Raw genomic sequence first — 57,671 nt, 5'->3', positions numbered from 1 at the left:
GGCCAGCAGGTGGGCAATTTGCTTGCAATCGTCGATTTCAACAAATGGCAGGCAACGGGACGAAGTGAGGAAGTGCTTGCGTTGGGACCTCTGGTTGATAAATGGAGGGCATTCGGTTGGGAAGCCAGCGAAGTTGATGGTCATGACATGAATGCGCTTACTGCGGTTATGGGCCGCAAGCGCAGTCGGGTCGGCAAGCCTATTGCGGTGGTGGCGCACACCGTCAAAGGTAAAGGAGTGTCTTTCATGGAAGACGACAATAATTGGCATTACCGGATTCCGACTGCGGATGAAGTCCTGGCGGCCTACAAGGAACTGGGAGTGACAGCATGAGGAACGCTTTTGCAGACGAAATTACCAAGCTTGGGGCAACCGACCATCGGCTGGTGTTGTTGTCAGGTGATATTGGCAACAAATTGTTCGATAAATTCAAGGCTGGTGCTGAATCACGCTTTCTCAATTGTGGTATTGCTGAAGCCAACATGATGGGGGTTGCAGCGGGTATGGCGCTGTCAGGCTTACGGCCAGTCATCTACACCATTACTCCGTTCACCACGACACGTTGTTACGAACAAATTCGCATCGATGCTTGCTATCACAATGTGCCAGTTATCATCGTCGGTACAGGTTCAGGTCTTTCGTATGCAGAGCTCGGTCCGACGCACCATTCTTGCGAAGACCTCGCCATCATGCGGGTGCTGCCCCACATGACAGTGATGGCTCCGGCCGATGAAGTTGAGTTGCGACAGTGTTTGCGCGCCGCATTGAAGCAGGATGGGCCGGTGTACATTCGCATTGGCAAGAAAGGCGAGCAGATTATCCCCAAGAAAGACGACCACTTCGAAATTGGCCGTTCTATTACCGTTCGCGAAGGTGCCGAGGTTTGTCTTATCGGCACAGGGACGCTGCTGCCGACAGTATTGGAAGCTGCGACATTACTTGAGGCGCAGGGGATCACTGCGCGCGTTGAAAGCTTCCACACGATCAAACCGCTGGATAGCGATACGTTAATGCAGGCGTTTTCGAACTACAACATTGTCGCTACGATCGAAGAGCACAGTCGTATCGGTGGTCTTGGTGGCAGCATCGCCGAGTGGCTCGCGCAGCAGGACTCGATGCGTGGCCGCTTGCTGTCGTTTGGCACTGACGATGATTTCATGCACGAGGTGGGGTCGCAGGAATATGCCCGTGCAAAATATGGGTTGACTGCGGGAAATATCGCCGAGAAGGTACAGGCAGCATATGTAAAGGCTGTTGCCTGATATGCGTATTGGTCTGGACTTCGATAACACAATCGTTAGCTACGATTCCTTGTTTCATGCTGTTGCCGTTGAAAAATCATTGGTGCCCGCGCAAACCCCGGTTTCTAAAGTAGAGGTGCGAGACTATTTGCGAGCAGTCGGCAATGAACCTGCGTGGACAGAATTGCAGGGTTATGTTTATGGTGCGCGGATGGACCAAGCAGAGGCTTATCCAGGGTTCGTCGAATTTGTTCACGCTGCGCGTGAAAATAACGTCGAATTGGTCATTGTAAGCCATAAAACTAAATATCCTTTTCTCGGGCCGCAATATGATCTGCATGCGGCGGCAGGCGGTTGGATTGCGTCAGCGCTACGCGATGACAAGGGGAGCTTTTTTCCCGATGGCAGCGTATTTTTCGAATTGACCAAAGAAGCGAAGATCGCTCGTATTGCAGCGTGTCGTTGCGATTATTTCATCGATGATTTGCCGGAAATTCTCCGGATGCCAGGCTTTCCCGTGGATACCGGAAGATTACTATTTGATCCGGAACAATGTCATGGCACCGATGATGTGACAGCGCGGTTTGGTAGCTGGTATGAGATTAAAAATTTCTTCGAGCAAAAATGGCTAGCGCAGAACTGACGTCGAAGATAGTTACGCTATTGCGCGACAAAGGCTTGGATATTGGAGACATATCGCTCGCGGCGATTGATGGTGGTGGCAATAATAAAGTGTTTGCTGTCGAGACCGGCAGTGGAAAATACGTCGCGAAGGCATACTTTAATCACCCTGCCGACACTCGGGATAGGTTGGGTGCGGAATATGCATTTCTTTCCTATGCGCAGCATATCGGGCTCGTCAATGTGCCGCGACCAATCGCATGTGATGTTGCTGCTCACGTCGGTATTTATGAATTTGTTAACGGCTACAAACTCAGTATCGATCATTTGGAGAGAATGCATGTTGACGCGGCGGCGGAGTTTATCGCCAGCCTGAACGCAGGCCCGAATCGTGATGGCCGCTTGCCGTTGGCGTCCGAGGCCTGTTTTACATTGGAACAGCATTTGGCCACGGTTGACCGACGTATTCTTAAATTACACGAATTGAATGGAGGCGACGCACTCACACGGCAGGCAAAAGAGCTGGTTGATAATATCGCTACCTCCTGGAAGCGGCAATGCGCGCAGATCGTCGCAACTGGAGTCCCGGCATTGAATCCAGAGGATCGTTGTATATCACCATCAGATTTTGGTTTTCATAACGCGCTGCTGCGAGATGATGGAGATCTCTGTTTTATCGATTTCGAATACGCGGGCTGGGACGATCCGGCCAAAATGATTGGTGATTTTTTTTGCCAACCCGCGGTGCCCGTCCCTTATGAGTACTTCGAAGATTTTGTCTCGAAGGCGGTCCGGTACTCGACCAATGCAGCTGCCTTGCGCGCGCGTGCACATTTGTTGTTACCGGTATTTCAGATTAAGTGGTGTTGCATCATGCTCAACGAATTTCTGCCGGACGCCGCTCGGCGTCGACAATTCGCTAATCCGACAATGGACCCGGAGCAACGCAAACGTATGCAACTTGTTAAGACCGAACAATTTTTCAATTCCATCCTGACTTAAACCATGGCCTACATAGACTTCCTCAGTTCGGTACACAAAAGCACGAAGCGTGATTATCTCGCACGTGTCAACGATAGCGAGTTTCCAAAAGCAAAGGCCGCTGAACTGGCCAAACAATGGGGCTTCGATTACTGGGACGGAGACCGCCGCATTTGCTATGGTGGTTATCGTTACTTACCAGGTCGCTGGACGCCGGTCGCGCAGGCGATGATTGACCACTACGGTCTCAAAGCCGGTGACAAAGTGTTGGACATTGGCTGCGGTAAAGGTTTTCTGCTGTATGAAATGTCCCTGCTAATACCTGGCCTGGAAATTTTTGGTATTGATGTATCTGAGTACGCAATCGCCAACGCCAAGGAAGAAATCAAGCCGCGACTGCAACTTGCAAACGCAATCGATTTGCCGTTCCCGGACAACCATTTTGATTTTGTTTTCTCGATTACTACGTTGCATAACTTGCACAATTACGATCTTGACAAGGCGTTGCGCGAGATGGAACGCGTCGGCAAGAAAAACAAATATTTGTGCGTAGAGTCGTATCGGAACGAATCGGAAAAGGCCAACCTCCTATACTGGCAAGTGACTTGCGAAGCGTTCTGCACGCCAGAAGAATGGGATTGGTGGTTCAAGCAGACTGGCTATACGGGCGATCATTCTCTTATTTATTTTGAGTGAATAAAATGACAATACCAAAAACAATGAAGGCCGCGATTCTGGCGGAGCTGCAAAAGCCTCTGGTCGTGGATCAAGTCGAATTGCCTCCCGCGCTTGAGGTCGGGCAAGTTCTGGTCAAGGTCGAATGTAGCGGGATTTGTGGTTCACAATTAGGGGAGATCGACGGTGCAAAAGGCGAGGACAAGTATCTTCCACATCTGCTCGGACATGAAGGTTCGGGCGTCGTAGAAGCGGTTGGGCCAGGTGTGCGGTTTGTCAAGCCGGGTGATCGCGTTGTTTTGCATTGGCGTAAGAGTCAAGGGATCGATTCCGTCCCGCCCAAATATACATGGCGGGGCAACACGTTGAATGCAGGCTTGATCGCCACGTTCAATGAATACGCCATTGTTTCTGAAAATCGTGTCACGCGTATCGACGCTGACAGCGATATGGAAGTTGCCTCGCTTTTCGGTTGTGCAGTGACGACCGGTTTTGGGGTTGCTGAAAATAACGCAAAGATCAAATTTGGCGAGTCCGTGGTGGTATTTGGTGCCGGTGGCGTGGGCTTGAATATCATCCAGGCGGCGGGATTACTGTCGGCTTATCCTATCATTGCGGTCGATCTGTACGACGGCAGGCTCGACTTGGCAAAATCATTGGGGGCCACACATACGATCAACGCAAAAGATGTCGACGCCAAAGCGGCTCTGCTCGAACTGCTTGGCCCACAGAGTCTTGACGTATTCATCGACAATACAGGGCAGCCATCGATCATCGAAATGGGTTACGAGCTGACCAAGGCCCAAGGCCGCGTCGTATTGGTAGGTGTACCGCGCAAGGGGCGCAATATCAGCATATTCTCGCTGCCGCTGCACTTCGACAAGCGTATCAGTGGATCGCATGGTGGCGAAGCTGTGCCGCATCTCGATATTCCTCGGTACACCAAATTACTTGATGCAGGCTTGATTCAGCTCAAACCGTTGATTACAGAATATTTTAAGCTGGACGATATCAATACAGCCATTCAACGTATGCGCAGCGGAGAATTGTCGGGCCGATGCCTGATTAAGATGTAGGTGCAATCTGGCGCGCCAATGATATTGAGATAATGAAATGACGAAGCTAAACCTGAAAAGCAAGATTTTTGACTCACCGGGCTATTCGCGCGATGTAAAACTCAGTCCGGATGAGTTGTCGGTATTTCGTGAGGCAATTACTGAACAGTGGCTGGCGGTAATTGGTGAATCACGTCCGGATCTGGTGCCACAATTCAGGGATATCGGCATTGAAAACTATCATCAATTGGCGCAACAGCTTGAGCATGAAAAAATCTGGCCCAAGCAAAATCGCTGTTTGCCCAAAGCCAGTTGTAATCGGATCAAAGCGCTGCCTTTTCTACAAACTTTGAAAGACGAGTTTGGTGATTTCGCTATATCGGACGTTTTTTATGGCGATACACACGAAGTAGGCCGCGAAGAAATCTACTGGCGTTTGGTTCGCCCCAACGCCAAAAATGATGTCGGAACGATTCATGCCGATAAATGGTTTCATGACGTCATGGGTATGGATGACCAAGCGTTCCCTCCAGGTTCGGTGACAGTCAAGATATGGATTCCCATTTTTTCACAGCCCGGACGGAACGGCCTGATGATCGTGCCAAACTCGCATTTGAAAGAGTGGCGATACCACGGTGTGCCCGGTGCAGGTGGCATGAAACCGGTGATTGACGAGGATGTCACGACCATTGGTGCCGAGTTGATGCTGACCGAGCCGGGAAACATGCTGATATTTAACGAAGGTACGCTACACGGTGGGGCAGTGAACCTTGGAGACCAGACGCGTGTCAGCGTTGAAATCACCATGGTTTTTCCGAGGCAGCCATCATAAATCTGTCACGTTGACGGTTCAATCTCATTGGCAGGCTAATTGCGCAATTCGAAACGCGTGACAGCAGTTTTATCGTGCGTAACTTTCAGTAGCAACCACTATCACATTCAAACAGTTTATGCGTCTTTAGTGATCAGGTGGTTTGCTCTGGCATAGGTCTCCGGTGTACCGATATCGATCAGCGGTGCGGAAGTTTCGTGTGCGTAGATACGGTTTAGTAATGTGGGTAAGATCTGGGTGCTGAAATCGGTGATGCCAGAATTAACATGTTTGAGATGTTCCAGTAGTTCTGCTGAAAGAATATATATCGCACCGTTGGCCAGATTCCCGCTTGGTTTTTCCTGCTTTTCTTCAAAAGCGATCACAACGTTATTTTCATCCAGAGTGACGATTCCGCAAGACGACGGATTGTCTGTGCGAAATGTCATCATGCTCATCAGACAATGGGCGGGACGCTCCTCATGCGCCTTGATGAATGCATCAAAATCAGCCAGGCAATAATTGTCGGCATGAATTAAAAGACCATCCTCGCCATCGAAAAAATCCAAGTGTGCAATCAAGGTCGCAGCCGTTCCTAATAATACCGGCTCGTAGGCCAGCGTGGCACGAGCACGGTAACGACTTGTGGCCAGATAAGAGTCGACTTGCTCACTTTTGTAATGCGTATTGATCAGGAATGGGCCGCAACCGGCCGCATCCAGCTGGTGTAGCCAGACATCAAGTAAGGGCTGGCCATTAATTGGCACCAAGCATTTAGGTACGGTATCCGTCAGTGGTCGTAGCCGCGTGCCGAATCCGGCCGCCAGTAACAATACTTTCATCCAGTCATCTCCTGCAGCAATTGCAGTAATTCCTTCGTGCGAATTGGTATATTGCCGACGCGACCAACCTGCACTGCTGCCGCCAGCGAGCCGAGATAGGCGGCTTCCCAGATATTGCCACCGCAGGCCAGCGTCATCGCGCCCGCGATCAGCAAGCTGTCGCCAGCACCAGCAACGTCGCGCGGCGCGGTATTGAGGGCGCCAAGTCGATCAGTGAGCCAGTCATGCCCTTGTTCGACGGCAGCATGGATTAGCAAACCTTCTTCGCCAAGCTTCAATAGAATATTACGGGCTCCAGATTGCTGCCGTAACTGTTCTGCCAGAATCACCAGACCGTCTTGATGATTACGGGTACTGATACGCGCCTCATGCTCGGTCGGTGTAAGTAGATCCACGTCGTGAAAACGGCCGATGTCGCCAATTTGCGAAGAGGATTGGCTATCTGCAGCCAACATCACACCGTGCTTGCGTGCCAGCAAAGCGATCCGGTCCACCAGGGCTTGCGGGAGGCAACCATAGTTGAAATCGGAAAACACAAGCAGGTCAGTTTCGGTGATGGTCTGCTCAATACGTTGAAACAGAGAATTCTGCAATGCAATAGGAATTTCCGTCTGATGCAGATAACTCACTCGTAACAGTGTTTTACCCTTGCTACGGAAGCGCTGCTTGAGTGTCGTAGGGCGCATTTCATCAATGAGAAGGTCACCGATGACTCCGCTATCAGCAAGCTTTTCGAGGGCAAATGCGCGGGTCGAGTCGTCCCCGGTCACCGAAATGAAGCGTACCGATGCACCCAACCCAGCAGCGTGCGCCGCAACAATCCCGGCACCGCCGATGAAGCGTGTAGTATCGATCGGTGTGACCACAATAGTAGGATCTTCCTGCGACATCCCAAGCGGCTGGCAGGTAATGTACTCATCGACGATCAGATCGCCAACTATGGACACTCGCAGGTTGGTGAACTGGCGAAGCCTATCTGCGACGCTAATAGAATCGATATTGTGGCGGCTGAGATATTCTTTAGGGGCTACGATGGAACGCGGGTCGGATTCGTAAAATGTGCGACGAATCAAGTCAAGCGACGAAAACAATGTTTCACCGGAACTGAACAACAGCTTGCCGCCATATTCTTCGACAGCAGCTAGTTCAGCATTGAAGTGTGATTCATGTTCCTTACCCTTGACAACTACGTCGGGCTTTAGGCGAGCAATCGCTTCTGCCACCGGGGTGTCTATCAGAAACGCTTCATCGACCCAAATATTACTTTGGATACCCTCCAGGCGAAGCTGCTCCGGCACGTGCGCTGCATTACCAGCAATACGGTCGCTTTCAACAGCAACGACAAGGCGCTCGCCGCACTCCTTGGCAAAACGCAACAATCGCACATGGCCCGGATGCAAGACATTAAAATGGCCCGATACAAAGACGGTTTTAGGTTTCACGATAATAAGTTCATTGGTGAATACAAAGCGTCGCAAGAAAATGAGATCTCGAGACTGGCGCGGAGGGTTGTTGGGGTATTCCGAGTGCTACCGGGTAGTCGCTTTCCGTTGGGCAAGAGGGCTGGGACAAGTGCCTTAGGCAATAGCGACAGTATGTCGGCCACAAGCATGTAGGATACGGCGCTGCGGCCTTTTGCGCCGAGTGTTCTAGCGAGAAGTGCACATTTCTTGATGATCATTTTACTTCCTTAGCCACGTCGCTTACCGCGAAATGATCGAAGGCTTGTTCTGGCTGAGGAGCTCTAAGGCTGACTGAGGCTAGTCCGGCGGTGTCTAAAGCCGCATATCTCGGTGCGAACACAGATTGGAGATGCGAAACAGGCTCGACCAAGGTAGGGTCTGCACCCAGCTTGCGAGCGATCTCCAGAGCGGCTTCTGCGTAACTCATATCGCGCGCGGCAGTGGCATGGAGGATACCAGGCCTGCGCTGCTGAGCGACACGACGCAGCACCTCGACCGCAAACGATAGCGAAATCGGCGCCATGATCAGATCGTGGTAAGGCGTGATACGCTTTCCCGAGCGTAAATCGTCAGCCCAATTTTCAAATAAGGGCATGCCTGGAACAATTACCTTGCCGACGCGCACAATGGCGACCTGTTGATCAAGATTCAGCAATTGCCGTTCGGCTTCGGCTTTTTGCCTGCCATACACAGTTTGGGGATTATAAGGATGGTCGGTATTGGCAAATGGTGTCTCACCGTCAAGCACCAGATTGGTAGAAACGAAGACGACGAAGGTACCTGTGGCAGCAAGCTTTCGAGCCAACTGAACTGTATTCGTTACGTTGACTCGTGCGGTCGCGGCGGACTGACTCTCGCATTGAGCCTGTGAAGTAATTGCTGCACATAAGAAGGCAACATCGACAGGAGCGGGAGGGCCTTGCCAATGCTCGATGGATTCAGATAAGTCCATGAACAGACACCGAGGCGAAACACAGTCGTGACGGCGCGTGGTAAGCCACATAGGGATGCCGGCAGCAGTAAAAGCAGCCGCGAGGCCGCTAGCAATACCTCCTTCTGCCCCGGTGATAAGTACGCTGCGTGGAAGATGTCCTACCGTTGACATTCGATTCACTTCGTTACCCCGCATTCTTCCGGTAGCAATGTGTAATGAGCTTGAGTGCCAAAGGACGTAAATTGGTCATGGGCGATTCTCTTGAATGTGCTCAGGCGGGCGGCAATACAAACCTGCACTCGAGTTGATCAAAGCGTCGCGCGATAGCCTGCGCAATATCCGCCCGTAATGGCACTAATAAGGTAGATCCTTGCGGCGTATCGGCAGGGCTGAAAATTGGGCGGCCCATGTGACTGCGGCCAATCCTGTTAGCGTCTTCGTCAATAAAAAAGCGCACTTGATCCCCTAGTGAGGCCGCCAGCCATGTCGCAGATATGCTTGTGCCGAAGATGCCGCAGTCGTTTTTCTCGGCGCTAGCTTGAGCGTAAAGCGCTTGTAGCCATGCGATATGGGCGGCTGCTTTTTTGCCGCCGTCGGCATCGAAGTCGGAAGTCTGCAGATTGTCGGTAATCTTGTCCTTTGCGAGATCTCCGCAAAACTGCGCTAATAAAGATAATTCCTTTGGAATAAAACCGCTTTCCAGCGATTGCACCGTGAAGCCAGCAGCATTAATGACGCGCGGAAGCACCGCTGCCGTGAAGTGAGTTGTATGATCAGCGATCAGTATGTCGAATGGAGAACTGGTCAAATCGGGCACTTCGATCAATAACCGACCGCCCGGATTCAGGTGCCCGGTTAGCGAACGTAGGTAGGCGACAGGATCCGGGATATGTTCGAGTGCGTGGATCAGAACAATCAGATCGAATTTTTGGTTTACCTCTGTTAAGGCGCCGATATGCAATTGCGTGACGCCAGGGATCGCCTCAATTGTCGTTCGGTTGCGGTCACTCAGTTCCAGGCCGGCAAGTTCCCACCCCGGGTAGCTCTGCGAGAATGCCCGAAGGAAAGCACCATTACCACAACCAATATCCAGCATCTTACCTATTGACGGCAGTTTGCCAGCAATAGCCAGCCATTCTACGATTTTGCTAGAACGTGCAGCACTGGCACCGCCGGCATCGAAAGCGGTCTGCTCGGCTCCACCACCCTGACTGTAGATGTCATAGTGAGCGTAGATTTCATTTGCCTCCTCCATCCAGGCGGGTGTCGCAGGCTTTTGGACGGCTCCGCAACTGGAACATACTGCCAGCCTACCTCCTGTGCGCCATGGGCGGCAATCAGAGGTCACTTGAACCAATGTTTGAAAGCCGTTAAGTGATTGCAGCACTCCGTCGCATATATGGCAATGATGACTTGAGGAATTGTTCGTAGTGTTCATTTTAGTCCCCCATCTGGATCGGCCCGCGCCTACGCATCACACTGCCGCGCAAAGCTGGAGCCTGCGCGTCGAGTTGCGCTAGCGAATAATAGTTGGAAATCAGTTCGAGACACATCAGATGACCTTTCCAATAGAGGTTCTGACGGCAGTCATGACAGAGCTTGCGATCACTATCGCAGTCATTGAAGTCTTATCGTTTGACCGGTTCGAGTGCCTTGGCTTTTACAATCGGGCGCGTTCACGCGCGTGAAATAGTCGCACTTGGAGCTGCGTTTAGTTACTGACAGTAGGTCGACGTAAGCCATGGTTTGATGGTAATTGATGCTGAAATCGGTTGTGAATAATTGTTGGTCTCGCACAATTGTACTGTACGCCAGCCTTCTGGTGCCAGGCTGGCGTGCATCGGGATGGACTAATAGCATCAAATTTCGTGACGCTTTGGTCAATTGACCTACATCGCAGTATTGGAGTCTTTAAGGGGCGGCAAAGTCATGAGGCAGATTTCAGCGATGTGGCGATTGTCGCGCCTGCGTCTGCTCTGATATCATGACGGTCGCCAAGTTAGAGCGGACTGTAATGATGGAATTCTTTTTGCCCGAAATCTTGGATGCCTAGCTTTTCCCTCCGTAAAAATCCCGTCTGACAAATGAATTGGTTAATGTGTGATAGTGGTCAGCATAGCTAAAGCAGAATTATGCAGAAGAAATAAGAAAGGTCTATATGTCAATATTACACAGGTTGTTTCACTGGCTGGGGAAAATAACCAATACCATCATTATCGTTCCTCATCCAATTGCTGTCGGCAATTGCGGTGAGGAGATTTATTATGGTTTGTTGAAGGCGCGCCGAGAGAAAAAGAAATTGGTTGTGCTTTACCCTTACGACCTTACAGGAAGAATGCGTCTTGGCGTTCCGAATCGGGAGTTAATCCGTTTTTCCTCAGAATATAGAGTTTTCCTGCCGTCAAATCCGTTGTATCCATTGTGCTGCTGGTTCATCACCTTGTACTTTGGTTTTTTCCGAGGAATGCACATTATATCGACGCGATATTTTGGCAAGCAATTTACGGAGCGATGGATTATTCCCATGCTTGGGCAGGAGCTTTTATGGCAGCCTGAGCCCGTGATGCAGGAATTTTCATGGGAAGTAGTAAATGCTTACGACTGGAAAAGTCAGACTGCAGAACCGCTTGAAATTGGCTTGTCGCCAGATCGACAGGTCATTGCTGAGCGCTTGCGTTCGGAATTGGGATTGCCGGCGGATGCTTGGTTCGTTTGCGTTCATGTACGTGAGGGCGGTTATTACAATGATCATGATATGGTTGAGCGCAATGCCTCAATCAAAAACTATATTCCTGCCATGCGGGAAATTACGCGCCGGGGCGGCTGGGTAGTGAGGATGGGCGATAAAACAATGACTCCGCTACCTGCAATGGAGCATGTCATTGATTATCCCTTTACGCCGCAAAAATCTGAATTGATGGATCTGTATTTGATCAAAGAGTGTCGGGTTTATATCGGTATGCAGTCCGGCATTCTCGACGTTGCCAATATGTATCAGCGCCCGATCATCCAAACTAACATGTATAACTGGTTGCATGGTCATCCTGAAAAGAGGGGAGACCTCGGAATAATGAAGCGGGTATATTCAAAATCTGAGAAGAGGTTTTTGGCGCCAACGGAGTGGATGAGCAGAGAATGGGCGAATTATAGTTTCGTGCCAAGAGAAAACTATGAGTTTCATGAAAATACTCCAGAGGAGATATTGGATCTAATCAAGGAATATTTCGATCGTGGTGTTGACTGGCAGCCTAGCCCCGAGCAACTGGCATTCAACAAGTTAAGAAAAGAAAAAATGATCGAAAGACTGAGCCGCCCTTTAAGTGCAGAAAAACGAACTGATGACATTCAGTCACGTTATCGATTTGCTGCGAGGGCCGCGAGCACCCAAGGAATGCTGGCGGCGGGTTTTTTGAAGAAATATACTCCCGTGGCAGAATCTCAAGGCGAGGCCGGAATCTGCGACATGATCGAAGGACAGCGCTGAATGTCTGTTGATCCCCGTCTGCCGGGTTTGTATATCGCTATTACCTGGGCATCTACTTAAATTGTTAAAATGAAAATACTCGCATTTGCCCCCCACTCTGCGATCTGGCAGCATGCATTTCCGGAAGCACTGGTTGCGGAAGCTCTGAAGCAGGAAGGTCATGAAATTCTATATGTTTCCTGCGGAGGGGAATTCAAGGGATATTGCATTCCGATGAGCGCATATGGCGTATCAGCGAACGCCAGCGAATCTGAGAAACAGAAGGTATGTGACAGGTGCACTGCCTATAAAAATATCATTCGTAGCAAGTTCGGCTTTGGTGGCCCGGATGTGAACGATATCCTTCAGGCCGAAGATCGTTTGATGGTCATCGATGTACTTAAAGGGGTGAACCGTCATAATTTTCTGGACCTTGAGCTCGATGGTATTCCTGTTGCCCGGTATGCACTTTATGAGTTTCTAATTAACCTTAAAAAAGATTCGACTGTCATTACTGAAGACGAGTGGACGCGATTTTTACCGGAATTAAGCAATGCCCTGTCGTCGTTTTATGCTTGTAAGCGGCTGATTGATCGTGAATTGCCGGATCGGGTGATGGTCTATAACGCATTTTATTCGGTGAACCATATTTGTTGCGAGTTAGCGGCGCAGCGCGGAATTCCGCATTACTTCATTCATGCCGGAAATAATATCGCCAACCGGATGCAAACACTGTTTGTCACTCGTGGCTATTCGCTGGCAAGCTGGAATCGTAATCCGCACTGGAAGCAATACGAGGGTATGCCCTGCACGAAGTCGCAATTATCCACGGTGACTGATCATGTACTTGCGTTGTTGAAGGGGCTCGATGCATTTGCCTATTCCGCACCTGCGGCTAATAAAAAAATCGACCTCCGAGAGAAATTTGGGGTGCGCAAGGGGCAAAAGGTATTGATTGCCACCATGAGCAGCAGTGACGAACGTGTCGCGGCCGAAGCAATAGGTGTGCAGTTCCCGGATACGACCTGCATTTTTCCAACTCAGGTTGAATGGATTCAGGCACTTATCGACTATGCGAAGCAGCATCAAGAACTTTGTTTCATTGTGCGCGTCCACCCACGAAATTTCCCCAACAAGCGCGAAAGTGTAAAGTCTGCGCAGGCGGAAATCCTCGAAAAAATACTGACGAATCTGCCGAATAACTTCCGTGTGAATTGGCCTGCGGATGCGATATCCCTGTATGACCTGGCTGAAATCGGCGACGTAATCCTCAATGGTTGGTCGAACGCTGGCAAGGAAATGAGTCTTCTTGGACTTCCTGTTGTACTTTACTCGGCTGAGCTGGTTACATCCTATCCATCTTCCATCAACTACGTTGGTGCTAGCCTGGATGACTATTTCCGTAAGATTGAGCAAGCCTTGGCAGATGGATGGAGTTTCGAAAATATACGTAGGGCATATCGATGGTGTGCATTTGAATATTCGCGGTCGCTCATCGATATATCGGAAAGTTACCCGGCGTCTCGCGAACATGGTTTTAGTTTCGCTGAGCGTGTGATACGACGTATTGTCCGTGAAGTTGCGCCGTACCGACAGCAGTTGATCGATTGTAAGCGGCGAGCAAAGACACTAAGTGCCAAAAATCTAATCAACAAGATTTATACAAATGCCAGTGATTCGCTGTTTGATGAGATTGATCCAGATAGTTTGGAGAAAATTTCGATTGATCGGGAAACAGCATATCTGAAGCAGGAGATTGGTCGACTGTTGAAGGGCCTATATGGTGACCTTCAGTCGATTCCCTCCGGCGGGTTGGGTGAAAAGCTTAAAAAGGTCACATGATTTTTCTATTTAAATTTATAGGAAGGCGCCGCATTGCCTTCTTCCTCGGTGGTTTGCTTTTGCTCTCGATATCTGATCTGGTCGGGATCGCTGTCATTTTTCCCTATCTCAAAATCATTTCGGAACCGGCGCTGATTCAATCACAGAAATCCCTGTCGATGGTGTATTCGATGTTGGGATTTCAAAATAATGGGCAATTCGTTTATGCACTAAGTGCATGCATGCTGTTATTTTTTACCTTAAAAAGCGGCATGACATTTTTACTTGCGCGCTATCAATTTAAGGAGTTGGCCGAAATAGGCCACAGATTGACATCGCTGCTCTTTGGACTGCTGATGCGAGCCCGCTACGATTTTTTTCTGAAACAACCGCCATCCGAATTGGTGGGGATGAATTACACCTATTCGACCCAAGTCGTTTTCTGTTTTCAGGCTTGGCTTGGCATTCTCAATGAGCTGATTTTCTTCTTATTGTTCCTAGGAATTTCAGCGTATTTGCAGCCGCTGGCAACGGTAATTGTTTTCGCGATTATGGCAGTCGTTGCCGGCTTGCTGTATTTCGTTATTATCAAGCGCATCATGTCCTATGGTAAGGAGCAGTCCCGTATCGATGGTGACCGATACCGATGGGCCTTTGCAACGGTATCGAGCATCAAAGACGCCAAAATCATGAGTCTTGGAGATATTTTCACTAACCGTACTGTGGAATTATCTAAGTTGACCAAGGAGATCGCATGGCGAAATAGTCTCGCGTCATCGTTGCCTAGGGTTAGTATCGAATACGTCATCATGTCTTGCTTTGTCATCGTAGCGGTCGTGTTCGTGCGCTCGGGAGTGAGCATGGAGAAGATGATTCCGGTGCTAGGTTTAATGGCGTTGGCAGCCCTACGTGTGCTTCCCGCGTTCGGGCGACTTACCGGGCTTTATGGCTCCTTCAAATATTCCAAAAATTATCTAGATAAACTTGCAGAATTTCACGACGGATTGCAGCAGAATCAGCAGGATATAAAGCATTCCGCGTTGCAATTTACCAAACAAATTGAAATCAAAGATTTAAGCTTTAAATATGGAGCATCAGTCATCCTGGATAGGCTGTCGATGACAATCAAAAAAGGTCAGTCGATCGGTATTGTTGGTTCTTCCGGCTCGGGGAAAAGTACGCTTCTGGATGTTATAACAGGACTTCAGGAGAAAGCTTCCGGCAAATTCTATTTGGATGGTGTTGAGATTGATCCCTTTGAATCTGATGCGTTAAAGAAATATGTCGGTTACGTGCCTCAGCATATTGCAGTGATCGATGAGTCGATCGCGTTCAACATAGCGTTCAGCCATGACTATGATGAGGAAAAAATTCATCGTGTCATTCGGACCGCCAACCTTGAAGAATATGTAAGTGGCTTACCCCATGGTATTCGTACTTCGGTCGGTGAAGCGGGTGCCCGTCTTTCAGGTGGTCAGAAACAAAGGTTGGGTATTGCCCGCGCGTTGTATCGGGATCCGGAAATTCTTATCTTTGACGAGTCGACGAGTGCACTAGATAACATCACTGAAAAAGAATTATCGGATGAAATAGCGCGACTGGCTGGCAGCAAAACTCTAATTATCGTTGCCCATCGACTGACCACTATCATGAAGTGTGATGTGATTTATGTAATGGAGCGAGGGCGTATCGTTGCTCAAGGGACTCACACGGAACTCTTGGCAAATTGTGAGTTATATCAAACAATGAATCTGCAATCAGATGAGGTCGAGGGACCGGAGCCCGTCGATGGAAGGGGCTGATGACTGTCGACTTGGAGGTATCCCCACTCTTCTAGAAATCCATCCGTAGCAGACGCTACGCACAGCGATAGGACCACGTTTTGCGATTTCAGTTAAATCTTATCGTGGCATCAAATCTATTACTGCCGCGTGACCGTCGAGATCTGGAGCTCCAACGATATTGTGGTAGTTCTTTCAGAAAGATGTTCAAAAACAATATCTCAAAACTCAGATCGGTATCAATGACATCGCTTACAAGACGTCGTGAGTACTGAACTTCATGATTTTTGATTTCATCTAACATGGCACTGGCCGGAAAAACAATGAGAAACAATTCACCATGGTATCGCTCAGACATCGATGGGCTGCGTGCGATCGCCGTACTTGGAGTTCTGGGTTTTCATGCATCGCCTTTTCATATTCGCGGAGGGTTTGTCGGAGTCGATATATTTTTTGTGATCTCCGGCTATCTGATTTCAAAAATCATTTTCGAGAAACTCGATAAGGGTACCTTCAGTTTCGGTAATTTCTATGCGAGTCGGATAAAGCGGATATTACCCGCACTCATTTTGGTGTTGGCCGCGACGTTAGTACTCGGATGGTGCCTTTTGGTACCACTTGATTACAAGCGCCTTGCGCAGCATGTGATGGGGGCCATCGGCTTCGTCTCGAATTTCGTTCTCTGGAATGAGGCTGGATATTTTGATGTGTACGCTGACTTGAAACCGTTGCTGCATATCTGGTCACTGAGTATCGAGGAACAATTCTATTTGCTGTGGCCGTTGATCTTGGTGATCATCCACAAGCTATCAATTAAACGCACACCGATTATCTTGGTGTTGTTGTTACTGTCGCTCACTGGAAGTATCTATCTGGTCGGACATGACAAGACTGCCGCATTTTATTTCCCACTTACCCGAGCCTGGGAGTTACTGGTTGGTGCAATGGTCGCCCAATTCTCGTTGCACGGTAAAAACGTCGTCGCTGCTTTAGCGAGAAAATCCGGATCCTTCTTATCCGAGAGAATGGCGCGGAACTTGTTATCTGGAGTTGGCCTGATTTTACTGTTAGTGGCCTTTCGGTGGACCAACAATGCGCGTGCGTTTCCTGGCTACTGGGCAATGCTGCCGACGGTTGGTACTGCTCTGTTGATTATCTCTGGTCCTGGCAGCTTCATTTCTGAAAAGTTTTTGTCGAACAAATTGATGATCCAGATTGGTTTAATCAGTTACCCCTTATACCTCTGGCATTGGATATTTCTATCTTTCTTGCGTATCGAGGGCTTGGGGGAGCCATTAATATACAGGGTGGCGGTCGTTGCTTTGAGCTTTCTGCTGGCATGGATTACCTACAGATTTGTGGAAATACCGATCCGTTTTGGGACGGTTCCGCTTCGGCAGCGTAAAGTTGTTTTCGGGTTGGTTGCTAGTATGCTTTTCTTGGGAGCTGTCGGTTTCTATATCGACGCGGATGATGGTTTCGCAATGCGGTACCCGGACACATTGCGACCGTTCCTTGCAGCAAAGTACCAATACAAGAAAGAGTTCCGTAACAGTGAATGCATGTTGAGTGAACAGGAAGTTGTTTTCTCGCCCAAATGCATAGAGACCGAGAATTACAAAAAAGGATTTCCATTGATTATGCTGTGGGGTGACTCGCATGCATCACATTTGTTTCGTGCGATCGAAGCCCTTCACTCCGAGGCACAGTTTGCATTGGCACAGTACACATCTAGTTCTTGCCCGCCATTTCTCAATTTTGAAAAATTGGACAGACCGTATTGCGGGATGCTGAACAAGGTTGTGGAGGAAAAAATTCGAATTTTACGTCCAGCGACAGTCATCCTGGCACATGACTGGCCCCAGTCCGTAAATGAAAATTCGCTAGACCACCTGAGTGAGACGGTTCAGTTTCTGCGCGCAAATGGTGTGGTGCATATCGTCTTGGTCGGTCCGGTTCCTCACTGGCAGAGTTCGTTGGGAGATGCAATGACGAGATATCTGAAACAAACAGGGACTACGGAAATTCCGGTGCGGACCAAGTTCGGATTGGATCCGTCCATTCCAGAGCTGGACGCGAAACTGATGCATTTAGCGCAGTTAAATGGGATTACCTACATTGCTCCGCTGAGCGTACTGTGTAACGCGGAGGGTTGTTTGACGATTGCCAATGAAAAGACCCAGATGCCCTCGTCTTTTGACAATGCCCATCTTACACTTGAAGGCTCTAAGATTCTTGTTAATGCGGTGAAAGAGAAGTTCGGTGCACCTTTTTCCAAGGCATCTGGTGGTGGTTAATTCGAGCGCGCAGATTTTTTTCTTCGACCTGTTAATGAAAAAACACTCATGCAGCGTATTGAGGGGACTACGGCATTCGCTCTCAAATCACATTTCCCAAGCCATGAAAGAATCTTGAGCAGATGGAAAAAGTAGATTGCATTGTGATTGGCGCTGGCGTAGTTGGTCTGGCGGTAGCGCGAGCACTGGCACAGCGCGGCCTTGAAACAGTCCTACTCGAACGCGAGCAGAGCATCGGCAGCGGTACCAGTTCGCGCAACAGTGAAGTGATACATGCCGGCATTTACTATGCGGCTGGATCGCTCAAGGCGCAATTATGCGTGCGCGGCAAGCATCTGCTCTATGAATATTGTGAGCAACGTGGCATTACCCATGCTCGCTGCGGCAAGTTAATTGTTGCTACGGAGCAATCACATCTCGCTGTTCTGGAAAATCTGCAGCTCGCGGCGCGCGCTAATGGCGTTAATGAGCTAAACATGATTTCTGCTGCGACTGCACAACGAGCAGAGCCCCAGCTGCATTGCATCGCAGCACTGGAAAGTAGTAGTACCGGGATTCTCGATAGTCATGCTTTTATGTTGTCTCTGCAAGGCGATTATGAATCTGCCGGTGGTGTCCTGGCTTTTGGCTCTCCCCTGCTGGGAGCGCAATGCAGTGCCAATGGCATTACTGTACAGGTTGGTGGCATACAGCCGATGGAGTTAAGTGCTGACATTGTCGTCAACTGCGCAGGATTGCATGCCCAACAGGTTGCTAGCAGTATGACTGGGCTAGCGTCTGCCATGGTTCCTCCACTTTATATGGCCAAAGGTAATTATTACTGCCTCACTGGTCGCTCACCGTTTTCCAAACTGATTTACCCCGTGCCTGAACCGGGTGGGCTGGGTGTGCACTTGACGATCGATCTGGGCGGGCAAGCCCGCTTCGGTCCTGATGTGGAATGGGTGGACCGACTTGCCTATGATGTTGACGTGGGCCGCTCACACGGCTTCTACGAAGCAATCCGGCGCTATTGGCCTGCATTACCTGACGGTGCCTTGCAACCTGGTTACGCAGGAGTTCGCCCAAAGCTGTCTGGTCCGGGCGCGCCGGCTACCGATTTTGTCATTCAGGGACCCGCCTCACACGGTGTGCCGGGTCTGGTTAATCTGTTCGGCATCGAATCCCCAGGGTTGACCGCTTCACTTGCGATCGCTGAAGAGGTAATGACAAGGCTTTGAGTAGGAGCCATTCATCTCTTATGTGGTGATTCACTGCGTAGTCTATCTCGTCGAAATGGGCCTTACCATTTGAGTTTGATGTGATTGATAATGCTACAAAAGGGAAATTATCTACTTCAGCCTACGACACAGAACGGCATTGTATTTTCATTGTGATTGTTCAATTGATGCTACATCTATGCTGGTACGGTAGGGAAGGGTAGAATCCACAGCTTTCATGCTTTGCGATTTTTTTTTGCAAAATCAATCATCGGCCAACGTTGGCACAAAAATGATCAAATCTTTCTATCTACGAGTAGTTAACTACGATCGGGAATCGCGGAAACTACTCGAAATGATCGGCCGACAGGTCAGGCAAGACGCGCGTATTTTAGATGTCGGATGCGGCTATGGACGCAACATGGATCGATTGTTGAAAGGTGGCTTTCAAAATGTCACTGGCATAGATATTAATCCCGAAATTGTCGAGGCAAACAAGGCGCGAGGACTTAAGTGCCTTGGAGTAAGTGAATTGGATGACGGTATCGGGAAGTTCGATTTGCTGCTGATGTCCCATGTGGTGGAGCATTTTTCACCATTGGATTTGAAAAACTTTATCGATGGATATCTCGAGTATTTGGTGCCCAATGGCTTTCTAGTCATAGCGACGCCGCTCATGAGTGAGTATTTTTACGATGATTTTGATCATGTGAAGCCCTATCAGCCCAGTGGCATCATGCAGGTATTTGGCGCGAACAAGGCACAGATTCAGTATTACGCTAAAAATAAGCTGGTACTGCGCGATATTTGGTTTCGCACCGGCTACCATCGGTTTGGATTTTTCAGAGCCAATTATGTGAAAAGTGCCTATCGAAAATTATTGCAGCTGGCAGTCTTTTGTAGCGCGTTGTTGTTCTTCTTATCGGCCGGTTTTATTGGCAAAAAGGATGGTTGGGTCGGGGTATTCCAAAAGGTCTCTGTCGAATAAGACCTCACAATGATGGATAGCATGTCACAGCAGATCACTTTATCAGAAGATGCTCGCAGTCGGATCGCCCCGATCGTGTTATTCACCTATAACCGCCTGGAGCATACACGGAAAACGGTCGATGCCTTGCGTCAAAACGATCTCGCTATCGCGAGCGATTTGATCATATTTTCAGATGCACCCAAGAGTCCTGCGGCCGTGCCAGCGGTATCGGCGGTGCGGGATTATCTAAAAACAATCAGTGGTTTCAAATCTGTAACAATCGTCGAGCGGCAGGTCAACTACGGTCTGGCAAAATCTATCATTGATGGAGTTACCACGACCTGCGATCAATATGGAAAAGTTATTGTTCTGGAAGATGATCTGGTGACATCCCGTCATTTTCTGTCCTACATGAACGACGCATTAAAGTTGTATGAGGCGGAAGACAGCGTTATCAGTATTCACGGTTATATTTATCCGGTACAGGAGGCGTTGCCACCAACGTTTTTCTTGCGTGGAGCTGATTGCTGGGGATGGGCGACCTGGAAGCGCGGATGGGATCTGTTTGAGCCAGACGCACGAAAACTATATGACGCAGTGCAAGCTAGCGGAGAAGTCAAAATTTTTGATTTCGAAGGAAATTATGATTATGCAGAGATGTTGCAGCATCAAATTGAAGGAAGAATCGATTCTTGGGCAATACGTTGGTACGCCAGCGCATTTCTGGGAAATAAATTGACGCTCTACCCAGGGATCAGTTTGGTACAAAATATTGGAAATGACAGCAGTGGCACGCACTGTGGTACTACAGATGTGTTTACTGGGAAGCTCGCAGAGCAACCCGTACAAGTTGGTGGTATTTCTATCGAGCCTAATAAGCAAGCCTACGATGCTGCAAGCCGCTATTTCAAATCGCTGAGATTGTCGTTGATTGTGCGCATCAAAAACAAGATATTATCCCTGCGGCGACGTTGGGAGATTGTTTGAGATCTTTTCTTTACTGAAAAAAGTCTCTGTCGGCGCAATTGGGCCCAATAGTTCGCATGATGTTGCCGAGTAGGATATAGCGCAGGGCTATCTCGACCTGCTGTTTCGATTTTTAAATATGTTGGGTGGATTGTCATTACGGATCGCACTGCGTAACGCAGGTCTTTATTTGAATAATTTCATGCAGGCAAAGACGACCACACACTCTCATGCATAATTTCTGTACACTGTTTGATTCAAATTATTTGACCCGTGCGCTGGTCATGTATCGCTCCCTTGAGAAAACAGGGGAGGATTTCACACTATATGCCGTTTGTTTCGATGATCTGGCATATCAGGTTCTGCTTAAATGCAACCTGCCCAAGCTGGTGGCTATTCCTCTCGACGTATTCGAGTCTCCTGAATTACGTGCTGTAAAAGGTCAGCGGACTGCCGGCGAATACTGCTGGACCTGCACTTCACACGTTATTCGTTATGTGCTGGATACTTACGGTGTCTTGGAAGTCACCTATCTGGATGCGGATCTTTGTTTTTACGAAAAGCCTTCTTTGTTACTGCAGGAGTTCGAGTGCAGCGGCGCTTCCGTACTGATTACCTCACATCGATATACGCCGCGTTATGACCAGTCGGCGACATCGGGAATTTATTGCGTCCAATTTATGACATTCAAGGCCGATGAGCGAGGCTTGGCGGTACTTCAATGGTGGCAGGATCGCTGCCTGGAATGGTGTTTTAACCGGATCGAAGACGGCAAATTTGGTGACCAGAAATATTTGGATGACTGGCTGCAGCGATTCGATGGCGTACATGCTTTGCAACATATTGGCGGTGGCGTTGCACCGTGGAACGTACAGCAATATGAAGTAAGCGAGCGCTCGACGAAGTTGTATGTAAATGATTTTCCACTAGTTTTCTACCATTACCATGGCTTTAAACAGTATCTCGACAATACCGTGGATTTAGGCGGCTACCAGCTTTCTCCCGCGGTAAGAGATTTACTTTATCGTCCGTACGTGCAGGCTTTGGCATCCGAAAAAGAGATAGTCATGAGCGTATTGCCAGGCTTTAATCGCGGGCGTGTAACAAAACCTGTTTCCTGGAAGACACCGCTGCGAAACTTGCGTCGACGGCTTAAGGGGGAATTCAATGAATATAAATGCTTATAGTGGAAAGCGCGTACTGATCACCGGTGGCATTGGATTTATCGGCTCCAATCTCGCGCGTCGGTTGATCGAATTGGGGGCCAACGTCACTTTGGTCGATAGCCTGATTCCGGTTTACGGTGGGAATCTGTTCAACGTCGCGGATATTAAGGAGCGCCTGACTTGCAATATCAGTGATGTGCGTGATCCGCATGCGATGGCATATTTGGTGCAGGATCAGGATTATTTGTTCAATCTGGCCGGGCAAACGAGCCACATGGATTCTATGGCAGATCCAAGAGCAGATTTGGACATCAATGCCGCGGCGCAGTTGACTATTCTTGAGGCCTGTCGAAAAGCCAACAACGGCGTAAAGCTTGTTTTCGCCAGCACTCGGCAGCTCTACGGCAAGCCGGATTATTTGCCTGTGGACGAAGCGCATCCGATCCGCCCAGTTGATGTCAACGGTATCAATAAACTCGCTGGCGAGTGGTATCACCTGTTGTATAACAATGTCTATGGTATTCGCGCTTGCGCGCTACGTTTGACCAATACCTACGGGCCGGCGATGAGAGTGAAGGATGCTCGGCAAACCTTTCTCGGTATTTGGGTCAGATCGATCATTGAAGGTAAGCCAATCAAGGTATTCGGAGATGGCAAGCAACTACGCGATTTCAATTACGTGGATGATTGCGTGGATGCACTCTTGCTTGCTGGCGCTAGTGATGTCGCCAATGGGAAAGTGTATAACCTTGGCAGCCGGGAAGTCATCAATTTAGGCGATTTGGCTCAAATGATGGTGAGTTTGGGTTACGGTGGCACGCATGAACTTGTTGCGTTTCCAACAGAACGCAAGGCCATTGATATTGGCGATTATTACAGTGATTTCACCCTGATTTCCAAGGATTTGGGGTGGACGCCGAAGGTCGGCTTGAAGGATGGATTGAGAAAGACAATGGAATATTACAAGGCGAATAGCCAGCATTATTGGGATGCGGACAAATGATCTTAATGAATGATTTCAAGGCTGAGCCGGAAGAAATCCGCGAGGCCATGTTGGCGGCCGCGAAGCGTGTACTCGACTCAGGATGGTTTGTACTGGGCAAGGAAGTAGAAAATTTTGAGCGCGAATGGGCGGCTGTTTGCGGTACCACATACGGCGTAGGGGTGGGCAACGGCATGGACGCGATTGAAATTGCTCTGCGAGCAGTAGATATCGGCCCGGGCGATGAAGTGATTACGACTTCAATGACAGCTTTTGCGACAGTGTTGGCGATATTACGGGCAGGTGCCGTACCTGTTCTGGCTGATATCGAAGCAGATACTGGTTTGCTTTCCATAGAGAGTGTACGACGTTGTATCTCCGCCCGCACCAAGGCCGTCGTATTGGTGCATCTCTACGGGCAGGTTCGCAACATGGATGCATGGACTGCGCTATGCAAGGAGCGCGACATTGTATTGATTGAGGACTGTGCCCAAGCGCATTTAGCAAGCTGGGGCGGTCGTATGGCAGGCGCTTTCGGTCGCGCGGGCGCCTATAGTTTTTATCCGACGAAGAATTTAGGTGCGCCAGGCGATGGCGGCATGTTGGTGACTCAGGACGAGGCGTTGGCAAAAAAGTCGGCACGCTTGCGCAACTATGGCCAGAGCGTACGTTATCACCATCCTGAGCTGGGGATGAATAGCCGTCTTGATGAGATCCAGGCAGCGATGCTCGGGGCGCGATTGAAATGGTTGCGAGAATTTACGCAGCGTCGCCGTGAAATTGCTGATGCTTATCGTGTCGGCATCAGGCAGCCTCTGGTCACACTCCTTAGCGCCCCGCAGGAGCCTGCTGCCCATGCATTTCATTTGTTTGTCGTCATTTGCGAAGCGCGAGAGCAATTGCAAAAGCACTTGCAGTCGTGCGGCATTCAGGCACTCATTCACTATCCGATTCCTGTGCATCAGCAGTCTCCCTGCTCAGAGCTGGCAAGGGATCCGGAGGGACTACGCCACACAGAGCGCCATGCAAACACTTGCCTGTCGTTGCCTTGCCATCCGCAGATGAGCGTCGACGATGTGGAAGCGGTTATCGCCGCAGTCAACTCATTTGATGGCGGCTGAGGACTTGATTTTGTAATTACCTCATCTGCATTAAAGTGTAATGATGAGTGGCAGTCCAGATTTGGGCTAATAGTACCGACGAGAATGATGACTATGAAGCAAATTGAATCTAAACCTTTGTTGACGGTCATCGTCGCCGTATTCAATGGCGCAAAGACGCTGCAGCAATGCATTGATAGTTTTGCACAACAAACCTACGAAAACAAAGAGCTAGTCATCATCGATGGGGGGTCTAGGGACGGTACGGTTGATTTGTTGAAAGCAAATAGTCATTTGATCAGCTATTGGATTTCAGAGCCGGATCGTGGGATATACAACGCCTGGAACAAGGGGTTATCACAGGCAAAAGGAGAGTGGATCTGCTTTCTCGGGGCCGATGACTACTTTTGGGATGCGCATGTATTGGAGAAAGTCAGTAAGCAGTTGGTGACTGTTAGTCCCGCTATCTGTGTAGCATATGCTCAAATAATGCTCGTTAACGCAGACGGTGGCGACCTTTATCCGGTTGGTGAGCCGTGGCTTAAAGTGAAAAAAAGCTTCACACAACTCATGTGTATTCCACATCAGGGTGTAATGCATCGGCGCAGTTTGTTCGAGCGGAGAGGCGTATTTGATGAATCTTTCCGAATTGCAGGTGACTATGAATTACTCCTGCGAGAGCTAAAAACGGGCGAGGCCCAGTTCATTCCTGATTTGATAACAACTGGAATGCGTCAAGGAGGTGTCAGCAGCGACCCTGCCAACACATTGGTGGCGATGCGAGAAATCAGGCGGGCACAAAGAATGAATGGTCAAAAAATGCCGGGGGGGTTATGGCTGATGGCGATGGCACGTGTATACATACGATTCTGGTTGTGGCGCGTGCTGGGTGAAACGATGACAAAAAAGGCACTTGATACCTATCGACGTGTACGGGGATTAGCGCCGTACTGGACCAAAATCTGATTTTTCGTCATTGTTTCAGCGGCCTATTTCGATTTTTTCGGATTGTAATGGTTGGCCGCCAGGGTAAATGTCATTAGCACAACTGCGCCTTTTATGGGAGCGCTGTTGTCAATCAAAAAACTCAATCAAGACGTTACAATCCGGCTAAAATTGCCGGTAATTTTTGTAACACATCGCCGGAGGCCTGCAGTTAGCCCCGTTTGATTCAAACATTGGTCTGAGGTTCGGCTGAAACTTACTGTCTTAACAAACTTAATGCACGGGGGCTGATTGTGACCCGTAGATTGTTCATTCACGCTACGAATGTGCACCAAGGAGGCGGTCGCTCTTTGTTGTTAGCCCTGATGGGCGCGTTGCCCGCGGGCATTAAACTAGTGCTGTCTCTGGACGGCCGCATTCTCTTGCCCGATGAAATTGAGCAAGAAGTACAAGTCCGGCGTGTTGCCCCTACCGTCTTGAGACGTCTTTTTGCGGAAATTTGGCTGCGCAAGAATGTCGAGGCAGACGATATCGTATTGTGTTTTGGCAATCTTCCGCCTTTGTTCAAATTGCGTGGGCGTGTTGTGGTATTCGTACAAAATCGCTATTTGGTCGATGGTGTCAAACTAGATGGTTTTTCCCTTAAATCCAGACTGAGAATGTTCGTGGAGCGCTTGTGGCTTTCCAGCAGATTAGCTAATGCGGATGAGTTACTCGTGCAGACACCGTCGATGAAAACACTACTGAGTATTTTATCGAAGGGGAGCATTCCCGTCAGGGTCTCTCCATTTGCTGCTGCGCGTGACGGTTACCATCGTCAACTGAATACGGTTGAAACGGGAAGAAGAAAAGAAGCTGATTTTCTGTATGTCGCGTCTGGCGAGCCGCATAAAAATCATCGTAAATTGATCGAGGCTTGGTGCTTATTGGCAGATGAGGGTTTATTTCCCTCTTTGATACTGACGTTGGAACGTACGCATTTCACCGAATTGTGTCTATGGGTGGAAACGAAAGTCGCGAAGTACCGGATTAGAGTGGAAAATGCAAGCAATGTGCCGCATGCCGAGATTGGGCGGCTTTATGATCGGGCTGCTGCGCTAATTTATCCTTCTACCATTGAGTCATTGGGGTTACCCCTGATTGAGGCGAGACAGGCTGGCCTCGCGGTGTTGGCGTCGGAATTAGATTATGTGCGCGATGTGATTGATCCGGAGCAAACATTTGATCCTGAGTCGGCAATCTCCATCGCGCGCGCGGTGAAACGTTTTCTCGGCGTCGAAGAGCATGGTTTGCCGCTGCAGGATGGCAAGGGGTTCATGACACAAATTTTGGAAGATTTAGCATGTTGACTGCGGGCAAGAATAAATGAAAGTGCTTATTGTCAGTCAATATTTTCAACCTGAGAGCTTTCGAATCAACGATGTTGTTAAGTCGTTAGTGGAGAAAGGCGTTGAAGTTGATGTTTTGACAGGAAAGCCTAATTACCCCGATGGCGACTACTTTCAAGGCTATCGAGGGTGGGGCTGTCAGCGGGAACAGTGGGCCGGCGCAAATATTTATCGTGTGCCGCTTGCCGCGCGCGGTAAGCGTAGTGCGTTGAAGTTGATCTTCAATTACCTATCCTTTATCGCTGCTGGTTGTTTGTTTGGGCCCTGGTTGTTGCGCCGTCGCCGTTATGACGCCATCTTCGTCTATGCAACATCGCCACTGCTGCAGGCAATTCCAGCGTTATTCCTTGGTTTTTTGAAGCGCTCGAAGGTCTTGGTTTGGGTCCAAGATCTTTGGCCAGATAGCCTGGCTGCGACAGGCTATGTTCGCAATGCCGTCGCCTTGAAATGCGTTGAATACATTGTCAGGCTTATTTATCGTCATGCCGATTTATTGCTAGTACAGTCCGAGGCTTTCAAGCAAAACGTAAGAAAGCTTGCCCCTGGGAAGCCCATCGTTTATTACCCGAACTCTGTCGATCGCATTTTTAGCAGTGGTGATGACGGTGAATTACCTCAACTTCCGTTCCCTTACAATGGCTTTACGGTGGTTTTCGCAGGAAATGTGGGCTCGGGTCAAGCGGTAGAGGTCATTGTTGGCGCTGCAGATTTGTTGCGTGGGCGCCAGGATATTTCTTTTGTTGTTTTCGGCAAAGGAAGTCGATGGGATTGGATGGAATCGCAAGTGCGAGAGCTCGGCTTGACCAATGTGTATTTGCCGGGTCGTTTTCCTGTGGAAATGATGCCAGGGGTGATGAGCAAAGCGTCGGTATTATTGGTGACACTAGCCGACGAGGCTATTTTTGCTGCGACAGTTCCCAATAAAGTACAGGCATATATGGCAGTGGGTAAACCCATTATTGCGAGCCTTAATGGCGAAGGTGCACGCTTGGTGGCTGAAGCCGGCGCAGGACTGGCCGTGCCAGCAGAAGACTCAACTGCATTGGCTGCCGCTGTATTGCAACTTGTCGAAATGACCGACGCGGAGCGCGAGCAAATGGGGGAAAATGGCCGCGCATTTTTCAAGCAGCACTTTGATCATGATAAATTGATTGATAGGCTGATTACTCATTTTTCGGATTAAACAGATTTGGCAAGACAATCACGATGAAAATTCTAGTATTCGGTACAAGTGGGATGATTGGGCACGCGATGTTTCGCGTATTGTCTGAGAACGCTGAGTGGGAAGTTTTTGGTACGTTGCGTAATGTCCGTGATCTGCAATTTTTCCCCTCAATGCAGAAACGAATTGTGACAGGTGTCGATGTCAATTCGCATGATGCCCTGGTCAGGGTATTTTCGGAGGTAAGGCCCGATGTTGTAGTCAATTGTATCGGCCTGACAAAACACCACAAGGAAGCTGCAGATCCGTTACAAGCGATTCCAATCAATGCGCTGTTACCACATCGCATGGCCCAACTGTGCGAGGTTGTGAACGCCAGGTTTATTCATGTCAGCACTGATTGTGTTTTTTCCGGTAAAGATGGACTTTACCGCGAGGATGCCTTTCCAGATGCCAACGATTTGTATGGCAAATCGAAATTCCTGGGTGAAGTCAATAATGAACGCGCCTTGACTCTTCGTACCTCAACTATCGGACACGAGTTGCAGAGCGCATACGGATTGCTGGAATGGTTCTTGGCGCAAGAAAATGAGTGCAAGGGCTTTAAACGGGCCATTTTTTCCGGATTGCCCAATGTTGTTTTCGCGCAAGTCGTGCGCGATATTGTCCTTGTGCGTCCAGAGTTACATGGTTTGTATCATGTCGGCGCAGCGCCAATCGACAAATTTGATTTGCTGAGTCAGATTGCTGCAATCTACCGGAAAAAAATCAAGATAAATCCAGACGAGGACTTTTCCATTGATCGATCGTTGGATGTGACTCGATTTACGAATGCTACGGGTTATGTCGCACCAGATTGGCCGACGTTGCTTGAGCAAATGTATCTTTCTCAATATCCTCAAAAATAACGCTATGTTTAAAGACAAGGTATTAATGATAACCGGTGGCACCGGGTCATTCGGTAACGCAGTTTTGAAGCGCTTCTTATCAACTGACGTGCGCGAGATACGCGTCTTTAGTCGCGACGAGAAAAAACAGGAAGAGATGCGAATCGCGCTGAACGATAAAAAATTGAAATTCTATATCGGAGATGTGCGTAATTACGACAGCATTCATCAAGCTCTCAAAGGTGTCGATTATGTATTCCATGCGGCTGCATTGAAGCAGGTTCCTTCGTGCGAATTTTATCCAATGGAAGCCGTTCGCACCAACGTATTGGGTGCCGAGAATGTGATGACAGCCGCGATTGCCAATCACGTTAAACGGGTAATTGTTTTGAGCACCGACAAGGCTGTGTATCCGATTAATGCCATGGGCATTTCGAAAGCCATGATGGAAAAACTCATGGTTGCAAAAGCTCGCATGCAAGGCGAGGGAGAAACAGTGTTGTGCGCTACCCGTTATGGCAATGTCATGGCGTCGCGTGGTTCTGTCATTCCTTTGTTTGTATCGCAGATCAAGGCAGGTAAGCCGCTTACAGTGACCGATCCGAATATGACACGTTATCTGATGTCGCTTGAGGATTCAGTTGATTTGGTGTTGCACGCATTTGAGCATGGACGGCAGGGTGATATTTTCGTGCAAAAGGCTCCCGCGTCAACAGTAGCGGACTTGGCGATCGCATTGACAAAGATATTTTCCAGTAACAGTGAAGTTCGGATTATTGGTACCCGACATGGGGAAAAGCTTTACGAGACGTTGGTCTCGCGGGAAGAGATGGCGCGCGCCGAAGATCAGGGCGGCTATTATCGTGTACCCGCCGATGACAGAGATTTGAATTACGCTAAATATTTCAGCGACGGGGAAGAGAAAATCTCGCACTGCGAGGACTACACGTCCCATAGTACGCAAAGGCTCACCGTTGAAGAGGTTATTGCATTGGTGAAAAAATTGGATTTTATTCAGGAGGAAAGTCGTGTTTAAGGTAATGACCATCGTCGGGACGCGTCCTGAATTGATCAAAATGAGTCGTGTAATTGCTGCTTTGGATGTGCACACTCAGCATATATTGGTACACACAGGTCAGAATTACGACTTTGAGTTAAATCAAATTTTCTTTGAGGACTTGCAGATTCGGAAGCCAGACCATTTCCTGGATGCGGTCGGCGAGAACGTGGCGCAGACAATCGGTCAGATCATAGCTAAGGCTGATGCGGTGATGGAAAAGGAAAAGCCCGACGCCGTCATGCTTTACGGTGATACTAATTCGTGTCTGGCTGTTATCGCCGCAAAGCGTCGCAAGATTCCAGTTTTTCATATGGAAGCGGGCAATAGATGTTTTGATCAACGTGTGCCGGAAGAACTTAATCGTAAGGTTCTCGATCATTTGTCTGATATTAATTTGGTATTGACTGAGCATGCTCGCCGGTATCTGATCGCAGAAGGCGTCAAGCCTGAGCAAATTATTAAGACCGGCTCACATATGCGCGAAGTCATTGACTTCTATAAGCCCAAGATCGAGCAGTCAGATGTTCTCTCTCGACTGCAATTGGAGGCGGGAAGGTTTTTTGTTGTCAGTGCGCACCGCGAAGAAAATGTTGATTCGCCTGAAGCGGTCAAGGATTTTCTGGAAACCTTGCAGGCTCTGGTAGCACGCTTTCAAATGCCAATTTTCGTTTCTACCCATCCCAGAACACGCAAACGTCTGGAAGACATTGGCTACAGCAACCTGGATCCGCGAATCATGTTTTCCAAGCCACTGGGTTTCTTTGACTATATGAAATTGCAAACGGAAGCGTTCTGCGTGCTTTCAGATAGTGGAACAATTACCGAGGAGACTTCGCTGCTCAATTTGTGTTCGATTACGTTGCGCAATGCGCATGAGCGGCCAGAAGGTATGGATGCTGGTACGCTTATCATGGCTGGACTCAAGTCGGATCGGGTAATAGATGCGATCAATATAGTTACGTCTCAACGTGCCGCCAATGCGCAGCCTGTGTTGCCTGTCGCAGACTATGAAAATCCGCACGTATCGACGCAAATTGTGCGGATAGTTACAAGTTACATCGACTATATCAATCGGGTTGTTTGGTCAAAATAAGTTAGTTCTAAGAATAATGGGAGGCAAAGTACCTCCCATTTTCCACCCATCCTCCCCTCGTCCTATTCGTAAGATGTAGCGCGTGAATAGTGTGAAATGCTCCGACCGACATAAGTGTGGTGTAGGAGAAATCTATGTTGTATATAGATTGATGATAGGAGAGATTTAGATTGCGTTATTCGTTCCCGCTTGCGTTTATGGCAAATACGTTTGCCGTAACGGTCTTGCTGATTGCTCTGGGTTTAGCTGGCCATCGTGCAATGGCAGCTGACGTAGGGGTCGTGCAAGCTGCAACATTAGCATTGCTCTACGCATTTTCAGCAAATGCACGCAGCCTGATTCTCAGCAAAAAGTCTGGTGTATCAGCAAGTTCGGTGATGATCGGTCGCTTGCTTTTGCTTTTGCCGCTGGCAGTAGCCGCCTATTGGCTTAGCGTCAAAGTTGCTGGCGTCGAGACTCTGCTTGCAGTTATTTTGATTCTCCGCCGTTGCGTTGAGTGGATAGGGGAAGTCCATCTGAGCGAAATGGAGCGCCTGGGGTATCAAAAGGTCGCGAAAACATATTTAGCGTTGCAATCAGTTCTGCTGTTACTTTTGCTGGTGTGGTTGGTTGGAGATTTCAGGTTTCCATTGTTTGCACTGTTTCTATGGGCAATTCTCCCTCTCTTTATTAGCGCCAGATTTATTTGGGACACCTTGGTCATCACTCCAAAGTCGCCAGGAGGAAGTGTCCGTGAAATATTGCCGAATCTGGGGTCGACAGCAATTATCGGCATCACTGTTTATGTCTTCAGGCTATTGATCTTGCTTGTGATGGGCAAGGAGACCGCTGGCGATATGTACACAGCCTTTGCCATCGGAGGAGTCACCGGCTCGGTATTTGCTAATGCGTTGGGCGCAAGTATTGCGTTGCATGAACAGCGCAGTGGTAAACCTTATTTGCCGCCCTTTTTACGGGGCGCGTTGAATCTGTCGCTCGCGCTGGGTCTCCTCATATTTGTCGCATCCACTGCGAAACTTTCAGCATTGAGTTGGACCGGTAAAACTTACTTCTTCTGGGAGGCGACCGGTCTATCGATGATAGGTGGCGTGGTCATGGTCTATGCCCAGCAAATTCGATTTAGGCTACTTCAGCACGATACTGAGCACGATGTTTTTGGGCCTGATGTATTGATGAATATACTGATTTTTACCTCGGTGCCAGTCATCTTTTATATGTTCGGCAAAGAGGCCATGAGTGTCCTGTATTTGCTAAGTGCGGTAATGGCATATGTTTTCTATCGGAGTGCCGGGATAGAAAAGCAGGAGACACTAGGACGGCAGGTTTACTCTCCGCGCACATATAAATCCCTGCGGGCGGCAATAGGGGTGCTGTTGCTTCTTCCGATGTTTTTCCAGATCAGCAAGGGAGTGTTTGCAGATCCATCGGTCTCGTTTAATAGTGGCGGTGTATTGGGTAACCTGCCGATCCCTGTCTCTGTTATCGCCTGTTATGGTGGCATTCTGCTATTTGGAGTGTATCGACGTGCCTTCCTATCATTCGGATATATTTTTTTAACGTGTATCTTAATGGTAATGTCGTCGATTATTTTGACACGAGGTTCGCAGATTGAGCAGCAGTCGAAATTTATATTGCTTATTCAGCTCATACTGCCCATGTTTGCTTTGGTGCTTGGTCAAGTATATGAGCCACTTGATCGAGCTCGGGAAGACAATTCCTACGCCAAAGCATTTTTTGGAGTTTTGTTAATTATTGTTCCGATTCAGTTAATTTTTACAGTGAAAATGGGCAATGGTTATCTATCTCCGACACTTGGTTGGTTTTCGATCTATCAATATCTTCAATATGTGCCGGTAGTCTTTGTCGCTGCATATCTTCTCTCCTTATTTAGTCTCTGGCATGAAAGGCGATTTCGTAATGGATTGGTCTTTATCTCGGTATGCATGTCAATTTATGTTTCCGCATCGCTGTCTCTGCTATCAATTATTTTGTTTTTTGGTGGGGTAATTTTCTTTGCGCTGCTTAATATAAGAAAAAGAAATAATAAATTGCCTCTTGTTATATTATTGTTGGTTATCTTGTCGAGCTGGACTTATTTTCAGTGTGAAACAAAAAATACTATATTTAAAAAAGCTTTTGCTGAAAATTGTGTTTCTATAAATTCTGAGTTGGCCCCTGGAGTGGAGTCTCCCCATTCAAACGCGATAGCGCCAATAGGGTCCTCCGATGGCGCCCCCCGATCCTCAGGAATTGACATTAGATTCTTGCCTGTGTTAAGTGAGCGCTATACTTATTGGAAGTATTATTCCGATGGCATCACGGAGAGCGCGCAGTCACTGCTTCTAGGACTTAGTGTGCCGCCGAATCGTACTTTATATCCTAGTGCGCATAATTATTATCTGGATTTCATATATAACTTTGGGTTAATAGCATTACTTCCGACATTATTCCTTCTTGGTTTTACCATCGTTGAAATACTGCGTCAAAGAAAGAGGATCCTGGAATCTCCTGCTTTATTCGCGTTGAGTCTTGTAGTTTTATTTTTGGTTGTTGTTGACAACTCAGTGAAGGTAAGTCTGAGGCAGCCCTATACTGGGATATTTACCTTTTTTCTCTGGGGCGTTCTTCTCAATAAACTGATGAGGCCTGAGTTGGAGCCAATTATTAGCGAGTTTTCGTCGACGTGATGTTTTTCGGAAAGATATTGCTTGGTTGTTGCTGTGAAAAAGTAACCAAGCTCCAACTTCCTCAAGCTTTTTAATAATCACCATCTGGATGGCCAAGATTATTGACTGACTAACGATGTTGACCTCTTTTGTGAGGCGAGATGGACTAATGTCTGGAGTGGCAGTTTCTAGGGGTGCTGTAGGACTCCATGTTGAAAAGTTATAAGCGTCAGTAAATTAATTTTATTTATCTAATTAAAATCTATAAAATTTCTTTATGAACCCTCGTCAACTAAAAAGTGGAAATAAAGATGTTAGCGTTTAACAAAACAAATTTTGATATTTTTCAGGTGTGTAAATATTTATTTTTTTTAATTTGCATATTGCTGACGATAATTGCCTTTAAATCCTATTCTGGAGATAAATATATATATCTTCTGTTTACACTGATATCAAATGTTCTTCTATATTTTTCATTCAGAAAAAAAGCTATTTTTTTTGATGCATTTATCGGTGTATTTCTTTGGCTTGGATTCTGGCTCAAGTTGACCATTAGAGTCGGTTTTACGGACGGTATATTTCATGAGTCAGTAGGTAGTTTTGACGGCTCAGGCCCTGCTTTTGATCGAGGCCTACTCGTCACTTCATGCGGCATGCTAGGCTTGGTTTGTGCTGCATTGATCCGAGGATATGTCTTTTCCTACCAAGGAAAAAAACAGGAGTCTGTCACTCAGCCGGGTATTTTTAATCTATATCAGAGGCATCGAAAAATAATACTTATTTTATTTGTGTTATTTTTTATTTCTATAGCGCTAAGTAATATTTATTATGGTATATATCAACGAGGGCAGGTGCCATTGACAATACCTCCGTTTGGTATTGGTGGTATTTATAAATGGTTGTTGCTGTTTGGTCTGGCATCTTTTTCCGCAATAATATTGCAGTTCGAATATTCGATCGGAAGAAGCAATTCCTTCCTTGCTGCAGTTATCTCATTGCTTGAAGGATTTGTATCAAATGTTTCTTTGCTTAGTAGGGGAATGATTCTCAACTCAACTTCCTTATTTTATGGGCTATATAAAAATTTCAAAATAAATTTAATTCCGGTGAATCGGCGATTTTTTGTTGTTCTAACAATTTTTTTCTCAATTTTATTTATAAGTTCCGTATTCGTCGTGAATCATCTGCGATATAGCGGATTTTTGAGAAACACCAGTGTGAATCGTTGGGAAACCACGAGTGCAGTTCATGAAATGACCATACCTCTGTTTGTCGATCGCTGGGTCGGTATGGAGGGCGTGCTGGCAGTATCGAGCTCCCACAAGGGGGGGTGGGATTTGTGGAAGCGAGGCTGGCAAGAAGTCTATTCTGATAATAGTACAAGTTTTTTTGACTTGAATCTGGTTAATTCGCCATACCTGAATGCCAATACTGCAATACATCACTACATCTCATTACCAGGCATTATTGCGTTTTGTTTTTATCCTGGTTCATTTCCGTTCTTGTTTGTCTGCCTATTTATTGTTGGAGTGATCGGTGCTGTAGTTGAAATATTTGTTTATCGTATCGGTGGGAAAAATCTGATTTTATGTTCGTTGTTAGCACAAGCGATTGCCTATAGATTCGCGAATTTTGGATATGCACCAATGCAGTCCTATTTGATTTTTGGTTCACTGTTCATGAATTTGGTGGTGATTTATGGTGCTGACAAATTATTGGCATTTATATACCTCAGAGACCCAGCACAGCGCGGACTAAAATCCGACCGTGTTTGATGAATTTGTTAGCGTCAGGGGCGTACCGGGAGATAGCGTTCGGTCGTTTGACACACTGGGAGCACTTCATCAAGTGCGGAGTTCAACTAGTGCTTTAGGACAACCCCGTCACCTATTGATGTCGAAGCAGATTAAAATGTTCACTGCGGGAATTGACTTGGCCGGAAGACTACTTTGCCTCAGGAGGGCAAATGCGAGCGTCTCGATGCCTTATAGATCAATGGTCGGGCTCCGGCGTCGAGGGGCGGCTATAAATGGGCAAATACCAAGATGTCTTGCCAATCAACCGTACTGAATGACTCAGAAACTAAGTCGCCGGGTTGCCGGAAGGGATTTTCTCCAACATGTTATCGCTATTTATCGGTTTCCTCATATCTGCAGTAATGACACTGTTCGTGCTCAAATACGCGAGTTTGCATGATGGCATGTTGGACTCTGATCTTGACAGTGTCCAAAAGGTACATACACATGCTGTTCCGAGAATTGGTGGATTGAGTATCTTTGTCGCAGTCGCACTGGGAGGAGCTTTTTCTGCTTGGCGGCAGCCTGATGTGGCCAAGGATATGGGCATGATCGTCCTGTGTTCGGCGGTCGCATTTGGTGGGGGAATCGTTGAAGACTTTACCAAACGGGTGAGCCCATTCCGCCGTCTACTGCTAACAATGATCGCGGCACTGCTTGGTTTCTACCTGCTCAATGCACGTATCGAACACATTGATCTCGTCTTTGGCGTTTGGGTTATCGGTCAACTCTGGATTACCTTGCCGCTCACGATTTTTGCGGTCGCGGGGATTGCTAATGCCATTAACATCATCGATGGGTTTAACGGTCTTGCCAGCATAGTTGTGCTGTGCATGTTGCTATCGCTTGGATACGTCGCATTGCAAGTCGGTGATTCATTCGTCCTGATCACAGCGCTGTTAGTCGCTGGTGCTACGGTTGGTTTTTTCGTCTGGAACTATCCGGCCGGCTTGATTTTCATGGGTGACGGTGGCGCTTATTTTCTCGGTTTCATGCTGGGTGAGTTGGCAATTCTGCTCGTCATGCGCAATCCACAAGTCTCTACCTGGTATGCGGCTCTTCTGCTGATCTATCCTTGTTTTGAAACAATTTTTTCTGCCTATCGGCGGTTTTTTCTGCGCGGACAGTCGCCTGGGATGCCCGATAGCATCCATTTGCACAGTTTGATATTCAGACGAATGGTGGTCTGGGCAATTGGTCGCCGCGACGCACGCGCGCTTACGCGGTGCAATTCGATGACATCACCTTATCTCTGGACGCTTTCGCTGACAGCCGTAGTGCCAGCCACATTGCTGTGGCGTCATACGTGGGCATTGATGCTTTGCTGTTGCTTGTTCATCGCAATCTATATCTGGTTGTACTTGCGCATAGTCAGGTTCCGCTCGCCCCGGTGGCTCATGTTGCATAAGAAGAAGTAATCATGTCGTTCTTGCAATAAAATAAAGTGAATCAGTCATCATGCAAATTGCCTCAGCCATTTTCAAAGCCTACGACATCCGTGGCATCGTCGGTCAAACGCTCAACGCCGACGTCGCTTACCAGATTGGTCAATCCTTTGGCTCGGCGGCGTCAAGCAAAGGCCAAACATCGGTAGTCATTGGTCGCGATGGTCGTTTATCCGGCCCTGAACTGTCGGCCGCTCTGGCCGCTGGTCTGCAATCGGTTGGCATCAATGTTATTGATCTCGGTGTTGTGGCAACGCCTATGGTGTACTTCGGTACGCATGTGCTGGGAACCCAATCAGGCATCATGGTCACCGGTAGCCATAATCCGCCTGACTACAACGGATTCAAGATGGTCCTTGCCGGTGAAGCTATTTACGGCGACACCATTCAAGCCCTGTATCAATCCATTCTCAAGAACACCTTTGTCGCTGGCGAAGGCAGCTATCGCACTTACGAACTCCGTCATGAATACCTTGCACGTATCGTTGGCGACATCAAGCTGGCGCGCCCGATGAAAATCGCGATTGACTGCGGTAATGGTGTCGCTGGTGCCTTCGCCGGGGAGTTGTATCGTGCCCTGGGCTGCGAAGTGACAGAACTGTTCTGTGAAGTCGATGGTAGTTTCCCGAACCATCATCCTGACCCGGCACATCCTGAAAATCTGCAAGATCTGATCCGTAGTCTGCAAGCAGGCGACGTCGAAATTGGCCTGGCCTTTGATGGCGATGGCGACCGTCTCGGTGTCGTGACCAAGGATGGGCAGATCATTTATCCCGACCGCCAATTAATGTTGTTCGCAGCAGATGTCTTGAGCCGTCATCCCGGTAAGGAAATCTTGTACGACGTCAAATGCACCCGCCATCTCGCGCCCTGGATCAGTGCCCATGGTGGCCAGCCACTGATGTGGAAAACCGGTCATTCACTAGTCAAGGCCAAGTTACGTGAAACCGGTGCACCGTTGGGTGGAGAGATGAGCGGCCATGTGTTTTTCAAGGATCGCTGGTATGGCTTTGATGATGGCTTGTATGCTGGTGCCCGTCTGCTCGAGCTGCTGAGCCGCGTATCCGATCCATCGTCGGTCTTGAATGCGTTGCCACAATCCACAAGCACACCGGAGCTGCAACTGAAATTAAAAGAAGGTGAGAATTTCGCCCTGATTGAGCAATTGCAAAAAGAAGCGCACTTCCCAGAAGCGCAACAAATTATCTCTATCGACGGCTTGCGTGTGGAATATGCGGACGGCTTTGGCCTCATGCGCTCCTCCAATACCACACCCGTGGTGGTGCTGCGTTTTGAGGCTGAGTCTCAATCAGCACTCGAACGGATTCAGCAGCAATTCAGGCAGGTCATCCTGGCAGCCCGTCCGGATGTGGCATTGCCGTTTTGAAAGGGGTAAGATGCTGGCCCACAGACAAACAATAGTGGGTTAGCCTTGAATATCCTGATCGTCCGCGTTTCTTCCCTCGGTGACGTGGTCCACAATATGCCGATGGTGGCTGATATCCGACGCCACTACCCGCATGCCAACATCGATTGGGTGGTGGAGGAGGGCTATACCAGCCTGGTGCGTCTTAATCCCCATATACGCAACATTATCCCGATCGCCCTGCGGCGCTGGCGCAAGAGTCTTGGCCGCGTTGAGACCCGCGCTGAGATTGCTGCCTTTTACCGGCAATTGCGCGCACAAGCCTACGACGTGGTCTTTGATACGCAGGGCTTACTCAAAACCAGCGTTGTGATGCGCATGGCCAGATTGACGCCCGGTGGCAAGCGGGTGGGGCTCGCCAATGCGACGGAAGGCTCTGGTTATGAGCCTCTGTCCCGCATTTTTCATGATCAAAGCGTCAAGGTCGGCTTGCATACCCATGCGGTCATGCGTGCCCGACTAGTGGCTGCAGGCGGGCTGAACTATGCGGTTGATGGTGGTGCCGACTTCAGTCTGCAAGCCCACGCCGAGTTTGCTGCTTCGCCGCCAGCATGGCTGCCGTCGACCCCCTACGCTGTATTCCTGCATGGTACCGCACGCGCAGCCAAACAATGGGACGCGGGCAATTGGATTGCGCTGGCCCAACAGTTGCAAAAGAGAAGGCTTCCCGTATTGCTTCCTTGGGGCAACAACAAAGAGCGCGTGGCTGCGGAACAATTGGCCGCAGCGATGCCGCAGGCGACCGTATTGCCATCCTTGCCATTGATGGAGGCGGTGACATTGGTGCGGCAGGCAAGTCTGGTGGTCGGGCTAGATACCGGTCTGACCCATATCGCTGCCGCATATTGCCGGCCAACAGTCGAGTTGTATTGTGATTCGCCGCGCTGGAAAACCGAAGGAAATTGGTCACCATTGATTGCCAATGTTGGAGATACCGGCGCTGCACCTGATGTAGCTCAAGTCCTGCAAGCAATTGATGCGGTAATGTCTGTGGCTGCTGCCAGCGGGCAGCCTCACTTCACTCAAGACAACGAGGCATAATATCGTCATGGAATCGCAAATTATTGAAATCGACAGCGGCGAATGGGAAGTTCCGGCGCCTAACCAGGAATGGATCCGCGGGCTGGAAGCCGGCAAGGTGCTGTATTTTCCGCATCTGCCATTTGCCTTGCTGCCGGAAGAACTGGCCTTGCTGACTCCGGAGATTCGTGATCCCAAGGTGCGCAATATCAGCTTGGACGAGCGCGGCCATATCAAAGGCGCAGTTGGCGATACCGCGACGCAACTGGCACTGGCACTGATGGTCGGACGTTTCAGGGAGCAGGCCCAGACGCTGGTGTATTCACTGTTTCCTAAATACAAAGGCGCTTTGCGTCTGGCGCCAACCAGTTACCGGCCGACACAAGTCGAGACCCGTGCGCAATCATGGCGTGCCGATGATCGACGCATGCACGTTGACGCCTTCCCCTCACGCCCCAACTACGGCGAGCGCATCTTGCGTGTATTTTGCAACATCAATCCGGATGGTGTGCCACGTGTGTGGCGAGTCGGCGAGCCGTTCGAAATCGTGGCCGCGCGCTTCTTGCCGCGCGCCAAACGCTATGTGCCATGGCAAGCCAGCTTGCTCAATGCGCTACACGTGACCAAGTCTTACCGCAGCGAATATGACCATCTGATGTTGCAATTGCATGATGGCATGAAGGGTGACATGTCGTATCAAGAGTCGGCCCAGCAAGTGACGATACCTTTTGCGGCAGGATCAGTCTGGGTGTGTTTCTCGGACCAGGCTTCGCATGCGGTGATGTCAGGGCAATACATGCTGGAGCAGACCTTGCACCTGCCCGTTGACAAGCAATATGATCCGAGCGCGAGTCCACTGGCGATTCTGACCAAAATGACCGGCCGCGAACTGATCTGATGCGTCTGCTTTATACCGCACTATGGTGGATCGCATTGCCGCTGGTCCTGCTGCGCTTGTGGCGCCGCGGCACCAGGGAGCCAGGGTATCGCCAGCATATCGGAGAGCGCCTTGGCTTTTATCGGCGCGCTTCCTCTGCGCAAGCCATCGCTCCGTTTATTTGGGTGCATGCGGTATCAGTAGGGGAGACCCGTGCCGCACAGCCGTTGATTGATGCCTTATTGGCGACCTACCCTGCGCATAGGATTCTGCTCACCCACATGACCGCGACTGGCCGAGCGACTGGGCAGCAGCTGTTTGCCAAACACGGTACTCGGCTGGTGCAGAGTTATTTTCCTTACGACACCGGCTGGATGTGCGCGCGCTTTTTGCGCCATTTCAAACCGGTCATCAGCATCTTGATGGAAACTGAGGTCTGGCCCAATATGGTGCGCCAATGTGTGCGTCATGAGGTACCGGTGATGCTGGCCAATGCCCGCCTGTCGGCACGCTCTTTGCGCCGCGGAAAAAGATTTGGCAGCATGTTGCGCGAGGCCGCTGCCGGTATCACTTGTGTCGCGGCACAGTCTGACGACGATGCGCAACGGCTGCGGGAATTTGGCGCTAGTCAGGTAACTGTCACGGGGAGCATCAAGTTTGACGTTGAGCCTCCGGCTGATCTGGTGGCCCAGGGAGAGCGCTGGCGGCAGAATTTTGGTGCACGGCCCGTATTGTTATGTGCCAGTACCCGCGAAGGGGAAGAGGTTCTGATTCTGGAGGCGCTGTGCACGCTGCCGCAGCGTGATTTTTTGTTGGTCATGGTGCCGCGTCATCCGCAGCGTTTTGACGAAGTTGCACAGTTAATTTCCGCGCGCGGCTTGCGGATTCATCGACGTTCGCAAGGGCTGGATGGTCCTCTGCCAAAAGACATCGACATTGTGCTCGGTGACTCAATGGGGGAAATGTTCGGCTACTATGCAGCGTGTGACCTTGCCTTCATTGGAGGCAGCTTGTTGCCGCTGGGTGGGCAGAATCTGATTGAGGCTTGTTCCTTGGGGAAGCCGGTATTGATCGGGCCGCATACCTTCAATTTTGAGCTTATCAGCAGGCAGGCCATTGAGGCTCAGGCAGCGCTAAGAGTAGAGGATGAGAGCCTCATGCTGACGGTCGCTAACAGATGCTTTTTGGATAAAGAGCGGCTACGGGATATGGCGCTACATGCACAGATATTCGCTCGTCAGCATCAAGGAGCTACTCTGCGCACCTTAGCCTTGATCCGGCCACTCCTGTCCTGACATAAACTGATATCGAATCTGAAGTTATTGAAATTTAGCCAGCTATAATTGCAAAAAAAGGGGGGTAATTTTTATGCTAAGAAGGCTCAAGCGATTTGTCCGTTATTCAATCAACGCGGCTCTGCTCGTCGTTGCTTTCATTCGCTATGGCATCGCCGGTAAGATGCCCTCTTGGACGGGGCGGGCGCATATCATGACGTTTTGTCTCACTTCGGGCCGTAGTAATGATCTGATGAGCTGGATACTCTCACTAATTTATCCCTCCCGTAAAATCGATTTTGAATCGACAGTTTTGGCACCATTGTCTCCCGAGCAGTTAAATCAGGTATCCGATGAACTGGACAAAAATGGCTATGTCATTCTTGACCAGCGTTTACCTGAGGAGATGTGTGACCGGTTAATGAACTTTGCTCTTACGCAGGAAGCTGTGCTACGTCAGACGGATGAGATTCACGATGGACGCGTGACCGGCGTCTACAACCCCGAGGATCCAAAGGCTGTTATCTACGATTTCGAAAAAGAAGCGATTCTGGCTAATCCTGAAGTGCAGGCGCTGCTCATGGAACCTACACTGCTCTCGATTGCACAATCGTATTTCCGTAGTCAGCCGATCGCCGATATGCTGTCGATGTGGTGGAGTACAGCGTTCAAAGCCAAGGCAGACGGTGAAGCTGCGCAGATGTATCACTTCGATATGGATCGTGTCAAATGGTTGAAGGTCTTTGTCTACCTGACTGATGTTGAAAAGGAAAACGGTCCGCATTTTTTTGTGGCTGGAACACACCGCAGTGGCACTCTTCCTCGGGAACTGTTGGCGCGGGGTTATGCGAGACTGGAAGATGAAGACATCGCGAAATATTATCCACCGGAACAGATAAGGGAATTTACCGCACCCAGGGGAACCATCCTCATTGAAGATACTCGAGGACTGCATAAAGGCCAGCATCTTCAACGAGGACATCGCCTGATACTGCAATTCCAGATGAGTAATAGCTGTTTTGGAGGTGAGACTCCCAAGGCTGTTATTACCACTTCAAAGAACTCACCGCTGGCGCAGGCCGCCCGTCGTAATCCGCGGATGTTTTCTGGCTATACGCTGAAGACTTGAATTTATCTCTCTCGGATGTGCGCGAGTTCATAATTTTGCAAGTCGCAGTCAACTTGTCTGCGGCTTGCTTTGACAAGAAGGCAGTGTAGCCGTGCTGTTCAATTCATACGAGTTCGTTCTACTATTTCTGCCCATTACATTCTTTGGATTCTTTTTTCTTGCCAAATTCGGCCGTCAAATGGCGGCTATCTGGCTGGTGTTGGCTTCTCTGTTCTTTTACGCTTGGTGGAATCCCAAATTCACTACTCTGCTGCTGGGGTCAATTCTCTTCAACTATGCAATGGGGTACGCGATTTCGCGTCAGCAGCGTGGAGGGAAATTTCTCTTAGGGTTGGCGATTACTGCAAACTTGTTATTGCTGGGTGTCTTCAAGTACGCGAATTTTTTTATATCGACCTTCGATGCGCTAAGTGGTCACAGGTTTTCCTTGATAGATGTAGTGCTGCCACTGGGAATCTCTTTTTACACTTTTACGCAGATTGCATTCCTGGTGGACACTTGGAAAGGAAAGGCACATGAATATAATTTTATTCACTACCTTTTGTTTGTCACTTATTTTCCGCACTTGATCGCCGGTCCTGTGTTACATCATCAGCAGATGATGCCCCAGTTCGCTTCAGAGAAAATCTATAGAATCAATTTGCAAGATATCGCTTGTGGCGTTACCGTATTTACGATTGGCCTGGCTAAGAAGGTACTTCTTGCAGATAGTTTTGCGGAGTTTGCTACACCTGTATTTGCCGTTGCGACACGTGGCTCCCATGTCGATTTCTTCAGCGCATGGATTGCTGCGGTCACTTACACGATGCAGCTCTATTTTGATTTTTCTGGTTACTCCGATATGGCGATTGGGATATCGCTTCTATTCGGTGTTCGCCTTCCTGTTAACTTCAATTCGCCATATAAGGCCTCAAGCATTATCGATTTCTGGCGTCGCTGGCATATGACGCTTTCCCAGTTTCTCAAGGATTACCTATATGTTCCTTTGGGAGGCAATCGTTACGGGAGGAAGCGTACTTATCTTAACCTGATGGCGACAATGGTACTCGGTGGGTTATGGCATGGAGCGAACTGGACCTTTGTTGTTTGGGGTACGTTACATGGAGCGTATCTGCTGGCGAACCATGGTTGGCGTGCCTTGAGTAAGCGCTCCGTAGCGAGTCCAACAATAGTTACAAAGGTCTGGGGAACGGCCTTAACTTTCCTGATGGTGGTTATCGCCTGGGTTGTTTTCCGCTCCAGCAGTATTGAATCAGCGCATATTCTGCTCAACGATATGCTGTTGCGGCCGATCACTTCCAGTTTGGATCTCCCATCCATAAAGCAAAGCGCAATGGCATCCAAAGATTTTTTTGCCACCATCGGTTTAGGCGTCAAGCGACTTTTCTTGCTACTTACTGTCGCAGCAACAATTATCTGGTGCCTGCCCAATACACAGCAATATATTAATGGCGAGTACCGCTTACGCTGGCAACTGAGTAAATGGAATGGTTTTTTCTGGGCGCTTGTCTTTGCTCTGTGTCTCACCAAAATGGCCAGTGTTTCAGAGTTCCTTTACTTTCAATTCTAAGGCGTATCGTGGCTGTCTCTTATTTACGCATCTTCTTTTTGATCGGTTTGTTGCCGGTTGCATTGTTGTCTGCACTCAATTTGGTGGTTGATCCCTACGATATTTTTCAGACCGGGATATTGCGAGAGAGTGGTGCCACCCAAGAGCGCTATCTCAAGATTGAAATGATGAAGAAGAACAAGAGTTTTGATACTTTTTTGTTCGGCGGGTCGAGGATGGGAACAACGGTTCCTGCCGATATCGAACCGATTTTACCTGGCACTCACATCTATAATTTTTACGTTTCTTCAGGCAACCAGACAGATAATCTGGTGCATGGCTTGTGGTTACTGAAAACACAACCCCAACTTAAGACGTTTTACGTACAGGTGGACTGGCCCGATAGTGTTGGGCTAACCAAGGCAAATTATCAGTATTGGACCCATCCAGAGGTGCTGCACCAGAGTTCGGCGGGCTTTTTGGCGCAATATTTGTTTTTATTATCGTACAACGCAATTGATTTTAAGATCGAAAATAACAGCACCCGGAAGGGGGAGGTCAAGCGCCCGATGCAGGGTGGGTATTATTACTTTCCAAAGCGGGATCAGGAAATTGCCAGCGATTGTCGTGCCTACGTAGCCAAAGATCCAAACTTTACGGCCATAGTGGCACCCCAGAGTCCATCGATCGACCAACGTAAGCTAATTGATGCGAATCTCGCTGAGTTGGAGCAACTTATTCAGGCAGCACACCAGTATGGGGTGGATGTGAGGTTATATATCACTCCACATCATCATAAGTTTCTGGATCATATTAATATTGATGATTACCGATACTTTCTTACTCGGCTTGCCAAAATTTCACCCTTCTGGAACTTTGGTATCTACTCGGATGTAACGATGAATGATTGCAATTACTACGAAACATCACACTATATTCGTAGCGTCGCCCCGACACTCTTTAAGGTCATGTCAAACACTAGTAAGGATAGTGGGCTAGCGCACTTTGTGACGATAGATTCAATTGATCAAGAGTTGAACTTTGTGCGTTTGAATTTTGCGCAGCACAGGACAATCCAGGATAGAAATCCACGTTGACTTACGTAAGATAAAGACAAAAAAGCGGGCCAAGGCCCGCTTTTTTCTTTGAATCTAGTTCTTTGCCACCGGTAAGTTGGTGGTCGTATTCTCATTCAACCCACCCCCCAATGCCTTATACAAATCAATCGCATTGTTGAGGCGTAGCTGCCGTGCCTGGATCAGGGCTTGTTGCGCCGAGAACAGGTCGCGTTGCGCATCCAGTCGGTCCAGTGCAGAAGAAACGCCGTTCTTGTAGCGTACCTCGGTCAGATTCAGACGTGCCTGCTCTGCCTTCAGGTAGTTTTCCTGTGCGACGATCTGTTCATCCAGCGCACCGCGTGCCACCAGCGCATCCGCCACTTCGCGGAATGCAGTCTGAATCGCTTTTTCATAGGCAACCACAGCCAGATTCTTGCGGACTTCTGCCAGATCCAGATTGGCACTGTTGCGACCATAGTTGAAGATCGGAATACTGATCGAAGGCCCGAACGACCACGCACCTGAGCCCGAATCAAACAGCTTGTTCAACGTCGAGCTGGCACTGCCATAGGAGCCGGTCAGCGTGATGGATGGGAAGAATGCCGCACGTGCCGCACCAATATTGGCATTGGCGGCAATCAGCGACTGCTCGGCCGAACGAATGTCAGGACGACGGGTGAGCAGGTCCGACGGCAAGCCAGCAGGAATGTCGGTGACGATATTCTGTAGAGACAGTTCTTGTGCCGGCGGCAAGTCGTTAATCTTCTTGCCCACCAGGAGTGTCAAGGCATTTTCGGCTTGTGCGCGTTGCCGTTCCAACGTCGCCTTGGACACTCGCGCCGACTCCACCAGTGTCTCTGACAGACGTAGATCCAGAGCCGATGACGCGCCCACTTCAAATTGCGTCTTGGCCAGTGCCAGATTGGCTTCACGGCTATGCAGCGTTTCTATTGCCAATTGCAGCTGCTCGGCATACGAACGTTCAGTCAGATAGGCTTCTGCGACCTGGGCAATCAGGCTGATCTGCGCTGATTGCTTGGCCTCATCGGTCGACAGATAGCTGGCCAGTGCGTAGTCTTTCAGGCTGCGTACCCGTCCAAAGAAATCCAGTTCATAGGCTGGAACCGCCAGGCCTGCAGAATAGCTGCTGAAGGTAAGCGGTGCGCCAGTAGTTGATTGGCTAGCCGAATAACGGGTACGCGCTGCGCTGCCAGTTGCATTGAGCGTTGGCAGCAGATCGGCACGGGCAACTTCATACTGAGCTCGCGCCGCTTCGATGTTGAGCACCGCAGTACGCAGGTCGCGATTGTTTTCCAGCGCGGCAGCAATCAGTGCCTGCAGGCGTTGATCCGGGAAGAACTGGCGCCAGCCCATGACCAGTGCGTCATGTGTAGCCTGACCACCAGCCTCTGCCGGATAGCTTGCTTCGACCGGTGCTTGTGGACGCTCGTAGGTGGGGGCCAGCGAGCAGCCGGAGAGCACGCCAGCGACCAGCAATGCTGCACTCAGTTGATGCAGGCGCAGGGTTGGTAACTTAAACATTCTTTTCCTCCACTTCAATTTGCTGTTGGCCGGCGTCAGGCTTCTTCGGGTTCTTGCTCTTGAAGACCGTGCGGACAACGACAAAGAATACGGGTACCAGGAATACCGCCAGTACAGTTGCGGTGATCATGCCGCCCATCACGCCAGTACCGATGGCGCGCTGGCTGGCCGAGCCCGCACCGCTGGCAATCGCCAGTGGCAACACGCCTAGAATGAACGCCAGCGAGGTCATGATGATCGGACGGAAACGCAGATGGACAGCTTCCAGCGTCGCTTCAATCAGCCCCATGCCCTGCGCTTGCAGATCCTTGGCAAATTCGATGATCAGAATCGCGTTCTTGGCCGACAGACCAACCACCGCAATCATCCCCACCTTGAAGTACACGTCGTTCGGCATGAAGCGCAGCGTCACACCCAGCAGTGCACCGAGAATACCGAGTGGCACCACCAGCATCACTGCCAACGGGATCGAGGTGCTTTCGTACAGCGCAGCCAGCACCAGGAATACGGCAACCAGCGACAGCGCGTACAGTGCCGGTGCCTGCGAGCCGGACGTCTTTTCTTCCAGTGACTGACCGGTCCATTCGAAGCCGAAGCCTGGTGGCAACTTGGATACAAAGGACTCCATTTCGTCCATCGCTTCACCAGTACTATGACCAGGTGCAGCACCGCCGGCGATCTTCATTGCCGGATAGCCGTTGTAGCGAATCAACTGTACCGGACCCTGGATCCATTTGGAGCTGGTGAATGCCGAGAAGGGGACCATCGTGCCACCCGAATTGCGGGCATACAGTTTGGAAAGATCTTCCGGACTCAGACGACGGGGCGCATCGGCCTGTACGATCACACGTTGTTGACGCCCCTGATTCGGGAAGTCATTCACGTACGATGAACCCAGTGCTGTCGACAAGACACTATTGATCGTCTCGAACGGCACGCCAAGTGCATTGGCTTTGTCGCGGTCAATATCCAGTTGCAGCTGTGGTGCGTCTTCCAGACCTTCTGGACGTACACCGGCGAGGACCTTGCTTTGCGATGCCATACCCAGGATCTGATTACGAGCCTGTACCAGCGCTTCGTGTCCCAGACCTGCGCGATCCTGCAGACGGAAGGTAAAGCCGGTGGCGTTACCCAGTTCGGGGATTGGCGGCGGGTTCAGTGGGAACACGATCGCATCTTTGATCTGCATGAACGTACCAAAGGCTTTACCAGCGACCGCATCTGCCGATTGCGACTTGTCACGCAGGCTCCAGTCTTTGAGCGGCGTAAACACCAGACCGGCATTCTGACCACTACCGGAGAAGCTGAAGCCGGTAATTGCCACAACGTGTTCAACAGCAGGTTCCTTCAGATAGTAAGCTTCAATCTTCTTGATGACATCCAGTGTGCGATTGGTGCTGGCGCCCGCGGGCAGCTGGACGTTGGTGATGATGTAGCCCTGATCTTCATTCGGCAGGAATGACGACGGCAGGCGTGCATACAGTAAGCCCACGCAGGCCACGATCAGCACATAAAGAATCATGTAGCGGCCGGCTTTGGTCAGCATCTTGGCAATGAAGCCCTGATAACCCGCAGCAGTCTTGTTGAAGCGACGGTTGAACCAGCCAAAGAAGCCGGTCTTCTCGTGATGATGTCCCTTTTCCACTGGCAGCAGAATGGTGGCGCACAGCGCTGGAGTCAGCGTGAAGGCCATCAGTACCGAGAACACCATTGAGGCAACCATCGACAGCGAGAACTGGCGATAGATCGCACCAACCGCACCACCGAAGAATGCCATCGGGATGAATACCGCGATCAGCACCAGCGTAATACCGATCAGCGCGCCGGTAATCTGGCCCATGGCCTTACGGGTAGCATCACGTGGCGACAGGCCTTCTTCGCTCATGATGCGCTCGACGTTTTCCACCACCACGATCGCATCGTCAACCAGAATACCGATCGCCAGCACCATACCAAACATGGTCAGCACGTTGATCGAGAAACCAAACAACAACAAAGTCGCAAAGGTACCCATCAAGGCGACCGGCACAACGATGGTCGGGATGATGGTGTAGCGGATGTTCTGCAGGAACAGGAACATGACCAGGAACACCAGCACAATCGCTTCGATCAGGGTCTTGACGACTTCTTCGATCGAAATCTTGACGAACTTGGAGGTATCGTAAGGGATGGTGTATTTCACGCCGCTCGGGAAGTACTTGGACAGTTCTTCCATCTTCTTGTGAACAGCGGTTGCGGTACCCAGCGCATTCGCGGTCGGTGACAGCTGAACGCCGATGAAGGAGCTGGGTTTGCCATCGAGACGACCCGAGGTGTCATAAGCCTGACCACCAACTTCGATGCGTGCAACATCACGCAGGCGAACCGACGAACCGTCAGCATTGGCGCGCAGGATGATATTGCCAAACTGTTCACGTGTGGTCAGCTGACCCTTGACGACCACCGTCGCAGAAATCTGCTGCGTACCAGGGCTGGGCAAGTCACCCAGTGTACCGCCGGCGACCAGGGCGTTTTGCGCCGTGATAGCAGCAGTTACGTCAGCAGGCGTCAGGCTGAGGCCAACCAGTTTGGCAGGATCGATCCAGATACGCATGGCGCGCTCGGTACCAAACAGCTGCGCCTGACCCACGCCAGGCACACGTTTGATTTCGTTGAGCACGTTACGCGACAGATAATCGCCCAATGCCACCGGATCAAGCTTGCCGTCGGTCGATGACAGTGCAATGAACAGCAGATAGTTGCTACGCGACTTGGCGACCTGTACACCCTGCTGCGTCACCGCCGCAGGCAGACGTGCCTCAACCCGCTTCAGACGATTTTGCACGTCCACGGCCGCGAGGTCAGCATTGGTTTCCGGCGAGAAGGTCACGGTGATCTGGACCTGACCGTTAGCCTGGCTTTGTGACTCAATGTATTCCAGGCCATCTGCACCGTTCATTTCCTGTTCGATCAGGCTGGTGACCGAATCGTCCAGGGTTTGTGCAGTCGCACCAGGATAGCTTGCCGTGACCACGATGGTCGGCGGCGCAATACTTGGATACTGAGCGACCGGCAGACCGGTAATGGCCAACGCACCGCCCAGTAGAATGAAAATTGCCAATACCCACGCAAAAACGGGGCGATCAATAAAGAACTTTCCCATCTGGCAGCCTCTTAATTAGCTTTGTTAGCAGCGTCCTGCTTGGCGGCGGCCTGATCTGGCGCGGCAGCACTGGCAGCATCGGCGTTAGCAGGTGCGGCACCGACTGGACCCTTCCACTGTACCGGCTTGACTGGTGCGCCTGGTTTGACTTTCTGCAAGCCTTCCACGATCACACGATCACCCGGCTTGAGACCATCGGTGACGACCCAGCTGTCACCCTGTGCGGCACCAGTTTTTACTGGACGTACTGCAACCTTGTTGTCTTCACCAACGACCAGCACGGTTGAGCCATTGAGATCACGGATCACGGCCTGTTGTGGCACCAGGATCGCCGATTCATTGACGGCCTGTTCCAGCTTGGCACGCACATACATACCTGGCAGCAAGGTACGATCAGGGTTCGGGAATTCGGCGCGGATAGTCACTGAGCCTGTGGTCGAATCGACCGTGATATCAGAGAACAGCAGCTTGCCTGGCAGCGGGTAGGTGCGGCCATCATCGGTGACCAACGTCACGCGTGCTTTGTTCTTCCCTTGACCAATCGTCTTCAGTTGACCGCTGGCCATCGCTTGCTGCAGGTTCAGCAGATCGGTGCTCGACTGGGTCAGATTGACGTAGATCGGGTCGAGTTGTTGCACGGTCGCCAGTTGGGTTGTTTCACCCTGACCGACCAATGCCCCCTCGGTCACCAATGCTCGTCCGATACGTCCGGAGATCGGTGAAGTGACGGTGGCGTAACCGAGGTTCAGCGCCGCAGTTTGTACGGCAGCCTTGTTGGCCGCGACGTCTGCTTCAGCCTGCTTCTGCGTCGCATAGGCGTCGTCGTAATCTTGTTTGCTGATGGCGTTGACTTCTACCAGTGGCTTGTAGCGTTGTGCCTTCAACGTGGCTTGCACCAGGGTTGCCTGGGATTTTTCCAGTGCCGCCTTGGCACTGTCGAAGCTGGCCTTGAATTGCGCCGGATCGATGGTATAAAGCACCTCGCCTGCCTTGACTTCACTGCCTTCGCGGAAATGACGTTTGAGAATGATGCCAGCCACCCGCGCGCGCACTTCAGCGATACGTAAAGCTTCAATGCGGCCTGGCAGCTCATTGCTGATCGTGATGCGCTCTGGGGCGATCGTAACGATGGAGACTTCTCCTGGAGGCATGCCGCCCATGCCCTGAGCATTCGGTTTTTGACCACAGCCTGCAAAGGCGGTAACGATGGCAACGGTCAGGGTGAGGCGCGTGAAACGACTAACTGAGCTCATAAATATCTCGCACGGTAAGTAAAGTTGAAGCTGCAAAGCAGCAGGTGAGTCGATGACAGAGACAGCAATAATGTCATGTTGATTCGCATGGCAAGTGCCGGGAGGCAACATGGTGACACTGAAGACGCTTGAATAACGAAAATATTGTTGAGATGTAAAAGACTGGTGAATTTTGTAAAAATCCAGATGGCGGATTTACATCGGATGCTATTATACATACATCCTTGAATGTATGTTTTCATGTGAGTTAGTGCAAAAATTCTTGAAATACTTCAACCCAGAGCGCAGATTTTCGCGAAATGATGGTTTTGTCAAAGACAATTGCGACAATTTGTCTATATTGCACAACAACGGTAGGAGGACTCGACAATGAACATCACATTTTTCGCGGCCAACTGATCATGGCACGTTCGACCAAGGAAGAGGCTCTGGAAACGCGCTCACGCATTCTTGATGCGGCCGAGCAGGTTTTTTTCGAGCAAGGCGTTGCACGCACTTCACTGGCCGATGTTGCGAAGCAGGCACAGGTAACGCGTGGTGCCATCTACTGGCATTTTAAGAACAAGAGTGATTTATTCGATGCCATGTGTGATCGCGTGCGATTGCCGATGGAGGCAGTGCTGGAGGAAAACGCGAACCCGCGATTGGCTGATCCGCTCGGCGAGTTCGTTCGAGGCGGTGCTTATGTGTTGAAGCAGGCAGTGACTGATCCGCGTTGTCGCAAGGTATTCGACATCATTTACAACAAATGGGAATGTGTCAGCGCTAGCGATCCAATTTTGATTCGGCAGCGTGAATGTCAGCTCAGGGCAATGTTGCTGATCGAGCAGATTCTCCGGAATGCGATTGCTTGTGGACAATTGCCCGCCGGACTGAATATTCGTCTGGCGGCCTTGCACATGCACAGTAGTTTCAATGGCTTGTTGGGTGACTGGTTCTTTGCGCCAGATAGTTTTGATCTGGCTGAAGATGCAGAGAAGTTGCTGGCGGCGAGTGTTCACGCACTCAAGACTGCACCGACCCTGATTTCCTGATGCAAGACGAAAAAAGCCCCGCATCCGGCGGGGCTAATTCATGACAAGCGTTTTCTTTACGGATCAATACGTCTGCATGGTCGGATCGACCTGGGTTGCCCAGGCATGGATGCCGCCGGTCAGATTGTGCACCCGGGTAAAGCCCTGGCGCTCCAGAAAATTGGCGACCTGCATGCTGCGTGCGCCATGATGGCAAATACAGACCACCACTTGTTCTTCGTCGAGTTCGGTGAAGCGGCTGGGAATGCTGTTCATCGGCATCAGTTGCGCTGATGCCAGATGACAGGTTTCATATTCCCACGGTTCACGGACATCCAGCAGAAGCGGGGAGGGCCGCTCCGGATCCGCAATCCAGGCAGCCAGTTCCGGTGCAGTGATCAGTTCCATGATGCTGCTCAGAACGTGAAGTGGGAAACCGGAGCCGCTGCGTGCAAGGACTTTGCCATCAGTTCAAAGACGTTCACGGTGTCATAGACCTGTTCCGATGTGCGGGTAATGACCTGCAGGTTCATTACCGGTGCTTCACCGATGATCGCCAGAATACGTCCGCCGACCTTGATCTGTTGCAGGAAAGCTTGCGGCAAGCTTGCCAGTGCACCCGAGATGATGATCACATCATATTCGCCATTCCAGCCTTGCGCGCCATTACCCAGTTCCACGCTGACGTTGGTCACGCCATTGGTGCCCAGATTCTTTTCTGCCAGCGCCTTCAGGTCCGGATCGATTTCCACGGTGGTGACATGGCGTGCCTTGTAGGCCAGCAGTGCAGCCATGTAGCCTGAGCCAGCACCAATTTCCAGGACTTGCTCATGCTTTTTGACGTTGGCTTCCTGCAGGATGCGTGCTTCCACCTTCGGTGCCAGCATGTTTTCACCGCCTGGCAGTGGAATGTCGGTATCGAAGAAGGCCATGCCGCGATAGGCGGCAGGCACGAATTCTTCGCGCTTGACCACGGTCAGCAGGTCCAGGATGTCCTGCGCCAGCACATTCCAAGGGCGGATTTGCTGTTCAATCATGTTGAAACGGGCTTGTTCGATATTCATGGCAGTGGGCTCGATAACGACGTAAAAGCAGCATTTTAGCAAACACGGGCGCTCTGAGACAGCGTTGCCGCATGCAAAGCTGCGCAAGTGTCGCCCTGTTGTCCGCAGAGCAGCGGGCATGAAATGCCTCTGTTCTTTTGTGCGACGCTTGTAAAACACTCTTACAATACTCGTACGGGTGTTTGCGCGTGAATGGCTGTTGTCGCTCTGATAACGTTGCTCATCGTCAAGCGTCGCCATCATGCACGATGACCGATCGTGGTATTTCGCGGGGAGCGGCAATGGCCACCATCAATAACCAGTTCAAGATCAATAACGTTCCGGCTTCTCCTGCGGCCAAGGTATACGCACGTAGCAGCAACGAGATTGCCTTCAATAATCTGATGGCTACCCGTCAGACCGGCGCCGATGGCATTGTCAGTTCGTTCCGGCCCGACGTTAGTCCCGCCTTGACCATGGCCTTGACCTCGCTGGTCGGCAATTATGGGATCAAGGTACCGCCGAAGATGCGTATTTTTTCGGCGAAAAAAGGCTATACGCTGGAAGAGGGGGATGAACGTGCAGGTGCCTTTATCACCTTGCTCGATGATCACCCGGGCGTCACCGAACTGCTGACGCAGGCAGAAACTGAAGCCCTTGCCGCGCGCGAAAATGCGCTCAATGCCAGTATCGACAACTTCCTGCAAGGCACCTCTACTGCCAGCTACGATGCCAAGGGTTTTTTGCAAGAGTTTCGCGACGAGCAAGAAGTGCGTCAGGTCAGCATTGTCTATGACGGCAATACCACCCAGGTAGAAGAGCTGGGCTATACCGGCTGGCGTCCGGTCAAAACCGAACATGACTTCAACGCTGATCTGCAGGCGGCTTACAGCCGTTACACCATTACCGGCAGTGCGATTGAGCATTCCGAGCTGAAGAAGCACAAGGCCGCGCTGGCGCGCCTGCCCGGAATCACCAAGCCCGGCTGATCCTGATCGTCTGCGCTGGTTCGTCTATGCTTGGTCGCCGAGGCTGCTGCCCATCAGCCGCGACAGACGGATCGAAATTTCGCGCACGATTTCCTGCACCTCATCCAGACTGGGATTGACCTTCTTGTCGATGCGCTCAATGTAGGGCACATTGAGTGCGGCCAGCATGCGCTCATTGGCGCCCAGTACCGGATAGGATAAATTCACCACGCCTCTGATCTGCCGGCTATCCATGCGTGAGAAGCCGCGTTGCCGGGTTTCCTCCAGCTGGCGCAGCAATTGCGCGTGGTCGATATCCGGTTCCCCATCCATCTTCACATGCGCGGCCAGCATGCGCCCGCGTTCCGCCTCATCCCGAAACGACAGCAAGACATGTCCTGATGCGGTATCGGTCAGGCTCACCAGTGCGCCAACCTTGAGGCCAAAGGCCCAGCGCTCCGGACTATCAACCTGCGCCACGACAATCACCCGGCCGGCTTCGTAGAGAGTGAGGTGGGTCGACTGCATGCTGCGGTTGGCCAGCTCGCGCATATGGGGTAATGCGGTATTGACCAGTGAGCGGATCGGCTGGTGATGATGGGCCAGCTCAAACAGCTTGAGCGAAAGCCGGTATTGGTCGTTGTCGGCAATCAGATAGCCGCGCTGTTCCAGCGTGACGACCATACGGAAAATTTCATTGACGCTGCGTCCCAATTGCCGGGAGATCTGATTCAGGGTCAGCATTTGTTCCGATCTGCTGAGCAGTTCCAGAATGTCCAGCCCCTTGTCCAGAGCGGGGGCCGCATAGCGTGATTTGCCACTGTCGTTGCCGGACGGGTTGTTGTCGGTATCGTTGCTGATGGCGGTGGGCACAGCGTTGTCCTTCAAAGATAAAGATGATATGGGAATTTCATGAATAAAATACTTTTTCAAGCCTGTGCAGGATAAATTATCGTGGAAGTATCTCGTTTTTGCTATCGCTTTACGATAAAAACTTATCGCAATGCCTTGTTGATCTGCATATTGCACTGCTACACCCCTTCCAGTGATACGAAAATTCTATCAAGTTAAATTTAAATATAAAAACAATTTTCATTGATGAATTAAAAGTTGCGTGTGATAATGATCTCAACCTGATTCTCCGGTCCCTGTTTCTCCACTTGCATAGATTGGCAGCCACCACACGATGACGATCATTACTTCTCTGCGCGTACTGGATGTGCGCTTCCCGACTTCCCGCACACTGGACGGTTCTGACGCCATGAATCCGGATCCGGATTATTCAGCTGCCTACGTCATTCTGGAAACCGATCGGCCTGGACTGCAGGGGCATGGACTGACCTTCACGATTGGCCGTGGCAATGAAATCTGCTGCGCCGCGATCAGCGCGATGCAGCATCTGGTGGTCGGGCAGCGCCTGGAAGCCATCGCGGCAGACATGGGCAGCTTCTGGCGTGCGGTGACGTCAGATAGTCAGTTGCGCTGGATCGGGCCGGACAAAGGGGCAATCCATCTGGCTACCGGCGCAGTGGTCAACGCGGTCTGGGATCTGTGGGCCAAGGCGGAGGGCAAGCCATTGTGGAAGCTGGTGGCGGATATGTCGCCGGAGCAATTTGTGCGCTGTATCGATTTCCGTTATCTGACCGACTGCATCACGCCGGGTGAGGCGCTGGCCTTGCTCAAGGCGCAGGAGCCCGGCAAGGAAGCACGGCTCGCGCAATTGCAGGAGCATGGTTATCCCTGCTACACCACATCCGCCGGCTGGCTTGGTTATGACGATGCCAAATTGCGTCGGCTCTGCCAGGAAGCTATCGATAGCGGCTTCAATCACATCAAACTCAAGGTCGGACGGGATCTGGCCGACGATCAGCGGCGGCTCAGGATTGCCCGGGAAGTCATTGGTCCGCAACGCCATCTGATGATTGACGCCAATCAGGTATGGGAAGTCGATCAGGCCATCGACTGGGTCAATGCCCTGGCGTTTGCCAAACCGTGGTTTATCGAAGAGCCAACCAGCCCGGATGATGTGGAAGGGCACCGCAAGATCCGCGCTGGGATCGGTGCGGTCAAGGTCGCTACCGGCGAGATGTGCCAGAACCGCGTCCTGTTCAAGCAATTCATCATGCGCGGTGCAATTGATGTGGTGCAGATTGATGCCTGCCGTCTGGGTGGCGTCAATGAAATCCTCGCCGTCTTGCTCATGGCCGCCAAATACAACTTGCCGGTCTGCCCGCATGCTGGTGGTGTCGGTTTATGCGAATACGTGCAACATCTGTCGATGATCGATTATCTGTGCGTCTCCGGCACCGCCGACGGCCGCGTGACCGAATATGTCGATCATCTGCATGAACATTTTGAGGATCCTTGTGTTATCCGCAACGCCGCTTATCTACCGCCAACGGCGCCGGGATTTTCGATCACGATGAAGGCGGCATCTCTGGAGCAATATCAGTTTCGCGGTTGACGTTCATCGGCACGCAGGATAGCGTGCATTACGTTCGATCCAGATCAGCACAATAAAAAAGCAGTCAGATGGAGACACATCGTGGATTTACATTTGCAAGACAAGGTGGTGATCGTCACCGGCGGTGCTTCCGGTATTGGTGCCGCGATCTCGCTGCAGTTGGCAGCGGAAGGTGCCATCCCTGTTATCTTTGGTCGCACTGAACCGACGCCGGCATTTCAACAGCAGTTGTTGCAGCGTCAGCACCGTGCACAGTTTTTTCAGCTTGATCTGATCGACGAAGACAAGTGCCGTGATGCCGTGACGGCGACCGTGCGCCAGTTTGGCCGTCTTGATGGACTGGTCAACAATGCCGGAATCAACGATGGCGTCGGACTCGATGCCGGACGTAGCGCTTTTGTGTTGTCGCTGGAAAAGAATCTGATCCACTACTACGTCATGGCGCATTACTGCGTGCCGCATCTCAAGGCCAGTCGCGGTGCCATTCTGAATATCTCATCCAAAACTGCGGTAACTGGTCAAGGTAATACCAGCGGTTATTGTGCCGCCAAGGGGGCGCAATTGTCGCTGACCCGGGAATGGGCAGCCGCGCTGGCAGACGATGGTGTCCGCGTGAATGCGCTGATTCCGGCAGAGGTCATGACACCACTCTACGAAAAATGGCTCGCCGGTTTTGACAATCCCGAGCAAAAGCTGGCCACCATCGCCAGCAAAATCCCTTTTGACAAGCGCTTTACCACCGCCGAGGAAATGGCGGATACCGCCGTATTCCTGCTATCGTCCCGGGCTTCGCACACCACTGGACAATGGGTATTTGTCGATGGTGGTTATACTCACCTGGACCGGGCATTGAGCTGATCTGCGGCAAGGAGAAAGCAATGCGCTATTGCCTGGCACTAGACCTCAAGGATGATGCGGTACTGATTGCACGCTATGAAGAACATCATCAGCGCATCTGGCCCGAGATTGCCGCGCACCTGAACCAGCACGGTGTGATCGGCATGCAGATATTCCGGCTGGGCACGCGCATGACCATGATCATGGAAACCGACGACACGCGCTATGACGCCGCTGCCATGGTGCGCGCGGCAGAACAGAATAGC

General features: G+C 50.3%; 48 protein-coding genes (2 of these 48 running past the window's edge). 38 read left to right on the top strand and 10 right to left on the bottom strand.

Annotated elements, in window-relative coordinates:
* The 7 genes in view from FHW66_RS11070 to FHW66_RS11040 are tightly spaced (at most 37 nt apart) and all read left to right on the top strand, a layout consistent with a single transcriptional unit that may run on beyond the window.
* On the top strand, positions 1–333 hold the 3' end of the coding sequence (locus tag FHW66_RS11070; protein WP_183379846.1) for a transketolase. Its footprint begins 495 nt before the window's first position; 333 of the gene's 828 nt are visible here — the last part of the coding sequence; its start codon lies off the left edge, out of view; it ends in the stop codon at positions 331–333.
* Positions 330–1,262: a transketolase family protein gene (locus FHW66_RS11065; RefSeq protein ID WP_183379845.1), complete on the top strand. Its 933-nt coding sequence runs from the start codon at positions 330–332 to the stop codon at positions 1,260–1,262. The genes FHW66_RS11070 and FHW66_RS11065 overlap by 4 nt, the downstream gene beginning before the upstream one ends.
* A gap of 1 nt (position 1,263) precedes the next feature.
* Positions 1,264–1,884: a haloacid dehalogenase-like hydrolase gene (locus FHW66_RS11060; protein WP_183379844.1), complete on the top strand. Its 621-nt coding sequence runs from the start codon at positions 1,264–1,266 to the stop codon at positions 1,882–1,884.
* On the top strand, positions 1,866–2,864 hold the full coding sequence (locus FHW66_RS11055; protein WP_183379843.1) for an aminoglycoside phosphotransferase family protein: 999 nt from the start codon (positions 1,866–1,868) through the stop codon (positions 2,862–2,864). Before FHW66_RS11060 ends, FHW66_RS11055 begins: the two co-directional genes overlap by 19 nt.
* Before the next feature lie 3 nt (positions 2,865–2,867).
* On the top strand, positions 2,868–3,539 hold the full coding sequence (locus FHW66_RS11050; protein ID WP_183379842.1) for a class I SAM-dependent methyltransferase: 672 nt from the start codon (positions 2,868–2,870) through the stop codon (positions 3,537–3,539).
* A 5-nt stretch (positions 3,540–3,544) separates the two neighbouring features.
* On the top strand, positions 3,545–4,594 hold the full coding sequence (locus FHW66_RS11045) for a zinc-binding dehydrogenase (protein WP_183379841.1): 1,050 nt from the start codon (positions 3,545–3,547) through the stop codon (positions 4,592–4,594).
* A 37-nt stretch (positions 4,595–4,631) separates the two neighbouring features.
* Positions 4,632–5,405 carry a phytanoyl-CoA dioxygenase family protein gene (locus FHW66_RS11040; RefSeq protein ID WP_183379840.1) on the top strand — a complete coding sequence of 258 codons (774 nt, stop codon included), beginning with the start codon at positions 4,632–4,634 and terminating at the stop codon, positions 5,403–5,405.
* A gap of 116 nt (positions 5,406–5,521) precedes the next feature.
* On the opposite strand, the gene FHW66_RS11035 is transcribed toward FHW66_RS11040, so the two are convergent.
* From FHW66_RS11035 to FHW66_RS11020, 4 genes are all read right to left on the bottom strand, one after another.
* Positions 5,522–6,226, bottom strand: coding sequence for a nucleotidyltransferase family protein (locus tag FHW66_RS11035; protein ID WP_183379839.1), 705 nt, complete (start codon positions 6,224–6,226; stop codon positions 5,522–5,524).
* The gene (locus FHW66_RS11030; RefSeq protein ID WP_183379838.1) at positions 6,223–7,668 is read right to left on the bottom strand and encodes a PfkB family carbohydrate kinase; all 1,446 of its coding nucleotides are present in this window, start codon (positions 7,666–7,668) and stop codon (positions 6,223–6,225) included. Before FHW66_RS11030 ends, FHW66_RS11035 begins: the two co-directional genes overlap by 4 nt.
* Before the next feature lie 235 nt (positions 7,669–7,903).
* Positions 7,904–8,794: a sugar nucleotide-binding protein gene (locus FHW66_RS11025; RefSeq protein WP_183379837.1), complete on the bottom strand. Its 891-nt coding sequence runs from the start codon at positions 8,792–8,794 to the stop codon at positions 7,904–7,906.
* A 100-nt stretch (positions 8,795–8,894) separates the two neighbouring features.
* Positions 8,895–10,061: a class I SAM-dependent methyltransferase gene (locus FHW66_RS11020; protein ID WP_183379836.1), complete on the bottom strand. Its 1,167-nt coding sequence runs from the start codon at positions 10,059–10,061 to the stop codon at positions 8,895–8,897.
* Between the two features lie 720 nt (positions 10,062–10,781).
* Between FHW66_RS11020 and FHW66_RS11015 the strand changes: the two genes are divergently transcribed.
* From FHW66_RS11015 to FHW66_RS10890, 26 genes are all read left to right on the top strand, one after another.
* Complete coding sequence (locus tag FHW66_RS11015; RefSeq protein ID WP_183379835.1) at positions 10,782–12,107, top strand: TIGR04372 family glycosyltransferase; 1,326 nt, start codon at positions 10,782–10,784, stop codon at positions 12,105–12,107.
* 69 nt (positions 12,108–12,176) lie between these two features.
* On the top strand, positions 12,177–13,928 hold the full coding sequence (locus tag FHW66_RS11010) for a hypothetical protein (RefSeq protein ID WP_183379834.1): 1,752 nt from the start codon (positions 12,177–12,179) through the stop codon (positions 13,926–13,928).
* Positions 13,925–15,709: an ABC transporter ATP-binding protein gene (locus tag FHW66_RS11005; RefSeq protein ID WP_183379833.1), complete on the top strand. Its 1,785-nt coding sequence runs from the start codon at positions 13,925–13,927 to the stop codon at positions 15,707–15,709. Before FHW66_RS11010 ends, FHW66_RS11005 begins: the two co-directional genes overlap by 4 nt.
* Positions 15,710–15,990: 281 nt before the next feature.
* A complete protein-coding gene (locus tag FHW66_RS11000; protein WP_183379832.1) occupies positions 15,991–17,985 on the top strand; it encodes an acyltransferase family protein in 1,995 nt (664 codons plus the stop codon).
* 122 nt (positions 17,986–18,107) lie between these two features.
* On the top strand, positions 18,108–19,205 hold the full coding sequence (locus FHW66_RS10995) for an NAD(P)/FAD-dependent oxidoreductase (RefSeq protein WP_183379831.1): 1,098 nt from the start codon (positions 18,108–18,110) through the stop codon (positions 19,203–19,205).
* A gap of 271 nt (positions 19,206–19,476) precedes the next feature.
* Positions 19,477–20,172, top strand: a complete 696-nt coding sequence (locus FHW66_RS10990; RefSeq protein ID WP_183379830.1) for a bifunctional 2-polyprenyl-6-hydroxyphenol methylase/3-demethylubiquinol 3-O-methyltransferase UbiG — start codon at positions 19,477–19,479, stop codon at positions 20,170–20,172.
* Positions 20,173–20,193: 21 nt separating this feature from the next.
* Complete coding sequence (locus FHW66_RS10985; protein WP_183379829.1) at positions 20,194–21,141, top strand: glycosyltransferase; 948 nt, start codon at positions 20,194–20,196, stop codon at positions 21,139–21,141.
* A gap of 263 nt (positions 21,142–21,404) precedes the next feature.
* Complete coding sequence (locus tag FHW66_RS10980) at positions 21,405–22,307, top strand: hypothetical protein (RefSeq protein WP_221196977.1); 903 nt, start codon at positions 21,405–21,407, stop codon at positions 22,305–22,307.
* On the top strand, positions 22,288–23,289 hold the full coding sequence (locus FHW66_RS10975) for an NAD-dependent epimerase/dehydratase family protein (RefSeq protein ID WP_183379827.1): 1,002 nt from the start codon (positions 22,288–22,290) through the stop codon (positions 23,287–23,289). Before FHW66_RS10980 ends, FHW66_RS10975 begins: the two co-directional genes overlap by 20 nt.
* Positions 23,286–24,389, top strand: coding sequence for a DegT/DnrJ/EryC1/StrS aminotransferase family protein (locus FHW66_RS10970; RefSeq protein WP_183379826.1), 1,104 nt, complete (start codon positions 23,286–23,288; stop codon positions 24,387–24,389). The genes FHW66_RS10975 and FHW66_RS10970 overlap by 4 nt, the downstream gene beginning before the upstream one ends.
* A 93-nt stretch (positions 24,390–24,482) precedes the next feature.
* Positions 24,483–25,334: a glycosyltransferase family 2 protein gene (locus FHW66_RS10965; RefSeq protein ID WP_183379825.1), complete on the top strand. Its 852-nt coding sequence runs from the start codon at positions 24,483–24,485 to the stop codon at positions 25,332–25,334.
* 329 nt (positions 25,335–25,663) lie between these two features.
* Complete coding sequence (locus FHW66_RS10960) at positions 25,664–26,662, top strand: glycosyltransferase (RefSeq protein ID WP_255458925.1); 999 nt, start codon at positions 25,664–25,666, stop codon at positions 26,660–26,662.
* Positions 26,663–26,678: 16 nt separating this feature from the next.
* Positions 26,679–27,884, top strand: a complete 1,206-nt coding sequence (locus FHW66_RS10955) for a glycosyltransferase family 4 protein (RefSeq protein WP_183379823.1) — start codon at positions 26,679–26,681, stop codon at positions 27,882–27,884.
* 23 nt (positions 27,885–27,907) lie between these two features.
* Positions 27,908–28,771 carry an SDR family oxidoreductase gene (locus FHW66_RS10950; protein ID WP_183379822.1) on the top strand — a complete coding sequence of 288 codons (864 nt, stop codon included), beginning with the start codon at positions 27,908–27,910 and terminating at the stop codon, positions 28,769–28,771.
* A 4-nt stretch (positions 28,772–28,775) separates the two neighbouring features.
* On the top strand, positions 28,776–29,786 hold the full coding sequence (locus FHW66_RS10945; RefSeq protein WP_183379821.1) for a polysaccharide biosynthesis protein: 1,011 nt from the start codon (positions 28,776–28,778) through the stop codon (positions 29,784–29,786).
* Positions 29,779–30,903 carry a non-hydrolyzing UDP-N-acetylglucosamine 2-epimerase gene (gene wecB, locus FHW66_RS10940; RefSeq protein WP_370543447.1) on the top strand — a complete coding sequence of 375 codons (1,125 nt, stop codon included), beginning with the start codon at positions 29,779–29,781 and terminating at the stop codon, positions 30,901–30,903. The genes FHW66_RS10945 and wecB overlap by 8 nt, the downstream gene beginning before the upstream one ends.
* A gap of 170 nt (positions 30,904–31,073) precedes the next feature.
* Positions 31,074–33,590, top strand: a complete 2,517-nt coding sequence (locus FHW66_RS10935; protein ID WP_255458924.1) for a hypothetical protein — start codon at positions 31,074–31,076, stop codon at positions 33,588–33,590.
* A 290-nt stretch (positions 33,591–33,880) separates the two neighbouring features.
* Positions 33,881–35,344: a hypothetical protein gene (locus FHW66_RS10930; RefSeq protein WP_183379820.1), complete on the top strand. Its 1,464-nt coding sequence runs from the start codon at positions 33,881–33,883 to the stop codon at positions 35,342–35,344.
* A gap of 344 nt (positions 35,345–35,688) precedes the next feature.
* Entirely contained in the window at positions 35,689–36,783 is a 1,095-nt protein-coding gene (locus FHW66_RS10925; protein WP_183379819.1) for a glycosyltransferase, read from the top strand.
* 40 nt (positions 36,784–36,823) lie between these two features.
* Positions 36,824–38,197 (top strand): phosphomannomutase/phosphoglucomutase, encoded by a 1,374-nt coding sequence (locus FHW66_RS10920; RefSeq protein WP_221196976.1) that lies wholly within the window; start codon positions 36,824–36,826, stop codon positions 38,195–38,197.
* A gap of 45 nt (positions 38,198–38,242) precedes the next feature.
* Entirely contained in the window at positions 38,243–39,277 is a 1,035-nt protein-coding gene (gene waaC / locus FHW66_RS10915) for a lipopolysaccharide heptosyltransferase I (RefSeq protein WP_183379818.1), read from the top strand.
* A 7-nt stretch (positions 39,278–39,284) separates the two neighbouring features.
* Positions 39,285–40,154 carry a Kdo hydroxylase family protein gene (locus tag FHW66_RS10910; protein ID WP_183379817.1) on the top strand — a complete coding sequence of 290 codons (870 nt, stop codon included), beginning with the start codon at positions 39,285–39,287 and terminating at the stop codon, positions 40,152–40,154.
* Positions 40,154–41,428, top strand: coding sequence for a lipid IV(A) 3-deoxy-D-manno-octulosonic acid transferase (waaA, locus tag FHW66_RS10905; RefSeq protein ID WP_183379816.1), 1,275 nt, complete (start codon positions 40,154–40,156; stop codon positions 41,426–41,428). The genes FHW66_RS10910 and waaA overlap by 1 nt, the downstream gene beginning before the upstream one ends.
* 193 nt (positions 41,429–41,621) lie before the next feature.
* Positions 41,622–42,536, top strand: a complete 915-nt coding sequence (locus tag FHW66_RS10900; RefSeq protein ID WP_183379815.1) for a phytanoyl-CoA dioxygenase family protein — start codon at positions 41,622–41,624, stop codon at positions 42,534–42,536.
* 91 nt (positions 42,537–42,627) lie between these two features.
* On the top strand, positions 42,628–44,106 hold the full coding sequence (locus FHW66_RS10895) for an MBOAT family protein (protein WP_183379814.1): 1,479 nt from the start codon (positions 42,628–42,630) through the stop codon (positions 44,104–44,106).
* Between the two features lie 8 nt (positions 44,107–44,114).
* Positions 44,115–45,182 (top strand): hypothetical protein, encoded by a 1,068-nt coding sequence (locus FHW66_RS10890; protein ID WP_183379813.1) that lies wholly within the window; start codon positions 44,115–44,117, stop codon positions 45,180–45,182.
* A gap of 54 nt (positions 45,183–45,236) precedes the next feature.
* On the opposite strand, the gene FHW66_RS10885 is transcribed toward FHW66_RS10890, so the two are convergent.
* Genes FHW66_RS10885 through FHW66_RS10875 form a run of 3 tightly spaced genes read right to left on the bottom strand, consistent with a single transcriptional unit; the run spans position 45,237 to position 51,080 of the window.
* Positions 45,237–46,685 carry an efflux transporter outer membrane subunit gene (locus tag FHW66_RS10885; protein ID WP_183379812.1) on the bottom strand — a complete coding sequence of 483 codons (1,449 nt, stop codon included), beginning with the start codon at positions 46,683–46,685 and terminating at the stop codon, positions 45,237–45,239.
* Positions 46,678–49,827: an efflux RND transporter permease subunit gene (locus FHW66_RS10880; protein WP_183379811.1), complete on the bottom strand. Its 3,150-nt coding sequence runs from the start codon at positions 49,825–49,827 to the stop codon at positions 46,678–46,680. The genes FHW66_RS10885 and FHW66_RS10880 overlap by 8 nt, the downstream gene beginning before the upstream one ends.
* Positions 49,828–49,838: 11 nt before the next feature.
* Complete coding sequence (locus tag FHW66_RS10875; protein ID WP_183379810.1) at positions 49,839–51,080, bottom strand: efflux RND transporter periplasmic adaptor subunit; 1,242 nt, start codon at positions 51,078–51,080, stop codon at positions 49,839–49,841.
* A gap of 401 nt (positions 51,081–51,481) precedes the next feature.
* Here FHW66_RS10875 and FHW66_RS10870 point away from each other — a divergent pair, with 401 nt between their 5' ends.
* Positions 51,482–52,114 carry a TetR family transcriptional regulator gene (locus FHW66_RS10870; RefSeq protein WP_183379809.1) on the top strand — a complete coding sequence of 211 codons (633 nt, stop codon included), beginning with the start codon at positions 51,482–51,484 and terminating at the stop codon, positions 52,112–52,114.
* Between the two features lie 63 nt (positions 52,115–52,177).
* Here FHW66_RS10870 and FHW66_RS10865 read toward each other — a convergent pair whose 3' ends face one another.
* Together FHW66_RS10865 and FHW66_RS10860 are read right to left on the bottom strand one after the other, a co-directional pair.
* A complete protein-coding gene (locus FHW66_RS10865; RefSeq protein ID WP_183379808.1) occupies positions 52,178–52,501 on the bottom strand; it encodes a rhodanese-like domain-containing protein in 324 nt (107 codons plus the stop codon).
* Between the two features lie 8 nt (positions 52,502–52,509).
* Positions 52,510–53,157, bottom strand: coding sequence for a protein-L-isoaspartate O-methyltransferase (locus FHW66_RS10860; protein ID WP_183379807.1), 648 nt, complete (start codon positions 53,155–53,157; stop codon positions 52,510–52,512).
* A 281-nt stretch (positions 53,158–53,438) separates the two neighbouring features.
* Between FHW66_RS10860 and FHW66_RS10855 the strand changes: the two genes are divergently transcribed.
* Positions 53,439–54,125, top strand: coding sequence for a hypothetical protein (locus FHW66_RS10855; RefSeq protein ID WP_183379806.1), 687 nt, complete (start codon positions 53,439–53,441; stop codon positions 54,123–54,125).
* Positions 54,126–54,149: 24 nt separating this feature from the next.
* Here the strand turns inward: FHW66_RS10855 and FHW66_RS10850 are convergent, their stop codons facing one another.
* On the bottom strand, positions 54,150–54,977 hold the full coding sequence (locus FHW66_RS10850; protein WP_370543446.1) for an IclR family transcriptional regulator: 828 nt from the start codon (positions 54,975–54,977) through the stop codon (positions 54,150–54,152).
* Between the two features lie 313 nt (positions 54,978–55,290).
* Here FHW66_RS10850 and FHW66_RS10845 point away from each other — a divergent pair, with 313 nt between their 5' ends.
* The 3 genes from FHW66_RS10845 to FHW66_RS10835 all read left to right on the top strand — a co-directional run.
* On the top strand, positions 55,291–56,568 hold the full coding sequence (locus FHW66_RS10845) for an L-fuconate dehydratase (RefSeq protein WP_183379805.1): 1,278 nt from the start codon (positions 55,291–55,293) through the stop codon (positions 56,566–56,568).
* Positions 56,569–56,649: 81 nt separating this feature from the next.
* Positions 56,650–57,426, top strand: a complete 777-nt coding sequence (locus FHW66_RS10840; protein ID WP_183379804.1) for an SDR family oxidoreductase — start codon at positions 56,650–56,652, stop codon at positions 57,424–57,426.
* A gap of 20 nt (positions 57,427–57,446) precedes the next feature.
* Positions 57,447–57,671: the 5' portion of an L-rhamnose mutarotase gene (locus tag FHW66_RS10835; RefSeq protein ID WP_183379803.1), read on the top strand. The gene runs 117 nt beyond the window's last position; the window shows 225 of its 342 coding nt (coding positions 1–225); it begins with the start codon at positions 57,447–57,449; the stop codon falls past the right edge of the window.

Origin of the sequence: Herbaspirillum sp. Sphag64, assembly GCF_014192645.1 — a bacterium.
Taxonomy (GTDB): Bacteria; Pseudomonadota; Gammaproteobacteria; order Burkholderiales; family Burkholderiaceae_D; genus Herbaspirillum.
Note: the sequence above shows the minus strand (reverse complement) of the source record. Positions and strands in the feature narration are given on the sequence as shown.

What these genes read in the sequence shown, in the direction of transcription:
- FHW66_RS11065 (WP_183379845.1), top strand. Translation starts at nt 330, where the DNA reads ATGAGGAACGCTTTTGCAGACGAAATTACCAAGCTTGGGGCAACCGAC.
- FHW66_RS11060 (WP_183379844.1), top strand. Translation starts at nt 1,264, where the DNA reads ATGCGTATTGGTCTGGACTTCGATAACACAATCGTTAGCTACGATTCC.
- FHW66_RS11055 (WP_183379843.1), top strand. Translation starts at nt 1,866, where the DNA reads ATGGCTAGCGCAGAACTGACGTCGAAGATAGTTACGCTATTGCGCGAC.
- FHW66_RS11050 (WP_183379842.1), top strand. Translation starts at nt 2,868, where the DNA reads ATGGCCTACATAGACTTCCTCAGTTCGGTACACAAAAGCACGAAGCGT.
- FHW66_RS11045 (WP_183379841.1), top strand. Translation starts at nt 3,545, where the DNA reads ATGACAATACCAAAAACAATGAAGGCCGCGATTCTGGCGGAGCTGCAA.
- FHW66_RS11040 (WP_183379840.1), top strand. Translation starts at nt 4,632, where the DNA reads ATGACGAAGCTAAACCTGAAAAGCAAGATTTTTGACTCACCGGGCTAT.
- FHW66_RS11035 (WP_183379839.1), bottom strand. Translation starts at nt 6,226, where the DNA reads ATGAAAGTATTGTTACTGGCGGCCGGATTCGGCACGCGGCTACGACCA.
- FHW66_RS11025 (WP_183379837.1), bottom strand. Translation starts at nt 8,794, where the DNA reads ATGTCAACGGTAGGACATCTTCCACGCAGCGTACTTATCACCGGGGCA.
- FHW66_RS11020 (WP_183379836.1), bottom strand. Translation starts at nt 10,061, where the DNA reads ATGAACACTACGAACAATTCCTCAAGTCATCATTGCCATATATGCGAC.
- FHW66_RS11015 (WP_183379835.1), top strand. Translation starts at nt 10,782, where the DNA reads ATGTCAATATTACACAGGTTGTTTCACTGGCTGGGGAAAATAACCAAT.
- FHW66_RS11010 (WP_183379834.1), top strand. Translation starts at nt 12,177, where the DNA reads ATGAAAATACTCGCATTTGCCCCCCACTCTGCGATCTGGCAGCATGCA.
- FHW66_RS11005 (WP_183379833.1), top strand. Translation starts at nt 13,925, where the DNA reads ATGATTTTTCTATTTAAATTTATAGGAAGGCGCCGCATTGCCTTCTTC.
- FHW66_RS11000 (WP_183379832.1), top strand. Translation starts at nt 15,991, where the DNA reads ATGGCACTGGCCGGAAAAACAATGAGAAACAATTCACCATGGTATCGC.
- FHW66_RS10995 (WP_183379831.1), top strand. Translation starts at nt 18,108, where the DNA reads ATGGAAAAAGTAGATTGCATTGTGATTGGCGCTGGCGTAGTTGGTCTG.
- FHW66_RS10990 (WP_183379830.1), top strand. Translation starts at nt 19,477, where the DNA reads ATGATCAAATCTTTCTATCTACGAGTAGTTAACTACGATCGGGAATCG.
- FHW66_RS10985 (WP_183379829.1), top strand. Translation starts at nt 20,194, where the DNA reads ATGTCACAGCAGATCACTTTATCAGAAGATGCTCGCAGTCGGATCGCC.
- FHW66_RS10980 (WP_221196977.1), top strand. Translation starts at nt 21,405, where the DNA reads ATGTATCGCTCCCTTGAGAAAACAGGGGAGGATTTCACACTATATGCC.
- FHW66_RS10975 (WP_183379827.1), top strand. Translation starts at nt 22,288, where the DNA reads ATGAATATAAATGCTTATAGTGGAAAGCGCGTACTGATCACCGGTGGC.
- FHW66_RS10970 (WP_183379826.1), top strand. Translation starts at nt 23,286, where the DNA reads ATGATCTTAATGAATGATTTCAAGGCTGAGCCGGAAGAAATCCGCGAG.
- FHW66_RS10965 (WP_183379825.1), top strand. Translation starts at nt 24,483, where the DNA reads ATGAAGCAAATTGAATCTAAACCTTTGTTGACGGTCATCGTCGCCGTA.
- FHW66_RS10955 (WP_183379823.1), top strand. Translation starts at nt 26,679, where the DNA reads ATGAAAGTGCTTATTGTCAGTCAATATTTTCAACCTGAGAGCTTTCGA.
- FHW66_RS10950 (WP_183379822.1), top strand. Translation starts at nt 27,908, where the DNA reads ATGAAAATTCTAGTATTCGGTACAAGTGGGATGATTGGGCACGCGATG.
- FHW66_RS10945 (WP_183379821.1), top strand. Translation starts at nt 28,776, where the DNA reads ATGTTTAAAGACAAGGTATTAATGATAACCGGTGGCACCGGGTCATTC.
- FHW66_RS10930 (WP_183379820.1), top strand. Translation starts at nt 33,881, where the DNA reads ATGTTAGCGTTTAACAAAACAAATTTTGATATTTTTCAGGTGTGTAAA.
- FHW66_RS10925 (WP_183379819.1), top strand. Translation starts at nt 35,689, where the DNA reads ATGTTATCGCTATTTATCGGTTTCCTCATATCTGCAGTAATGACACTG.
- FHW66_RS10920 (WP_221196976.1), top strand. Translation starts at nt 36,824, where the DNA reads ATGCAAATTGCCTCAGCCATTTTCAAAGCCTACGACATCCGTGGCATC.
- FHW66_RS10910 (WP_183379817.1), top strand. Translation starts at nt 39,285, where the DNA reads ATGGAATCGCAAATTATTGAAATCGACAGCGGCGAATGGGAAGTTCCG.
- waaA (WP_183379816.1), top strand. Translation starts at nt 40,154, where the DNA reads ATGCGTCTGCTTTATACCGCACTATGGTGGATCGCATTGCCGCTGGTC.
- FHW66_RS10900 (WP_183379815.1), top strand. Translation starts at nt 41,622, where the DNA reads ATGACGTTTTGTCTCACTTCGGGCCGTAGTAATGATCTGATGAGCTGG.
- FHW66_RS10885 (WP_183379812.1), bottom strand. Translation starts at nt 46,685, where the DNA reads ATGTTTAAGTTACCAACCCTGCGCCTGCATCAACTGAGTGCAGCATTG.
- FHW66_RS10880 (WP_183379811.1), bottom strand. Translation starts at nt 49,827, where the DNA reads ATGGGAAAGTTCTTTATTGATCGCCCCGTTTTTGCGTGGGTATTGGCA.
- FHW66_RS10875 (WP_183379810.1), bottom strand. Translation starts at nt 51,080, where the DNA reads ATGAGCTCAGTTAGTCGTTTCACGCGCCTCACCCTGACCGTTGCCATC.
- FHW66_RS10870 (WP_183379809.1), top strand. Translation starts at nt 51,482, where the DNA reads ATGGCACGTTCGACCAAGGAAGAGGCTCTGGAAACGCGCTCACGCATT.
- FHW66_RS10865 (WP_183379808.1), bottom strand. Translation starts at nt 52,501, where the DNA reads ATGGAACTGATCACTGCACCGGAACTGGCTGCCTGGATTGCGGATCCG.
- FHW66_RS10860 (WP_183379807.1), bottom strand. Translation starts at nt 53,157, where the DNA reads ATGAATATCGAACAAGCCCGTTTCAACATGATTGAACAGCAAATCCGC.
- FHW66_RS10855 (WP_183379806.1), top strand. Translation starts at nt 53,439, where the DNA reads ATGGCCACCATCAATAACCAGTTCAAGATCAATAACGTTCCGGCTTCT.
- FHW66_RS10845 (WP_183379805.1), top strand. Translation starts at nt 55,291, where the DNA reads ATGACGATCATTACTTCTCTGCGCGTACTGGATGTGCGCTTCCCGACT.